Source organism: Halococcus saccharolyticus DSM 5350, assembly GCF_000336915.1.
Lineage (GTDB): Archaea > Halobacteriota > Halobacteria > Halobacteriales > Halococcaceae > Halococcus > Halococcus saccharolyticus.
The window spans coordinates 1-54,382 of the sequence record NZ_AOMD01000012.1 but is presented as its reverse complement, the minus strand read 5'-3'; the positions used below and the strand labels follow the sequence as shown (position 1 = coordinate 54,382).

The 54,382-nt window shown below is 61.2% G+C and carries 61 protein-coding genes, 1 tRNA gene and 3 pseudogenes (1 of these 65 cut by a window edge); 29 read left to right on the top strand and 36 right to left on the bottom strand.

The window, feature by feature from the left end:
- Together arcS and C449_RS03450 are read left to right on the top strand one after the other, a co-directional pair.
- Positions 1-1,413, top strand: the 3' portion of a protein-coding gene (arcS, locus tag C449_RS03455) for an archaeosine synthase subunit alpha (RefSeq protein ID WP_006076525.1). It extends 333 nt beyond the left edge of the window; 1,413 of the gene's 1,746 nt are visible here — the last part of the coding sequence; its start codon lies off the left edge, out of view; it ends in the stop codon at positions 1,411-1,413.
- Between the two features lie 62 nt (positions 1,414-1,475).
- On the top strand, positions 1,476-2,450 hold the full coding sequence (locus C449_RS03450) for a DUF7351 domain-containing protein (RefSeq protein ID WP_006076524.1): 975 nt from the start codon (positions 1,476-1,478) through the stop codon (positions 2,448-2,450).
- Between the two features lie 230 nt (positions 2,451-2,680).
- Here the strand turns inward: C449_RS03450 and C449_RS03445 are convergent, their stop codons facing one another.
- Both C449_RS03445 and C449_RS03440 read right to left on the bottom strand, forming a co-directional pair.
- The gene (locus C449_RS03445) at positions 2,681-3,640 is read right to left on the bottom strand and encodes an NAD+ synthase (RefSeq protein WP_206536527.1); all 960 of its coding nucleotides are present in this window, start codon (positions 3,638-3,640) and stop codon (positions 2,681-2,683) included.
- A gap of 589 nt (positions 3,641-4,229) precedes the next feature.
- Positions 4,230-4,616 (bottom strand): DUF4260 domain-containing protein, encoded by a 387-nt coding sequence (locus C449_RS03440; protein WP_006076521.1) that lies wholly within the window; start codon positions 4,614-4,616, stop codon positions 4,230-4,232.
- 179 nt (positions 4,617-4,795) lie between these two features.
- Between C449_RS03440 and C449_RS18955 the strand changes: the two genes are divergently transcribed.
- Both C449_RS18955 and C449_RS03435 read left to right on the top strand, forming a co-directional pair.
- Positions 4,796-5,134: a class I SAM-dependent methyltransferase gene (locus C449_RS18955; RefSeq protein ID WP_080504884.1), complete on the top strand. Its 339-nt coding sequence runs from the start codon at positions 4,796-4,798 to the stop codon at positions 5,132-5,134.
- 667 nt (positions 5,135-5,801) lie between these two features.
- A complete protein-coding gene (locus C449_RS03435; protein ID WP_006076520.1) occupies positions 5,802-6,581 on the top strand; it encodes a TrmB family transcriptional regulator in 780 nt (259 codons plus the stop codon).
- A 100-nt stretch (positions 6,582-6,681) separates the two neighbouring features.
- Here the strand turns inward: C449_RS03435 and C449_RS03430 are convergent, their stop codons facing one another.
- The gene (locus C449_RS03430) at positions 6,682-7,494 is read right to left on the bottom strand and encodes a TrmB family transcriptional regulator (protein WP_006076519.1); all 813 of its coding nucleotides are present in this window, start codon (positions 7,492-7,494) and stop codon (positions 6,682-6,684) included.
- A gap of 206 nt (positions 7,495-7,700) precedes the next feature.
- Positions 7,701-8,369, bottom strand: coding sequence for a helix-turn-helix domain-containing protein (locus C449_RS03425; protein ID WP_049913866.1), 669 nt, complete (start codon positions 8,367-8,369; stop codon positions 7,701-7,703).
- Positions 8,370-8,774: 405 nt separating this feature from the next.
- Here C449_RS03425 and C449_RS19040 point away from each other — a divergent pair.
- Positions 8,775-9,089 (top strand): annotated as a pseudogene (locus C449_RS19040) (DUF7351 domain-containing protein); the annotation flags it as partial.
- Positions 9,090-9,617: 528 nt separating this feature from the next.
- Here C449_RS19040 and C449_RS18565 read toward each other — a convergent pair.
- From C449_RS18565 to C449_RS03415, 3 genes are read right to left on the bottom strand one after another with little or no spacing between them, the layout of a single operon-like run.
- Complete coding sequence (locus tag C449_RS18565; protein WP_006076517.1) at positions 9,618-9,851, bottom strand: EamA family transporter; 234 nt, start codon at positions 9,849-9,851, stop codon at positions 9,618-9,620.
- A gap of 32 nt (positions 9,852-9,883) precedes the next feature.
- Positions 9,884-10,507, bottom strand: coding sequence for a DMT family transporter (locus tag C449_RS03420; RefSeq protein WP_241430065.1), 624 nt, complete (start codon positions 10,505-10,507; stop codon positions 9,884-9,886).
- A gap of 40 nt (positions 10,508-10,547) precedes the next feature.
- A complete protein-coding gene (locus C449_RS03415; protein WP_006076515.1) occupies positions 10,548-11,795 on the bottom strand; it encodes a flavin-containing monooxygenase in 1,248 nt (415 codons plus the stop codon).
- Between the two features lie 172 nt (positions 11,796-11,967).
- On the opposite strand from C449_RS03415, the pseudogene C449_RS18560 reads away from it, so the two are divergent.
- Positions 11,968-12,141, top strand: a pseudogene (locus C449_RS18560) (recombinase family protein); the annotation flags it as partial.
- On the opposite strand, the gene C449_RS17705 reads toward C449_RS18560, so the two are convergent.
- From C449_RS17705 to C449_RS03400, 3 genes are all read right to left on the bottom strand, one after another.
- Complete coding sequence (locus tag C449_RS17705) at positions 12,101-12,490, bottom strand: hypothetical protein (RefSeq protein ID WP_006076514.1); 390 nt, start codon at positions 12,488-12,490, stop codon at positions 12,101-12,103. The pseudogene C449_RS18560 and the gene C449_RS17705 sit on opposite strands and share 41 nt — an antisense overlap.
- A gap of 743 nt (positions 12,491-13,233) precedes the next feature.
- A complete protein-coding gene (locus C449_RS03405; protein WP_006076513.1) occupies positions 13,234-14,199 on the bottom strand; it encodes a DMT family transporter in 966 nt (321 codons plus the stop codon).
- A gap of 529 nt (positions 14,200-14,728) precedes the next feature.
- Positions 14,729-15,388, bottom strand: a complete 660-nt coding sequence (locus C449_RS03400) for a helix-turn-helix domain-containing protein (RefSeq protein WP_006076512.1) — start codon at positions 15,386-15,388, stop codon at positions 14,729-14,731.
- 312 nt (positions 15,389-15,700) lie between these two features.
- On the opposite strand from C449_RS03400, the gene C449_RS18490 reads away from it, so the two are divergent.
- The 3 genes from C449_RS18490 (at position 15,701) to C449_RS03385 (ending at position 16,771) form a co-directional block, all read left to right on the top strand.
- Positions 15,701-16,066: an HTH domain-containing protein gene (locus C449_RS18490; RefSeq protein ID WP_006076511.1), complete on the top strand. Its 366-nt coding sequence runs from the start codon at positions 15,701-15,703 to the stop codon at positions 16,064-16,066.
- A 21-nt stretch (positions 16,067-16,087) separates the two neighbouring features.
- Positions 16,088-16,468, top strand: coding sequence for a type II toxin-antitoxin system VapC family toxin (locus C449_RS03390; RefSeq protein ID WP_006076510.1), 381 nt, complete (start codon positions 16,088-16,090; stop codon positions 16,466-16,468).
- Between the two features lie 81 nt (positions 16,469-16,549).
- Positions 16,550-16,771 carry a hypothetical protein gene (locus C449_RS03385; protein WP_006076509.1) on the top strand — a complete coding sequence of 74 codons (222 nt, stop codon included), beginning with the start codon at positions 16,550-16,552 and terminating at the stop codon, positions 16,769-16,771.
- A gap of 908 nt (positions 16,772-17,679) precedes the next feature.
- On the opposite strand, the gene C449_RS03375 is transcribed toward C449_RS03385, so the two are convergent.
- Entirely contained in the window at positions 17,680-18,591 is a 912-nt protein-coding gene (locus C449_RS03375) for a DUF368 domain-containing protein (RefSeq protein ID WP_006076507.1), read from the bottom strand.
- Between the two features lie 585 nt (positions 18,592-19,176).
- Here C449_RS03375 and C449_RS03370 point away from each other — a divergent pair.
- The 8 genes and pseudogenes from C449_RS03370 to C449_RS03335 all read left to right on the top strand — a co-directional run bounded on the left by C449_RS03370 (position 19,177) and on the right by C449_RS03335 (position 27,471).
- The gene (locus C449_RS03370; protein ID WP_006076506.1) at positions 19,177-19,938 is read left to right on the top strand and encodes a DUF4386 domain-containing protein; all 762 of its coding nucleotides are present in this window, start codon (positions 19,177-19,179) and stop codon (positions 19,936-19,938) included.
- Positions 19,939-20,003: 65 nt separating this feature from the next.
- Entirely contained in the window at positions 20,004-20,972 is a 969-nt protein-coding gene (locus C449_RS03365) for an NAD(P)-dependent alcohol dehydrogenase (RefSeq protein WP_006076505.1), read from the top strand.
- A 105-nt stretch (positions 20,973-21,077) separates the two neighbouring features.
- The gene (locus tag C449_RS03360; protein ID WP_006076504.1) at positions 21,078-21,851 is read left to right on the top strand and encodes a hypothetical protein; all 774 of its coding nucleotides are present in this window, start codon (positions 21,078-21,080) and stop codon (positions 21,849-21,851) included.
- 204 nt (positions 21,852-22,055) lie between these two features.
- Entirely contained in the window at positions 22,056-22,766 is a 711-nt protein-coding gene (locus tag C449_RS03355; protein WP_241430063.1) for a DUF4386 family protein, read from the top strand.
- 357 nt (positions 22,767-23,123) lie between these two features.
- Positions 23,124-23,761 (top strand): annotated as a pseudogene (locus C449_RS03350) (IS110 family transposase); the annotation flags it as partial.
- A 288-nt stretch (positions 23,762-24,049) separates the two neighbouring features.
- Positions 24,050-25,411: a TIGR00341 family protein gene (locus tag C449_RS03345; protein WP_006076500.1), complete on the top strand. Its 1,362-nt coding sequence runs from the start codon at positions 24,050-24,052 to the stop codon at positions 25,409-25,411.
- Positions 25,412-25,533: 122 nt separating this feature from the next.
- A complete protein-coding gene (locus tag C449_RS03340) occupies positions 25,534-26,649 on the top strand; it encodes an AI-2E family transporter (protein ID WP_241430062.1) in 1,116 nt (371 codons plus the stop codon).
- A gap of 204 nt (positions 26,650-26,853) precedes the next feature.
- Positions 26,854-27,471: a GAP family protein gene (locus C449_RS03335; RefSeq protein WP_006076498.1), complete on the top strand. Its 618-nt coding sequence runs from the start codon at positions 26,854-26,856 to the stop codon at positions 27,469-27,471.
- Between the two features lie 265 nt (positions 27,472-27,736).
- Here C449_RS03335 and C449_RS03330 read toward each other — a convergent pair whose 3' ends face one another.
- Positions 27,737-28,237, bottom strand: a complete 501-nt coding sequence (locus tag C449_RS03330; RefSeq protein WP_006076497.1) for a hypothetical protein — start codon at positions 28,235-28,237, stop codon at positions 27,737-27,739.
- A 137-nt stretch (positions 28,238-28,374) separates the two neighbouring features.
- Here C449_RS03330 and C449_RS03325 point away from each other — a divergent pair, with 137 nt between their 5' ends.
- Complete coding sequence (locus tag C449_RS03325) at positions 28,375-29,247, top strand: GNAT family N-acetyltransferase (protein WP_006076496.1); 873 nt, start codon at positions 28,375-28,377, stop codon at positions 29,245-29,247.
- A gap of 46 nt (positions 29,248-29,293) precedes the next feature.
- The gene (locus C449_RS03320) at positions 29,294-30,367 is read left to right on the top strand and encodes an archaeosine biosynthesis radical SAM protein RaSEA (RefSeq protein WP_006076495.1); all 1,074 of its coding nucleotides are present in this window, start codon (positions 29,294-29,296) and stop codon (positions 30,365-30,367) included.
- A gap of 18 nt (positions 30,368-30,385) precedes the next feature.
- Here the strand turns inward: C449_RS03320 and C449_RS03315 are convergent, their stop codons facing one another.
- Positions 30,386-30,664, bottom strand: a complete 279-nt coding sequence (locus tag C449_RS03315) for a hypothetical protein (RefSeq protein WP_049913863.1) — start codon at positions 30,662-30,664, stop codon at positions 30,386-30,388.
- Between the two features lie 382 nt (positions 30,665-31,046).
- Between C449_RS03315 and C449_RS03310 the strand changes: the two genes are divergently transcribed.
- Positions 31,047-31,904, top strand: coding sequence for a DUF4097 family beta strand repeat-containing protein (locus C449_RS03310; protein WP_152415645.1), 858 nt, complete (start codon positions 31,047-31,049; stop codon positions 31,902-31,904).
- A 109-nt stretch (positions 31,905-32,013) separates the two neighbouring features.
- On the opposite strand, the gene C449_RS03305 is transcribed toward C449_RS03310, so the two are convergent.
- From C449_RS03305 to C449_RS03295, 3 genes are read right to left on the bottom strand one after another with little or no spacing between them, the layout of a single operon-like run.
- Entirely contained in the window at positions 32,014-32,286 is a 273-nt protein-coding gene (locus tag C449_RS03305) for a DUF7521 family protein (RefSeq protein WP_006076491.1), read from the bottom strand.
- A complete protein-coding gene (locus C449_RS03300; RefSeq protein ID WP_049913862.1) occupies positions 32,276-32,584 on the bottom strand; it encodes a hypothetical protein in 309 nt (102 codons plus the stop codon). Before C449_RS03300 ends, C449_RS03305 begins: the two co-directional genes overlap by 11 nt.
- Positions 32,581-32,904, bottom strand: a complete 324-nt coding sequence (locus C449_RS03295) for a winged helix-turn-helix domain-containing protein (protein ID WP_006076489.1) — start codon at positions 32,902-32,904, stop codon at positions 32,581-32,583. Before C449_RS03295 ends, C449_RS03300 begins: the two co-directional genes overlap by 4 nt.
- A 182-nt stretch (positions 32,905-33,086) precedes the next feature.
- On the opposite strand from C449_RS03295, the gene C449_RS03290 reads away from it, so the two are divergent.
- Positions 33,087-33,839: a sensor domain-containing protein gene (locus tag C449_RS03290; RefSeq protein ID WP_006076488.1), complete on the top strand. Its 753-nt coding sequence runs from the start codon at positions 33,087-33,089 to the stop codon at positions 33,837-33,839.
- Between the two features lie 47 nt (positions 33,840-33,886).
- On the opposite strand, the gene purQ is transcribed toward C449_RS03290, so the two are convergent.
- Positions 33,887-34,564, bottom strand: coding sequence for a phosphoribosylformylglycinamidine synthase I (gene purQ / locus C449_RS03285; protein ID WP_006076487.1), 678 nt, complete (start codon positions 34,562-34,564; stop codon positions 33,887-33,889).
- Complete coding sequence (purS, locus tag C449_RS03280; RefSeq protein ID WP_006076486.1) at positions 34,561-34,812, bottom strand: phosphoribosylformylglycinamidine synthase subunit PurS; 252 nt, start codon at positions 34,810-34,812, stop codon at positions 34,561-34,563. Before purS ends, purQ begins: the two co-directional genes overlap by 4 nt.
- A gap of 133 nt (positions 34,813-34,945) precedes the next feature.
- On the opposite strand from purS, the gene C449_RS03275 reads away from it, so the two are divergent.
- The gene (locus tag C449_RS03275; protein WP_006076485.1) at positions 34,946-35,908 is read left to right on the top strand and encodes a formyltetrahydrofolate deformylase; all 963 of its coding nucleotides are present in this window, start codon (positions 34,946-34,948) and stop codon (positions 35,906-35,908) included.
- A 17-nt stretch (positions 35,909-35,925) separates the two neighbouring features.
- On the opposite strand, the gene C449_RS03270 is transcribed toward C449_RS03275, so the two are convergent.
- Positions 35,926-36,975 (bottom strand): phosphoribosylaminoimidazolesuccinocarboxamide synthase, encoded by a 1,050-nt coding sequence (locus tag C449_RS03270; protein WP_006076484.1) that lies wholly within the window; start codon positions 36,973-36,975, stop codon positions 35,926-35,928.
- 115 nt (positions 36,976-37,090) lie between these two features.
- On the opposite strand from C449_RS03270, the gene C449_RS18050 reads away from it, so the two are divergent.
- Together C449_RS18050 and C449_RS03265 are read left to right on the top strand one after the other, a co-directional pair.
- A complete protein-coding gene (locus C449_RS18050) occupies positions 37,091-37,237 on the top strand; it encodes a hypothetical protein (RefSeq protein WP_161606434.1) in 147 nt (48 codons plus the stop codon).
- A gap of 3 nt (positions 37,238-37,240) precedes the next feature.
- Positions 37,241-37,492: a hypothetical protein gene (locus C449_RS03265; RefSeq protein WP_006076483.1), complete on the top strand. Its 252-nt coding sequence runs from the start codon at positions 37,241-37,243 to the stop codon at positions 37,490-37,492.
- Positions 37,493-37,507: 15 nt separating this feature from the next.
- On the opposite strand, the gene C449_RS03260 is transcribed toward C449_RS03265, so the two are convergent.
- On the bottom strand, positions 37,508-38,575 hold the full coding sequence (locus tag C449_RS03260) for a hypothetical protein (RefSeq protein ID WP_006076482.1): 1,068 nt from the start codon (positions 38,573-38,575) through the stop codon (positions 37,508-37,510).
- Positions 38,576-38,757: 182 nt separating this feature from the next.
- On the opposite strand from C449_RS03260, the gene C449_RS03255 reads away from it, so the two are divergent.
- Entirely contained in the window at positions 38,758-39,537 is a 780-nt protein-coding gene (locus tag C449_RS03255) for an MFS transporter (protein ID WP_006076481.1), read from the top strand.
- A 52-nt stretch (positions 39,538-39,589) separates the two neighbouring features.
- On the opposite strand, the gene cofG is transcribed toward C449_RS03255, so the two are convergent.
- From cofG to C449_RS03240, 3 genes are all read right to left on the bottom strand, one after another.
- A complete protein-coding gene (gene cofG, locus C449_RS03250; RefSeq protein ID WP_006076480.1) occupies positions 39,590-40,702 on the bottom strand; it encodes a 7,8-didemethyl-8-hydroxy-5-deazariboflavin synthase subunit CofG in 1,113 nt (370 codons plus the stop codon).
- A 231-nt stretch (positions 40,703-40,933) separates the two neighbouring features.
- Complete coding sequence (cofC, locus tag C449_RS03245) at positions 40,934-41,560, bottom strand: 2-phospho-L-lactate guanylyltransferase (RefSeq protein ID WP_006076479.1); 627 nt, start codon at positions 41,558-41,560, stop codon at positions 40,934-40,936.
- A gap of 88 nt (positions 41,561-41,648) precedes the next feature.
- Positions 41,649-42,536, bottom strand: coding sequence for a complex I NDUFA9 subunit family protein (locus C449_RS03240; RefSeq protein ID WP_006076478.1), 888 nt, complete (start codon positions 42,534-42,536; stop codon positions 41,649-41,651).
- A gap of 80 nt (positions 42,537-42,616) precedes the next feature.
- On the opposite strand from C449_RS03240, the gene tmk reads away from it, so the two are divergent.
- Complete coding sequence (gene tmk / locus C449_RS03235; RefSeq protein ID WP_006076477.1) at positions 42,617-43,207, top strand: dTMP kinase; 591 nt, start codon at positions 42,617-42,619, stop codon at positions 43,205-43,207.
- Positions 43,208-43,276: 69 nt separating this feature from the next.
- On the opposite strand, the gene C449_RS03230 is transcribed toward tmk, so the two are convergent.
- From C449_RS03230 to C449_RS03220, 3 genes are all read right to left on the bottom strand, one after another.
- Positions 43,277-43,558 (bottom strand): hypothetical protein, encoded by a 282-nt coding sequence (locus C449_RS03230; RefSeq protein WP_006076476.1) that lies wholly within the window; start codon positions 43,556-43,558, stop codon positions 43,277-43,279.
- A gap of 99 nt (positions 43,559-43,657) precedes the next feature.
- Entirely contained in the window at positions 43,658-44,335 is a 678-nt protein-coding gene (locus tag C449_RS03225) for a helix-turn-helix domain-containing protein (RefSeq protein WP_006076475.1), read from the bottom strand.
- A 190-nt stretch (positions 44,336-44,525) separates the two neighbouring features.
- Positions 44,526-44,852 (bottom strand): hypothetical protein, encoded by a 327-nt coding sequence (locus C449_RS03220; RefSeq protein ID WP_049913870.1) that lies wholly within the window; start codon positions 44,850-44,852, stop codon positions 44,526-44,528.
- 71 nt (positions 44,853-44,923) lie between these two features.
- On the opposite strand from C449_RS03220, the gene C449_RS03215 reads away from it, so the two are divergent.
- Positions 44,924-45,940, top strand: coding sequence for a thiamine pyrophosphate-dependent enzyme (locus C449_RS03215; protein ID WP_006076473.1), 1,017 nt, complete (start codon positions 44,924-44,926; stop codon positions 45,938-45,940).
- A gap of 68 nt (positions 45,941-46,008) precedes the next feature.
- Complete coding sequence (locus tag C449_RS03210) at positions 46,009-46,698, top strand: potassium channel family protein (protein ID WP_006076472.1); 690 nt, start codon at positions 46,009-46,011, stop codon at positions 46,696-46,698.
- Positions 46,699-46,719: 21 nt separating this feature from the next.
- Here the strand turns inward: C449_RS03210 and C449_RS03205 are convergent, their stop codons facing one another.
- From C449_RS03205 to C449_RS03170, 9 genes are all read right to left on the bottom strand, one after another.
- A complete protein-coding gene (locus tag C449_RS03205) occupies positions 46,720-47,217 on the bottom strand; it encodes a DUF5813 family protein (protein ID WP_006076471.1) in 498 nt (165 codons plus the stop codon).
- A 53-nt stretch (positions 47,218-47,270) separates the two neighbouring features.
- Positions 47,271-47,657 (bottom strand): DUF7522 family protein, encoded by a 387-nt coding sequence (locus tag C449_RS03200; protein ID WP_241430068.1) that lies wholly within the window; start codon positions 47,655-47,657, stop codon positions 47,271-47,273.
- 61 nt (positions 47,658-47,718) lie between these two features.
- Positions 47,719-47,803, bottom strand: a tRNA-Leu gene (locus tag C449_RS03195).
- Positions 47,804-47,850: 47 nt separating this feature from the next.
- On the bottom strand, positions 47,851-48,186 hold the full coding sequence (locus C449_RS03190; RefSeq protein ID WP_006076469.1) for a hypothetical protein: 336 nt from the start codon (positions 48,184-48,186) through the stop codon (positions 47,851-47,853).
- A gap of 92 nt (positions 48,187-48,278) precedes the next feature.
- Positions 48,279-48,425: a hypothetical protein gene (locus C449_RS18205; RefSeq protein ID WP_006076468.1), complete on the bottom strand. Its 147-nt coding sequence runs from the start codon at positions 48,423-48,425 to the stop codon at positions 48,279-48,281.
- Positions 48,426-48,522: 97 nt separating this feature from the next.
- Positions 48,523-49,023, bottom strand: a complete 501-nt coding sequence (locus tag C449_RS03185; protein WP_006076467.1) for a peptidylprolyl isomerase — start codon at positions 49,021-49,023, stop codon at positions 48,523-48,525.
- Positions 49,024-49,101: 78 nt separating this feature from the next.
- Positions 49,102-49,947 carry a VOC family protein gene (locus C449_RS03180; RefSeq protein ID WP_006076466.1) on the bottom strand — a complete coding sequence of 282 codons (846 nt, stop codon included), beginning with the start codon at positions 49,945-49,947 and terminating at the stop codon, positions 49,102-49,104.
- Between the two features lie 105 nt (positions 49,948-50,052).
- Entirely contained in the window at positions 50,053-51,204 is a 1,152-nt protein-coding gene (locus tag C449_RS03175) for an NAD(P)/FAD-dependent oxidoreductase (RefSeq protein ID WP_006076465.1), read from the bottom strand.
- Between the two features lie 209 nt (positions 51,205-51,413).
- Positions 51,414-52,286, bottom strand: coding sequence for a hypothetical protein (locus C449_RS03170; protein ID WP_152415644.1), 873 nt, complete (start codon positions 52,284-52,286; stop codon positions 51,414-51,416).
- 288 nt (positions 52,287-52,574) lie between these two features.
- On the opposite strand from C449_RS03170, the gene C449_RS03165 reads away from it, so the two are divergent.
- The gene (locus C449_RS03165) at positions 52,575-53,549 is read left to right on the top strand and encodes an ornithine cyclodeaminase family protein (protein WP_006076463.1); all 975 of its coding nucleotides are present in this window, start codon (positions 52,575-52,577) and stop codon (positions 53,547-53,549) included.
- 32 nt (positions 53,550-53,581) lie between these two features.
- Here C449_RS03165 and C449_RS03160 read toward each other — a convergent pair whose 3' ends face one another.
- Complete coding sequence (locus C449_RS03160; RefSeq protein WP_006076462.1) at positions 53,582-54,286, bottom strand: ABC transporter ATP-binding protein; 705 nt, start codon at positions 54,284-54,286, stop codon at positions 53,582-53,584.
- Positions 54,287-54,382 lie beyond the last annotated feature (96 nt).

The window sequence follows — 54,382 nt, the reverse complement described above, 5'->3', positions numbered from 1 at the left end:
GTCGTCGGCCACGCCAGCGCGTTCGTGGAGGCGATCGTCGGGGTACGAAAGGCGATCCCCGACGATACGGCGCTCTATCTTCCGGGGGTGGCGACGCCCGCGAACGCCGCGCTGCTCGCGTATGCTGGCGTCGATCTCCTCGACAGCGATCGCGCTGTCGTGAAGGGAACCCAGGGCAAGTATCTCACTACCGACGGCGAGCGGTTCCTCGAGGATCTCACCGAACTGCCGTGTGCCTGTCCGGCCTGCCAGATAGAGCGGGACGAGTTCGATCGCGAGGACTGTGCGACACACAACGCGACCGTCCTCGAAGCCGAACTGTCGACCGTTCGCGAACGGATCCGTCGAGGACGGCTCCGGGATTACCTCGAAGGGCAGGCTCGCCACGAGGGGTGGCTGACGGCGGCACTCAGACAGTTCGACCAGGAATACGCGTATCTCGAAGAGCGCACGCCGGTGCTCCGACGCTCCGAACTGTTAGCTGCGAGCGAGGAGACCCTCCGGCGGGCCGAAATTCAGCGCTTCGCCGAGCGGGTCACGACGCGGTACCACAATCGATTCGACAATCCTCTCGTCCTCGTCCCGTGCTCGGCGACGAAACCCTACAGCGAGTCCCAAAGTCACGAACAGTTCCACAGCGCCATCGGGTTCCGAGCACACACGGTCTCGATGACCTCCCCGATCGGTGTCGTGCCCCAGGAGCTCGAATGCACCTACCCGGCCCAGCACTACGACTCGGTCGTGACGGGCGAGTGGACCGCCGGGGAGCGCGAGTTCGTGGCGAGCGTGCTCGAAGCCTATCTCGAACGCAACGAGTACTCCCGAGTTATCGCCCACGTTCCCGCGGACTACCGACCGATCACCGAGCGCGTGGAGGATGCGCTCGGAATCGAGTTTACGTACACCGTCGCCGACCATCCGACCACAACGGACTCGCTCGCGGCGCTCGACGACGCGCTCGACGGCGAACTCAAGTATGCGAAGCGCGAGCGCCAGCACAACACCGTCCGGGCGATCGCGGATTACCAGTTCGGACCGCGAGCGGGCGACGCACTGTTCGAGTCGATCACTACGGAGAGCTTCTACCCCAAACTCCGGGTTCGAAGGGGTGACGACCACCTCGCGACGATGGTGCCGCAGTACGGCACGCTCGCCCTGACGCTCGCGGGTGCCCGCCGGTGGGTCGAGAGCGATGCCCCCACGAAACGAGTGACGATCGACGGGTTCGTCCCGCACGGTAGCGTGCTCGCACCGGGAATCGTCGACGCCGACGACGCGATCCGGGTCGGCGACGAGGTGGTCGTCGAGGGGCCGAGGGCGTTCGCGGTCGGCCGCGCGGCGATGCACGGCTCCGCGATGGCCGAGGGCACCCGCGGCGTCGCCGTCACAGTTCGTCACGTCGAGGAGCGGTAGGAGCGAGTCGCCGCACCCGATCCGACCATTTACCCCGCCCCACCGGTGAGCTACGGACCGTCATGACCAGGTCTGCCGCCACCAAATCACCCCTGTCGGCACTCTCCGCGGAGGAGCGAGCGATCGACGCGTTCGAGCTGTTGAGCGACGAGACACGGCTGGCGATCCTAGTGGCGCTCTGGGAGGAGTACGAACCGTTCGAGGCGGAGACCGGACTGCGGTTCTCGGAGCTGTACGCCCGCGTTGGCACTGGCGACAGCGGCCAGTTCAGCTACCATCTCGACAGGCTCGACGGTCAGTTCGTCGACGCGACCGACGAGGGATACGAACTCAGCGAGATGGGGCTCAGGTTCGTCCAGACGGTGCTCGCGGGCGCGGGCATCGAAGAGCCCGATCTCGGCCCAGCCCGCGTCGACACCACCTGCACCCTCTGCGGTGGGGCCGTCGAAATCCTGTACGAAGGAGACTACCTCTACATCCTCTGTACCGACTGCGACGGGCTGTGGACGGAACCGGGCGACCGCTCACACGGTCATCTCGGGAAGTTCTCGCTCGAACCCGCCGGCGTCAGCGGCCGATCACCGAACGAGATCTACACCGCAGCGTGGGTGAGCACCTTCAGGAAGCTGTACAGCATGATCGAGGGCGTCTGTCCGATCTGCTCGGGGCCGGTCGAGCGAACTCTCGACGTGTGCGACGATCACGGCCCCGATGGAACGTGTCCGAGCTGCGGACACCGCGAACGCGTCGTCGCCCGTCTCCGCTGTCCCGTCTGCAAGGAAGGAGCCCAGTCGACGGCCGGCAGTATCGCGAAGTACCACCCCGCAGTCGTCGGGTTCTACCACGATCACGGGCTCGCGTTGCAACACGACATCGACGACTTCGAAACGCTCGTCCAGCGACTGAACCTCGGCAGAACGGCGGTGACGGTGCTCTCGGACGAGCCGCCACACGTCGCCGTGGTGATCGAGATCGATGGCGACCGGATCCGGGTCGAACTCGACGAGACGCTGTCCGTTGTCGACATCGAGGAGTAAACCGAGCGGCGGGCGACGTGAGTCCGTCGTCACGGCCCGTCGGTGCTATAGTGTTTAGCAGGAGTTCCCATACATTCTCATAGCATATCTCTCACTGGCTGTCAGAAACGGCGTGCAAGATACAGAGCGCGTATCTTGCACCTCAAGTCGCACCAGATGTTTTCTGGCTACAGGATCGTATCTGACGCGGATTGAGCGACCGCCAGAATCCAGACAACGTACTGAAGAGATCAGGTGGATACGCTGGATTCTCGATCTTTGAGTTCAAGCGTCGAGGCCATGGAACGCTTGTGCCGGTTATCGTAATACCGTTTGATAATATCCTCAACGAACTGTTGGGGGACATCCACCTCGTCGGCAATAGTCGTGGCATCCGCGTCTTCATCGACGAACGATCGAAGAATTGGATCGAGTACATCGTATGATGCACCGAGATCAGCTTCGTCAGTCTGGCCGGTCCAAAGGCCCGCAGTCGGCTCTTTGTGGACGATTCGCTGCGGAAGCCCAATGAAATCCGCGAGGGCGTGAACCTCAGTCTTGTAGAACTCACCCAATGGATACAGATCCGCTGCACCATCTCCGTGTTTTGTGAAGTATCCAAGCAGTAGCTCCGATCGATTGCTCGTCCCAAGCACGCGTCGATTGCCAACATTCGATGCGTAGTACGCGCACATCATCCGCATTCGCGCCATCACGTTCCCGATTGACCCTCGATCGCCGGCGGGATCGAGCGCAGGCGCGATGTGGTCCTCGAAGAGATCGAGGAGGGGCCGAATCGAAACCGAGTGATACTCGACGCCAAGACCTTCTGCGATCGTCTGTACGTCGGTAGTGTGTTCATCGTCCGTCTTTTTACAGGGGAGCGAGAGCGCCATCACGTTTTCACTGCCGATTGCTTCGACTGCTAATGCTGCAGTCAGCGTCGAGTCGATCCCCCCACTCATCGCGACTACCGCGGTATCCTCGACGTTGTCCCGGATGAATGTGACCACCTCGGAACGAATCGCTTGCAATTCAGCAGTGGATGTCAAAAACCCATTTTTCTGCCCGAGATAACTCTGACTAACACTGTATTTTTCTTCGCTCCCTTTTACATCGTTCATGCGTTTATCACTACGATATCGGACTAGATACCAGAGTTTAAACGTATTTCGGCCCAATTGTTCATATTTTTCCGGACTCTCTTCCATATACCAAGATTTTCAGTTATGCCACCCACTTTCTGACGAATTACCAGCGATCGCCCTCCAACCCCACCCTGATCCGACCGCTTGGCAACAAGTCATAAACGACCGAAAGAGCTAATATATCAAAGAGAAGTGTGTAGAAGTGAGGTGATCAAAGCAGAAATGGAGGTGTTCGAGCGAATATTTGGCTGATAAGACAACTACTGTTGACCAACGCGAAGGGTTAGAGTTGGCCCTGAGCCACCATGTGTCCTCGTGGTGAGATTTTGGCACATCAACTCATTCCAAATGGAAGTTAGAGTTGGCTTCCACCAGCATCGTCTGTCATGGATCCGTGGTGGACTCCCGCTAATCAACTCTTTCCGGGTAAACGTTCGTCGGATTCAGTTGTTTCTTTGATAGTCTAAGTAGAGATCAGTTGGGTTGATTCCTCATTCATAACCATCTATGAGGATGTCATAGAACAGTCAGCATGGGGTGCGGGCATATGTTCTATAGGGATTCGCTGAAGTCTTCGTACTTTCCACTATCACAGATCGGCTATCTGCCAAAATCGGCGTACAAGATACAGAAGATCTATTCAGCAAATCGGCTACTGATCGGACTGGGTAAACCTATCAATCGGAGCGGGCTGGGTAGAGAGATGCGTGTCTTTGAATCCGGTTTCAAATTTGAGGCCGTAGCCGACGAATCGGTCCACGCCGATATGGCCGATCCAGATCAGTGCGACGAGGAGGGCCAGTCGGATGTCGCCCCAGTAGCCGATGGAACCGAGAGCAAGCGGCAGCGTATACGTATGGACAACGTTGTAGGTCAGACTGCCGAGCCGAGGACCAACGAGGTACCCGATCATCGACAGATCCGGAGCCAGCCCAAGGACGATCAACATCCAAATCGGCCCGTTGAGCGTGAAATAGCCACTTAGCGCGATTGTCAACGCGGCCAGTCCCTCGACACGCAGGAACGTCCGTGGGTCCATGAGGCAGTTCTTTCAACAGAGATGATGAGTATTTCGGCGGGCTGGTTGCTACATAGGCACCCTGTATGCAGCATCACCTACAGAAGTTACCATAATTCTGCCACCACCGACGAGACCGATACAGAGGATGAATCGCTCAGAGCATAGTGTTATGCTGGCCTGTGGCGTAGTTTGTTACCATGGATCAAGAAGTGTCGTCTCCCGAGGAGCGAGTGAAACGGGTGTGGACGCTCGGGTCCTATTCGGACGTCGCACCGCATTTCCTGTCCATGGCAGCTCGTCTCGTCGAGGCGACGAACGTCAGTGCGAACGACACCGTGCTGGATGTCGGCTGTGGGACCGGAAATGTCGCCATCACCACCGCCCGACGAGGTGCCAGCGCCACAGGTCTGGACATTACCCCGGCGCTGCTTGATTATGCCCGAGGCCGTAAGCGATCGATGCGTAGGCCAGGAGTGCAATGCCAATATGACCGCGGCGATACATCTTACTCACACTTTCCAATGATATTCTCTTAGATTTATTATCTTAACTCACCTGTTGAAAATTCAGGCACATCTTCTGCTTAGAGGACGTCAATTGTATCGATTAGAATGATTCTATGTATTGAAAGGTGCGAAATTGGATTTGATGCGGTGATTATCGTCTGCAGCTTTCTCCCAGCATCTCGATGGCTGTCGTCGATCATGCACTCCCACCCGGCTGCTTCCACGCCATAATGCGATGAAGACATTGGAGTAGATACCAATAGCAGACAGGAGGATACCGGCAAACCACTCCGTAAGAGCGTAGCGACTCCTCACACCACGTTCCATGAGTGAGAAGCTGTCACCCAAATTCTCACAAAACACTAATACCGATAGAGAGTATAATGTACGCCCAACCGAGCGGGTATACTCGTTCGGGAGTGATCGAAATGAGCGATGTTCCATGGGCCCGAACAAGTAGGAACGAATCCACGACCACAACCACGGACGAGTGCCCGCTCTGTCGAGACCATGTCGCCGACAGTCCGTATCCACGCCACATGATAATTCTCCAGGACGAAAGTGACACCGCACAAAATCGGCGTATCGAGCGTCGATTGTGTCACTCGTGCTGGGAAGCGCTCTTCAGCGACCTCTCGGAGTGAATCATGGAACGATTGCTTTCCGCTCCCCTACCGCGCGAAACCACGGTGGTACAATGGCAAACACACAGCAGCCACGAGAGATAGCCGTCGCCCAACTCGAACAGTTGGGGCTCACCGAGTACGAGGCGAGCACGTTCGTCGCCCTTATCCAGCTTGGAACAGGCACCGCGAAGGAGGTCGCCGAGATCGATCACGTCCCGCGGACCCGTGTCTACGATGCCGTCGAATCCCTCCACGATCGCGGCCTCGTCGACATCCAGCACTCGACGCCACAGACGTTCACGACTGTCTCCCACGAAACCGCCCTCCGAAAGCTCCGGCTCGACCACGAAAACCTCATCGCGCGCCTCGAAGACGCGCTGACCCAACTCGATCCCGCCGAACCACGGCGAGAGGAACTCGGGGTCTGGACCACCACTGGTCGGAAGGCAGTGACCAGCCGAGCACTGGAGTTCATCGACGACACCGACGACGAACTCGTCTACATGACCGTCGACGAGTTGCTGACCGAAGACCATCTCGACGAGCTGGCGGCCGCGGCCGAGCGCGGCGTCGAGATCCGCCTCGCAGGCATCTCCGAAGAGGTCCAACAACGCGTCCAAGACCGGATTCCCGAGGCGACGCTGTTCGAGACGCTCTGGGACTGGGAGGAAGCGTCCGCGGGCAGCCTCCTCATCACCGACGATCAGACCGCACTCGTGAGTGTGTTACTCCCCGATTCGGCCGATGGCAGCGAGGAGACGGCCATCTGGGGCGCAGGCGAGTACAACAGCCTCGTGGTAGTGCTGCGGGCGATCTTCACCTGGCGATTTCAGCGTGAGGACGACGAGTAAACACCGCTGTAGCCACCGCTCGCCAGTGTGAAGGAACGACCTCGAAGCGTCTCGGTCACAGAGGGATACGTACGCAGAGGTTACAGCACGATGGGATGACTCACTGTGCGGGATCGCGCTCGGCCAGCAGTCCGCGTGCCAGCAACCGCCGGGCGATCACCACCAGTCCGTTCGAGAAGCCCCTCCCGTACACCGCCGATTCAGTCGGTTGCTCGCCGGATCCGTGATCGGTTTGGGAGCTCACGAGTAGGACGTTCCGATCGACCATTACCAGCAGCCCGATCGAGGGTTCGTCCTCTTCCTCGGGTTCGTTGAGCCAGTCGAGTTCCGTCTCGAACACCTCCGCCTCGGGAAGACGATCGCGGAACCGGTCGCGCGCTCCCGACGAGACCGCGCCAACGAGAACATCAACATCACGCTCAGCCGTCGCGCCGAGGGTGTCGTACAATTTCTCGGTGAGGGCGGTCTCGGCCCCCACAATGAAGATGAGTTCCTTGGTCGTCTCCGCGACGATCTGAGTGGTGCGTGCTTCGATCGCCTCACGCCCTGAAAGCGCCCAGACCTCCTGGCTGGATCGAGTCTCCTCTCCGTCGTGTGGTTCAACCTCGTGAAGGGTGCGTTCGAGGTCGTCGATACGGTCCGTGTAGCGCTCGCCGAGGATATCGACCGCTTCCTCGACCGAGAGGGCACGAAATCGCTGCGGATTGCCGTGCTGGATCGCGACTAATCCATCGGATTCGAGAACCCGGACGGCGTCGTAGACGCGGGTTCGGGGGACGGCTGCGATGTCGCTGATATCCTTTGCCGTCCCGGATGGAAGGCGCGTCAACGCGACGAAACACTTTGCCTCGTACTCCTTGAGCCCGAGATTCTGTAACAGCTCGACCGCCTCTTGTTCCGCATCAGTTGCCACAGTCCAACCACCATCCGAAGGATGGAGTGGAGGAACTTAAGCTTGCGACACGCTTACCGATTGCGCTGCTTGCAGTCGACGAATCTAACTCGGTATTGTTCACTCAGTTTCTCACAAACCTCTTTAACCATAGAGCATAGAGAGGACAATGGCAGCCCGGCCAGCACTTTCCAACCACCGTGCTAGCCGGGTTGCCTCTTACTCTGTCACCGCAACTCTCCAGAAGAGGGAGTGGATGATGCATTGACTGATCCGCTCTTAAGCAAGTTCGAAAGACCCCGCCGGAGTCGCTCGGATGCCGCCTGATCGGAGATTTCAAACGTTGCCGCGAGCTCGCCAAGACCGGTTTCGCGTGGAATCGAGAAATAGCCACGGTCGATGGCTACTATAAGGAGTTCGTGTTGTGCCGATGTCAGCGGGTGTTCGTTCGCGGAGATGTCTGGATCGCCGTTGGTGAGGCCGGTGAGAGTGAAGTTGATGCCCTGATCTCGACAGCATTTTCGATAGGTTGTGAGTGCCTCCCGATCGGGAAAGCGCATCCGCATCGTCACACCATCGGCCGTCGCTGTACAGTCGAGCAACACACCGCCGAGTCCCGTCCAGTCCCAGTAGGTTGTTTTCGAGACCGGCGTACGGATTTGGTAGAGCGTCCGGTCGGCGTGGTGATCGCGATACTCGATCGACTCGACGGCATTCGTACGCTCGAGTTCGCTTTCGAATGCCGCCTGATCCTCTGTCTCGGCCCAGACCGTCACCGAGAGAGTCTCGGGACTGCAGGCAACGATTTGTTCGACATCGAGTTCGAGAGCAGGGAATCGTTCGAATATCTGGAGGTATTCTGGATGGTCGAGCTGGTACGTTGCGATGATACTCATGCGCTCGTCCCCCCTCTCGCTACGATCGGTCTCGCCCAAGACGGTCTACTGAACAGATCGATCTTGGACGGATGGCTCCCCTGACTGCTCGTGATGGAGATCTTCGTCCACTGAATGACGTTTTCCATCCCCAACCACCTCTGTGGTTACTCCGAATCGCATCTGTGTACAAATCCCCCATACGCTTGGATGTGAGGTATTGTCATTCAATTCCGGGACTGCGTGAAACCGTGGATGTCTGGCGATTATTCTCTCGCAATCTAAGAAGAAGTGGCCAAATCATCTAGAACAAATACAGAATTTTGATATTATTTTGAAGCGTCGGCTGTAACTCTCTTGGGTGGCTGATCCTTTCTACAAGTAGTCAGGACGCTCTTCTGTAGATTAGCGGAACACAGTGACGGCGATGCAGTCAAGTACGACTGCGAGCATTGCACCCGATGGAGCGGACACGCCATCGGGTTACCGCTGCTCTTTCAGCCGGCGGTCATCGGCTTCTATCACCACCACGGCGTCGACCTGATCAAGACGCCATACTGGGAGTTCGACTGGTGTGTCAGCGACAACCGGACGACGCTCGTCTCCGAGGATCCGTGGCTGGCGCGTGTGACGATCCCGCTCGGCGGCGAGGAGCTCCGGGCCACCATCGATGACGAACCCGCCATCACCGGGATCGAGCGAGTGGAGACGACCGCCACGGATGCGAACGAGACGGGCTGAACGGACCACCGGGTGCCGGTTGTCGCCGTCCCGGCGGAACCGGTATCGTCGTCACGGAAGTCGACGTCATGTTCAGTAACGCCGGGAGCACGTCCGGGACGATCCCAGCCGAGTGCCGCTGAACTACCACACGACCCTCGAGGCCGTGTGATCCATGGCATGACGGTCGTTCCTTCTTCGAGTGACCGAGCCGTTCCAAGCGTGCTGAATGGCTCGTGGTACTCGAGTGGTCGAATTCTGTGATCCGGTCGCGCTCACAACGCGTGCATGGATCGCCACCGCTACAACCGCCACCGAGGCGTCCGATAGCCGCGAGAGTCAGTACAGTATCCCGGCCCTACGGAGCAGAACTATCGAACCGTAGCGTGCCGAGACTATCTCCCGCCCACAGCGCCCCGAGGAAGAGGGACGGGTCAGGGAAAACAGCGCCCGCTATCCCTTCGGCGGGGGACGGGTCCGGATGCATCGCTCTCGATGTCGCTTCCCGTCTGCGTCTCCCTTCACGACGAGACTACCGGACGGGATCGGTCACGGAAACTGACTGCGGTACTTGGCGAGTTCGGCGGTGATGTCGCGGCTTTCCAACAGCACGAACCCGGCGACGATGATTCCGAAGCCGATGAGCGCCACGGGCTGTATCCGTTCGTCAAGCAACAACCATCCGACAGCAAGGACAGCAATCGGCGTGAGGCGCGTCGTCAGACTCGCTTTCAGCGCCCCTACCTCGCCGATCAGTTCGAGGTACGTGACGAACCCGAACACTCCAATGAAGAGGCTGAGATAGACGACGATCGCTACTGACAGGGGTGTCGGTTGAATGCTCGCGACTGATTCACCGACTGCGATCGTGAATACGACGTAGACGGTCCCCCGAGCAGCATCGCCCAGCCGGTTATCGCCGGGACCGGCATAGTAGTCTGGCTCCGTCGGACCAGAACGATCCCGAGCGCGACGACGGTCACGCCGGCGAAGAAGAGCAGTTTCCCGACGACTTCCGGATCGAGAAGGCTCGCCGGATCCGGACGGATAACGACCGCTATCCCGACGAAACCGAAAAGAACACCGAGGTAGTCGCGACCATCCAGTCGCTCCGCCGGCAAGAGAATCCACGCGAGAACGGCCGTGACGACGGGTGACAGGCTGAAGATGATGGCTGCCACGCCGGCGGCGAGGAACTGCTGGCCGACGAACCCGAGGCCCGTCCCACCGATCATGAACAGTCCTCCGGCGAGTACTGCCACGCAGTCTCGCCAAGAACGGGGATGCCAGTACTCCATCGTCGCACCGGCGTAGACCAACAGTAGAGCGGCCGAGAGGCAAATCTGGGCCGCTGCGAACAACAGCGGCGAAACGAACGACAGTCCGGTCTTTACTGCCGAGAATCCCGTCCCGAACAGGAGCGTAACGAGGAGGAACAACCCGATAGTCTGTCTGAGAGACTTACTGTAGAATACCGCTCTATATGCCGGGAGAAGATCGGTCCAGACGACTCAGAACGTGTTCGGTGATGTGTTTTGCGTCGTCACCGACACCGAAGAGGAGCGAGGACCCCTGTGTGTGTAACCACTGGAGCCCAACGAAATACAGGCCGGCCACCTCGGTGACCCCACGATCGTGAACGGGATAGCCGTATTCGTCGAACGTCGCGGGCTCGACCCAGCTGAAATCGAACTCGTACCCGGTCGCCCAGATAACGGTTCGAACGTTCGCCGTCTCCAAGTCGAGTTCTCGAGGACTGTCGACCGAGATATCGTCGGGAATCGGCGGCACGAATTCCGGTTCGGGGGCGTCGATGTCCCCGGCTTCGATGTGTTCATCGATCTGCCCAATGAGTCCCGCGTAGAATCGATACGCGTTGTGAAGGTTCTCCTCAAGGTCGTTCGCAAAGACGAGACGTCCGCCCTCAATTCCCTCTGTCCGTCCGAGTAGCATCATCCCGTCTGCAGCGAGGTCGAGAAGGTCGATCTCCCGGCCACCGTCTTTCCCCGAAACGTAGACGGATGGAGCGAACCGATCCGCGGGCGAGTCGAGACTGTCGACGGGCGCATCGAACCCACCCATATCGACCATCCACCCGACGACGTCCTTCCCGCGATACCGGCGGGGTGCTTTCGGAGCTCCACTGACCGAGAGGTACACGTCACGCCCGCTCTCGTGGAGTTCCGTGGCGATCTGTGCGCCCGACTGGCCGGATCCGACCACGAGAACCCCACCAGAAGGTAGCTGCTCCGGATTGCCGTATCGGCTCGTATGCACCTGCCGAACGAACGACGGAACGTCGGCACTGAATGCCGGTGTGCGGGGCTGTTGGAACGTCCCGGTCGCCACCACGACGTTCGCTGCCTCGTACGTGGCGTCCGTCGTCTCGACGGTAAAACCAGAGTCGTTCCGCTGAACCGCCATCACCTCGACACCACACTGCAGTGGGGGATCGAAGCGGTCGACGTACGCCTCGAGGTACGCGATGACGTCCTCGCGAGAGAGGAACCCGTCCGGATCGTCACCCTCGTAGGGGAATCCCGGGAGTCCGTTCGTCCAGTTCGGGGTCACCAGCGTAAACGAATCCCACTTTTCGCTCCGCCAGCGCTCTCCCACCCGGTCCCGTTCGAGGACGAGGTGATCACACCCCGCTTCCGACAGATAATAACTCGTTGCCAACCCCGCCTGCCCGCCGCCGATAACGACGACATCACGATGTCTGGTCATAATAGTCAGTTTCACGTCGGGAGGAAGGATATATGTTTCTCGAACAATGATTCTATAACATCACTTATGAGGGTATTCGTCCGCACGCATGGTACGACGTCCTCTCGCCTCCTCACTCGACTCCAGCGACTTGTTATGCGGGTTCTCGCCGGGGTAGCCAAAACCCTGGGGCGCTATCTCCGAGAAGTACGATGAGCAGGGCAACCAGATCGACTGGTTCTGCGACCTCGACGAGAGTGAAGCCTCGACCTCGCACCGAGAGTACCAGCGCCTCCGCGAACACGTCGCGGAGTACGACGTGGTGATCACTCACGAACTCGGCCGGTCGTCCGCCGGCTCCTCCTTCGAGCGAAACCACGCTGTCGGGGAGCCAGTATTTCCTGCGTTACCATCCAACGTTCCGCTTGCGTCTTTCTCACGTCGGTTGTCACTGACGCTCGGTCGTTGCGGCTCCCATCGGTGGTCGTCGACATCTCTCTGCTGCGTTCTGTATCGCTCCCTACACCGACCTCCACCGCGAATGACTCGCCGCAGTCGGACCAGACCGCCTCTACCGTGTTCATCCCGCGATCGTTGATGCGCTCGTACATATCTTGCAAGTGTGCCAGATCAGCGGCGAAGAGGTTCTCCATCGTTTGTGGCGTCACCTCTGCTAGGCTCCCAAGTCGAGTGACGACCTGCGAGAGCAGAACCATGATGAGATATGAATCATTCGAGTGAACACGAGGATTTGGCCTTGTTGAAACTCATAATCAGCGACAGGTTTCGGCAGCCGTACTGCATACAGGGCGTATATCGGTCATCTCGATTGCCGACTTAACCTTCGTGAACTGCTGCGGCACCCAGTCACCTGTGACTCAGGACGTGCCTTACTCCGCTGGTGTTCGGTTGCTTCTCTATGAACATCGAAGAAAGGTTTGCAATCCCGCTTGCTAAGAGTTCAGCAGAACGACCGGGGACTATCGGAGCCTCTAGAGTGCGGAACAACTCACTCAGCCGTGCTCAGTCTCCCGTTCTGTATTCTCGCGTTGACGCTCGACCAGTCTCTCAATAGAGTCAGGCGTGTCAGAGGCGATCTAGCCGCCGATCGAGTTCATTTCAGTACTCAGCTTTGCACGTTGGGGAGGTGATATGAATCACCGTACGGCAGCCAGTTAGGAACCAAACTCGGTGATTGCACCAGCGCAGTATCGGCTACGATTTGGCTGGACCAGAGCAAATCCAACTGATCAACCACGACTCGCAACACGGTCGCTCTCGATCTGGGCATCAATAGAATGCTTTGGACGCCTATTTCCGTCTGAATATGTTGCATCCCCAACGTGCAAAGCCGAGTAACCAGACAGCGCACACCTGTCGGTCATACAGCAGTCATACACCAGTCGAACTCTCAGCAGGACACCGAGTATCGATCGTCCCTGGTATTCCACTAAACGACTCACCGTGTCGCTGCTTTTCGAACGTGCGGGATCACAGCAACGAGTTCCCGGTATTTCAGCAACGCAAATCCGGCAGCGATGACGAGGAAGCCAACGACTGCCGCGGCTGTGATCGTTTCACCAAGAACGGCCCAGCCGACGAGAGTAGCGACCACTGGAATAACGTATGTCACCAGATTGACTTCCAACGGACCGAATCGTTCGAGCAAGACGTAGTAGATGACGAATCCAATACCGCTGGCGACCACCGCGAGGTAGAGCACAATCACGACTGCGGTCGGCGTGAGCCGAACCATCGATAGTGACTCACCGAGCGCGATGCTGAACCCGTACTGGATCGTTGCGCCGATCAACATCGCCCAGCCCGTGAGTGCGACGACCGACATCGTCGGCCCGCTTCGTCGGATGAGGACGCTTCCCAGCGTAACACTCACCGTGGCACAGAGGATCAGCGATTGGCCGACGAGGGTCGAGCCGAACGCAGCGGGATTCGGTTGGACGACGATGCCGACACCGACGAAGCCGACGAGAATCCCGATAATTCCGCGCCGCGAGAGCCGCTCGTCCGCCAGCAGCGGCCACGCGATGATCGGTGTGAGGATCGGACTCAGGCTGAAGATGATCGCGGCGATACCCGCGGTCGTGAATTGTTGGCCGATGAACGCCAATCCGATGCCACCCATCGAGAACACGCCGGCGGCGAACACGGCGGTCCAGTCGTTGCGGGTACGTGGCCGCCAGCGGTCGCTGGTCACGATGGCGTATCCGAGGATGAGCACACCAGCGAGAGTGAAGCGGAACGCTGCGAACAACACCGGCGGAAGGAATTCGAGTCCGGCCTTGACCGCGGGGAACGCGCCGCCGAGCACGATGGCCATCAGGAGAAAGAGGCCGACGTTTTGGAATCGGAACCCCGTCCGCGGCGTCGTGGTTGTCGTTTCTACTGTTTTCGTACTGGATGCCATCGTAACTCCCCTCGTAACAAGATCCCATACGAGTGTCAACACAATAACTGTATCTGCTCTGTCCCCTTGAGGGAGTTCGAGAAACGAACATACTGCAAAAGAGCCTGTTCTGCGACAGCGCTCCTCTATAGGTCGATAGGAATTACGAAAGGCTGTGGTTATTTGAACGATATATCCAGACATTTTCCTTGAAGGTCGAATGTTTGGGAAGATTCGACGAGTTCCTCGGAATGGTACGGAGGGCAACGGAGACGGCGCTCGCTGTGCGGCGCGCCGTCCCCGCAAACAAGCCACCGGACGACCGCTTCGAGCGGTAATCCACCAACCGAGAACGCCAGCTCGGCGAGTGGCAACACCGTCGCGTCGGCGGCGTTCCGCCGCCGACTACGACAGGTTTGATGCTCTCGGTGCCGAACCGTCCTTCTCAGCAGTTGCTCGGCACCGATTTCTCCACCGAACTCACATCTCAGAAGTAGTCAACCGACGAGCTTTGTGAGGTACTGAGACTCCCAATTTGTGCACCGTAGTCTCAGTTCTCTTCATCCTCGTCGACGAGTAGTGTGCTCGTGATGAGATGCTTGGTCGCCCGGCGGAATCGTTCGGAAAGTGCCTGATGAGAGATGCCGAGTTCGTCGGCAAGCTCTTGGGCGTTTATGCCTCGCGGAATATCGTAGTAGCCCCGTTCGACGGCCGTAGTGAGAGTATCGTGCTGTTGCTCGGTGAGATCATACTGAGCTTGTTCCATATCATCCAGTCCATAGATACGCTTCACATCGAGTGAGAAGCCGCTCTCATGGGCGTAGTTGCTGGTCGCCGAGAGTCCACTCCGATCGGGAAAGAATACCTGGAGATGCCATTCGCCGTCGCTCGCGGTGGCCTCTTGGATAGTTGCACCTTGTCCGGCAACCATGTAGCCGATGACCTGTGCGCGGTCGGTCCATACCATCCGGTAGAAGGCTTCGTCTTCGACTTCGCCAAGGAGTTCGACCTCCTCGACGCTTGGATCGTCTTCGAGTATCACGGTCAACTTCTCGAAGTCCCCGTGCGCTGCCCTGACGAACGGCACCACGTGGGTCGTCTCGTGGGCTACCACGCGGTCGATCTCAAAGACCATGTCTGGCCGGCGTTCGAGCGTGTCATAGAGCGCAAACTCTTCAACCGGAATACTGAATTCGGCGATCGTCGTCATAAAGGAGGGAGAAAAAGCTTGCAAATGAAGGTTTTGCCTCAGGACCATCGACCATCCTCTCAGCACGACTCCGTACAGTTACGCATTAGGAAGAGCGTGGTCTTGATCTTGCACATCGGATCTCTCTAATGACTCAGCTTTGCACGTTTCGGAAATGACATAAATCACCGTCGGCAGTCAGTTGAACCCGAAACTCGGCAATTGCACCAGCGCAGCATCGACCACGATTCGGTTAAACCAGAGTAAACCTATTGGTGTATATCTCGTGGCGTACGCCAACAGGGTTATGCCGGTCGGTTACGTAGTGGTGGTATGAGCCGCAACCGAAGTGACTCGGGCGAGTTCATCGAGTCGGTCACGCTCGCCGCCGTGGTCGAGGTGTTCAACGAGGTTGAGGGGCCGGTCGTCACGAGTGGCGATGTCGCCGACGCGCTCGGGTGTTCGCGTGAGACCGCCCGGCGAAAGCTCAAAGAGTTGCACGAAAAAGGACGCGTCTCTCGCAGAAAAACCGCGGGGAGAGTCGTGTGGTGGCGGACTGACAGTGAACGGTCGCGGGGAGGGTCCGCCGAACCGCTCCGCGAGCTGGTCGGTCTCGTCGACGAGGAGAGAGCGGAGCGCGTCAAGAGGCGTTCACGGGAGTTCCGCGAGGAGTTCAACGATCGGATGGACACTCGGTGAGCCGATCGAAAAGAGGACTAGATGTTACTCGATACGACGTTTCTGATTGACCTGCTCGATCAACTCGACGCGGCGGAGGACGCACTCGCCGATCTCATTGAGGGAGAGACCCCGGTCGCTGTTTCACCGCTCACAGTGTATGAGACGGGTATCGGACTCCGTGAGAGTGAATACGCCCGTTTCGACGAGATACTCGCGTCGATGGTCGTTCTCCCCCCTGGTCGTACCGAGTCACGCCGAGCGCTGTCTATCCAGCGCAGGCTTGACGGCCAGGGCGAACCGATCGGCGACATTGATTCACTGATAGCGGCGACCGCTGTCGAGAGTGCGGACTCGCGTGTTCTCACCCGAAACGTCGAGGAGTTCGCCCGTGTCGCCGACCTCGACGTCGAGACTTACTAATTCATGACCGCCACCGATCCGCTCCCGTCGTAGGCGGGCAAATACGTCGCTGACGGGAACCACGGCGCGACGCCCGACGAGGTGCTCGCCGAATGTGACCTCGACGAGTCTCGCCGCGAGCAGGTCGAGCGCTACCTGGCCGGGATACGATACGGGATATTCAGCGACCGCGAGGCGAACGACGCCGACGACCTCGCGTTTCACTCGGTCGAGTGGACCGATATCGCCGAGTGGGACGTGCCGCCGGGTGCTGCTCTAATCTTACCAAACATCAGAACGGCGGTGTCTCTGAGAGTTAGGTAAGAATCCGCCGCGAGGCGATCCTGGCGCGACCGCACCTACGGAGCGTTTCAGTTCCGTCGACGAGCGATTTTGCACATCATCTGGGGTGATCCATGTGCAATTTCGCGATCGGCGAGGTTACGGCACGCAGTCCGTGCAGTTGCGCGGAAACTGTCCTCCACGGGCTTTACGCTCATACTTATCCTGCCCCGACAGCCCCCGAGGGGCCGTGAGGAAAGCTATCGCCGTTTGGTTTCAGCAGCACAGCACTTTTTGTAGGAGTGGCTGAATGTCTGATTGAGCATGAACCATCGAAAAGCAGTTGTCCTAGGTGCGGTCGCAATTGGGTCGTTACTGTTAATCGGCCCGCTTACTGCTGGTGTCCTCATTGGAACCACGCAGATGGTAGCACATCTTGTCGGTGGTAACGGTCTCATCGGAGGGCAGTACGTCGCCCTCGTGCTCGTGAGTGCCATTATCGGTATTAAAGCCGCTGGTGAAGTTGCAATGATCCGTATTAATGGCTACGACGTACTCCGGAGAGGGAATACTAGCCAAACCGTGATACGCTATTCGGTCCTTCTACTACCCATCTTGACGTCTCTCAGTCTTATCGGACGTTTCCTTACGATGATGGTCCAGTGGGGGTTAGAGGGTGAACCGATAATCCTTGGACTCGTCTCTCTGGTCGTTCTCGCGCTCGGATGGACCGCAACCCGAACGGTTCGCTCGTACCGCCAGGCTCGCTGCTTGACTATCTGAAATTCTTTGCCAACAGCCACTTGATTGCCGATAGGGACACGTATGATAGCCAAGATCGTCCCTCTTGGATGGGCTGGCACTATACAAGCAGAATCGGCTTGACAGGTTCGTCATAGCCCTTTGCTGATTACACGCTCTAAGAGCGGAAAGGACCAACGAGAGTTTTCTCACAAACTACCAAAGTCGATATCTATTGCATACCAATCTAGAATCAGCACCAAGACTGCTCCAACAAGCGCCAATACGCCAAACTCGCCCAGCGTTGCCACCGTCCAGTTGAATTCTTCATTCCCAGAGAGTTCCGCAATCGGTGCTCGAAGAGCTCCAAAAACCAATGCAACGAGAAACGCAAGAGTGGCCTCTCGATTTCTCCTGAGTAGTCGTCGGATGAGGCGGGCGACAGTAAACAGACCCAGTAGACCGCCCACAAGAAAGGTGAACACGTCTCGGCCAGGGGTAATGACTGCCTCAATCGCACCACCAGTAGCCACTCCCCCAAGACCGTCCAAGAAACTGTTGAGTGAATCGTACATCGGAATATACTGGCCGAGGATAATCAGCAAAAGCGAACCGGAGATTCCTGGAAGAATCATCGCACTCACTGCGATTGCACCCGCAACGAAAACGACAGTAAGACCCCCGCCTTCGAATAGTTTCACACCACCAGAGAGTACGAACGCAAGAGAAAATCCAGTAACCGCCGCTAATCCTTGGCCGATCGTGTCTATCGTGAGCTCTCGCCAGAGGATTACTGCAGAAGCGGCGATGAGGCCGAAAAACAACCCAAACAGGAGCACAGGAGCACGTGCTGCGGCATACTCGACGACTCGTCCGACTATGACTACAGCTGTGGCGATCCCAGTAAGCAAGGTAGCAACAAATATCACATCGAACTCCCGGAGAATCAGCTTAGCGCGGTGTCTTGAGATACCGAACCCGATTGGTAAGATTGCTTTGAGAAGATCAAGAGAGCGAGCGGGAGTGATTGCTGTGATTGCGTTGATCAGACGTCCATAGATCCCTCCAATAAGTGCGACCGTTCCACCAGAGATACCTGGAACGGCATCGGCACTTCCCATTAGGATTCCAACGACGAAGATCCTCGCAGATGCACGAAACGTGGATGAAGACTCCACAGTGGTAGTCAGTCCTGAAGACGTGTCTTCGTTAGGTGACGTCACTAGCTTAGCATCATTCTAATAGTGTAAGCTACTTCTGTTTTCTATTCGGTAAAGAATCTGTGGAAGTCGTAGTTTGAAGGACCCTGTGAAAAATCAGTTCGAAGGATTTGCCATGTCTCCTTGCTGCATAGATCCTCTGCATCGGTCACGACCTTACTGACAGAAGTTGGGCAGACCGGACGTAACTATGCGAGATACAGGGCGCATATCTTGCACGGTCAGTCGCAGCGGCTTAGGCCGAGCTACGACTGCCCAGTAAACGGTAAACAGCAAACGAAAGCCAGCTAAACCTTCAATCGGCAAACAAAGCGCAGTCATCGAAACTAAACTAGCAATCAACTATCACGAATAGCTTATATTAATTGAAAGACCATTTACAAGACGATCCTTACCGACACTCTTCGGTGACTGGAGCGTGATGTCTCTGCATTGCGCCCCCAAGTCATTGGTACAGTTAAGTCAGGATATCAAGAGGTACACCTCATGGCAACCACGACCACCGATTCGGTCGGTGTCCAGCAGACACCGAAGACACGAACGCTTTCGATCAAAACGATTGCTCGACTCACTGGGCTTCTCTATCTGCTGATCTTCATCACCGCTGGCTTCAGCGAGGGATTCGTTCGTGCCACGTTGATCGTCCCTGGCGATGCGACAGCGACCGCCGCGAACATCGCCGCCTCGGAGGGGCTGTTCCGGCTGGGTTTTATCAGCGATCTAATCGCTTTTTCGGCTGATGCAGTCGTGGCCGTCCTGCTCTATGTGCTTCTCAGACCAGTGAGCAAAACCCTCGCGCTGGTGGCCGCGTCGTTGCGACTGATCGCACATCCCGCGATAGCGAGCATCAACATGCTCAATCTTTATATTGGACTGGAACTCTTGAGCGGGGCAGAGTATCTGTCCGCCTTCGGAACTGAACAACTGCATGCATTCGCTCTGCTCTTCTTCACCGCTCACAGCTATGGCTACCTGATCGGTGGGATCTTCTTCGGCCTACACCTCCTCGTGCTGGGCTATCTGATTTACCAGTCCGAACTCTTTCCCGTGGTGCTTGGGGGTTTGGTCGTGCTTGCAGGGTTCGGCTATCTGCTGGAGAGCTTCACGTTCTTCCTCATTCCCACCTACGAACCGATGGCGTCGACGATCGTCGTCGTGACTGCCATCATCGGAGAAATGGCTCTAGCCCTGTATCTGGTGGTGAAAGGGGTTAGATCGCAAGAACCTGCAAAATCGGAGAGAGTCTGATGGCAGAAACAATCACAACGACATCGAATAAAGGGGCGGCTGCATCGAATTCGGACGAAGACGGTATGAACGCGGTCGTGTATTCGAAATACGGAAATCCAGACGTTCTCGAACTCAGGGAGATCGGCAAGCCAGCGATCGAGGATGATGAGGTGCTAGTACGCGTTCACGCGGCTGGCGTGGATCGGGGTGTCTGGCATCTCATGATGGGCCTGCCATACCCGATACGTCTCGCAGGCTACGGGCTCCGCGCGCCCAAGAACCCTGTTCTAGGCATGGATGTCGCAGGGGTCGTGGAGACGGTCGGCAAGAACGTGACCAGGTTCCAGTCTGGCGATGAAGTATTCGGGATCGGTACGGGCTCGTACGCCGACTACGCGTGCGCCCCCGAAAACAAACTCGCACCCAAGCCGGCGAACCTCACCTTCGAGCAAGCAGCAGTGGTTGCCATCTCTGGATTGACCGCCTTGCAAGGCCTGCGCGACCACGGACAGGTCGAACCGGGACAGAAGGTGCTGATCATCGGCGCGTCGGGCGGCGTGGGCACCTTTGCCGTGCAGATCGCCAAGGCGTTCGACGCGCACGTCACCGGCGTGTGCAGCACCGCAAAGATGGACATGGTCCAATCGATCGGCGCGGATCACGTCATCGATTACACTCGCGACGACTTCGCCGAGGGGGAGCAGCACTACGACCTGATCCTCGACATTGGCGGGAATTCCTCGTTAGCGCGCCTCCGACGCGCCCTCGTCCCTCAGGGGACTCTCGTCATCGTCGGCGGTGAAACGGGCGGGCGGTGGCTCGGAGGCATCGATCGCCAGCTTCGGGCGCTCGTACTATCCCCGTTCGTGAGCCAGAAGCTCGGCACGTTCGTCTCTTCGGAGAACCATGAGGACCTGATCGTCCTCAAGGATCTCATTGAATCCGAGAAGGTCACACCGGTCATTGACCGAACGTACCCGCTCGCCGAGGTTCCCGAAGCCATCCGGTATCTCGAAGACGGTCGTGCGAAAGGGAAAATCGTGATCAGCTAAGGGGTTCGGCATCCGTGCAAGGACAGGCACCCCAAATTTGATCGTCACCTAAAGAGTGTCAAAATAGCAATATTTATTATCTAGTACAACCTGTATGTTCTCGTAATGGCTATAAACATCACAACAATTCTGAGAGAAGCAGCAAGCCGGAGTGCAAAGCGGAACGGCCTCATCCTCGTGGGAATCATTTTCGTACTGTCGCTACTCAGTGGCCTCCTCGGAGCTGGCATTGCTCAGTACGTCAACCAGCAGTTCCTGTCGGTTGAGATGCAAACGAATGCGCTGTTCGTTCTTCCACCCCTCATTGCGGGACTGCTCGCGTTCATCATCGGTGTGGCGACCCTTGTCGTCAGCATCGCTGCGATCCGTGTATTCGTCACCGACGAGACCGAGCGGCTTCCGCGTGAATACTTCACTCGGAATATTGGATGGGCGGCATTGAACGTCATCGTCGGCACGGTCGTCTTCGTGACTGCTGTCGCGCTGGGATTGGTCGCATTGGTTATCCCAGGGATCTTCCTGCTCGTGACCTTGGCGTTCTGGAGCGTCTTCGTCGCCGTGGAGGGGCAGAACTTCATCGAGGGACTCCGTAGCAGTTGGGGCCTGACCCGTGGTCATCGTCTCAAACTCCTCCTGCTCGGCATCGCAGTGATGCTCGTTTCGGTGATGGTCGAGATCGTCTTCGGCATTGGCGGTGAGATAAGCGGCGCAGTCGGCGGGTTCGTTCTCGCACAGGCGGCGAGCGCTCTCGTGACCGTCTTCTCGGCGGCCGCGCTCGCTCTCACCTACACTGAACTCACTGCACTCCGCGAGGAAGAGGGTAGGCTCTCCGTCGAGGAAGAATCGACTTCTTCGAGAGAGGGTGTGGAGAGTATCTGAATTGCCGAAATTACACACATCGTTTTAGTGAAAAATTCCTCGTGGGACCTCCCAGAGTCTGCTATTTCTCGGCATGCAACTCCACTACGTCTCTCCCTCCCATGTAAGCGGTAGCGTTATCTCTTAGCGTATTATAATGATAGTACGCTAGATACTAGCGAGGTTGAGAGATACATGAAAACGAATGTAGAACAGGGACGGAAAATGAGTGGATTACAGAAAATGGGCGGCATTGCCGCACTAACCCAGGCCGCTGTATACGTGGTCGCGATGGTGTTGTTTCTCGGGATTCTCATCCCGGCTGGCTACGGGGCAAGCACCGATCCGATGCAGAACGTCGCCTTCCTTGCAGACAATCAAACCGCGGTGTACGTCGTGAACGTGCTCGTCTATGTGGCCTCCAGCGTCCTCGTGGCGATCTTGGCACTGGCACTCTATAACCTGCTGAAGGCCAGTTCGCCAGTACTCGCACAGACGGCGACCGTGTTCGGGCTCATCTGGGCCGGTGTGCTCATGGCTGCAGCCATGATCGCAAGCATCGGTCTGACCACCGTTGTCGATCTCTATAGCCAAGACCCGGCCCAAGCGGCGTCGCTCTGGATGGCGATCGAAGTCGTCCAGGACGGTCTGGGCGGCGGTACTGAGATCGTCGGCGGCATCTGGGTGTTGCTGGCGAGTCTGGCAGCCCTACGGGCCGGAGTGCTTCCACGCGTCCTGAACTACCTCGGCGCGGTGATCGGGGCGGCGGGAATCGTCTCGGTTATCCCAGTTCTCGGTGGTCTGGTGGACCTGTTCGGACTCGGGGCCATCGTGTGGTTCGCATGGCTCGGAATCGTCCTGCTACGTACCAACCCGAGCGCACTCAAAGCCCAGCAGACCCAGCAGGAACCCGCCGCTGGTCGACCGTCGAGTTAATCAAGAAACTTCCCTCGTTCACCCCGTGAGGAGGCGAATTGTTTCAACTACCCCAGCGTGTCTCTTGTAGAGACCAATTGTTAGATATCACAACCAAAATCCCGTTATTGATCGATAAGAGGTAAGACATACCGGCAAAGGCCAAGTGCAAGATATAGAGAATCCATGAAAATCTCGCACCTAAGACCCTAAAGCGTGAACGAGGCACTAGGGACTGACTGAGACCGCGATACAGCCAGTGTGACCAGCACGATACCAGAGAATGGTCCGAGGCCGTGATAAGACGCGGAATCTTGTGCCACCGAGCACGTATAGGAGGATCTCTCGTTCACGCCACAGTCCCAACGGAGGCGTCCTATGTACCCCGGAATAGACACTCACGCACGATACTCCCAAGTTGCCGTCGTCGTCCACGACGGCAACTTGCACGATGAGATTCGCTTACCAAACGACCGTCTCGACCAACTCGCCGAACAGTACGCCGATGGTGAAGCTGCCATCGAGGCGTCCGGCCACTACCGCCCGGTGTACGAGATGCTCGACGAGCATCTCGACGTTACACTCGTCAACCCATCAAAGAACAGGGAGATCGCCGATGCGACGGTCAAGACCGATCGGATCGACGCCAAATGCCTCGCCCACATGCTTCGGGTGGATATGCTCGCCGAGAGCTACGTTCCCTCGGACGAGATCCGCACGCTGCGGGATCTCGTCCGAACCAGAAAGTCGCTGGTCGAAGAGCGGACAGCTGAGAAAAATCGCGTGAGAGCTGTCATCAAGCGGACCGATAACGCCTACGGCAGCGAACTCTTCGGCCAACGGGGCGAGAGTTCCTCGCAGAACTCTCGTTAAATGATGCTGATAGAACGATCGTTGAGGCGCACCTCTCGGTGATTGATGAATACGATACACAGATCGAGAGGCTCGAAGAGACTATCGAGCAGAAGGCACTGGAATCGCCAGCAGTTCAGCGGGCCTTGATCCTTCTTGGATTACTCTTCGAAGGACTGGTCGCGAGCTTTGGCACTGCTGTCGTCGGACTCATCGTAGTCGTCACCTACGCGATCCCCGGTGCAGTCGGTGGTGCATTTGGAGGATGGTACAAAGAACGGCGGATGGAACGGGTAGTCGAACCAGCAGCACGGTAGCGACACCGCTGGAAACCCTTTTTGGCTCATTATCCGAGGAGATCGTTTAGACTCAGACGAATCTCCGCTCAATGAGGCGAGCAAGCAGGTCAATTTAGCCACCTAATTTATCGTACTGTGTAATCTATGTCACACATGCGTCTCGTGCAGGTGCTGATTCCGGAAGGCAAACAAGAAAGCGTCCTTACAGCTTTGGATGCACAGGGAATCGACTACGCGGTTTTCGACGAAGTCGGTAGGGGCGACTTCGAGGCGATGGTCCAGTTTCCGGTTCCGCCGAGTGGTGTGGAAACGATACTCGAGACGTTAACGGATGCGGGGATACAAGAACACTCGTATACCATCGTCTTACCGACCGAAACAGTCGTTTCACAGCGACTCTCAGCGCTAACTGAGCGGTTCCCTGGACTCCGCATTTCGCGCGAAGAACTGTACGCACGGGCCCAGGATCTCGCGCCCGCCAATTCTACCTTCTTCGCCTTTCTCATCCTGAGTACGATCATCGCAACCACGGGATTGTTGCTGGATTCGGCCGCCACTATCATCGGCGCGATGGTTGTTGCACCGCTCATGGGGCCTGCCATCTCGGCGAGCGTCGGCACGATTCTCGACGATCAGCGCATGGCCTCCCGCGGCGTGACGCTTCAGGTGACGGGGTTGCTCGCCGCCATCGCTACTGCCGCGATCATGGGTTGGTTGCTCCAAGAAACCATTCTCATTCCTCCTGACCTCGACATCCGCACCATCCCGCAGGTCGCCGAACGAACGAGTCCGAACTTCCTCTCACTCTTCCTTGCACTCGGCTCCGGACTTGCAGGAGCACTTAGCATTATGCGTGGAGCGGGGTCAGCACTCGTGGGTGTGGCAATCGCCGTGGCGCTCATTCCGCCGGCGGCAACGTCAGGTCTCGGACTCGCCTTCGGACTCCCAGGGGTCGCCATCGCTGCCGCTGTGCTGGTCCTTGTGAACTTGCTCGCTATCAACCTCTCGGCGCTCATTCTGTTCTATCTGTCCGGATTCAAGCCACTCGACGCTGGTAAGTTCGAGGGCGTGAAAGCATCCGTGTTCTCCCGTATCGTGGTTATCGCTATCGGCATCGCGGTCCTTTCTATTGTCCTCGGTGCCGTCACCTGGACGACTTTTCAGGCACAGTCGTATGAACAACAGACGAAGACAGAACTCCAACAACAGTTCACCCAAGCGGACCTCAGAGGCGTTGAATTGGTGAGAACAACTGTTGATTACGAACCAGCAGACATACTCCTCGGCAACGAACCGGAAGTCAACGTCCTCATAGGAATCTCACGCGACCAAACAGTACCGCCTGACCTTGCACAGCAGTTTGATGACCATCTAACTGAGCAGTTAGGGCAAGATGTCGCGGTTCGAGTTGGCTTCATCGAAGAGCAAGTCTCGGAAGAAGAACCGCCGAATCCACACCTCGGCGGATTACGTGGAGTTCAGGGCTCACCGTCAGGGTTACGATACTACTCTTGATTATATATCAAATTTATCGGTGATTCTCCAATACCTATAAATGTAATGATAGTCTCTAGTATTGCATGTCTACGAGTAGGGACAGTCCAGAAATGACGCGGGTTCGCATCACTCGGTCGAATGTGAGATGGGGAACGGTAGCGTTGGTGGTGTTTGGAATCATTGCTTTCGTCGGGTATATGTTCCTTCCCTGGGTAGTGTTGGGGCTCTTCATCTACTATGTTGCTCGTCCCATCAACCAACGTATCGGGGACCGAATCGGGAAGGGAAACCTCTCCGCAGCGCTCACATTGCTTCTCATTATCGTGCCAGTCGTGCTCTTGTTGGGTGTGTTCCTCTCGATAGCGTTGGGACAATTCGCCGCCTTTGCGACATCTGAAGCCTCAGGACAACTTCTCGAACAATCACCGATCAACGTTGAGACGATACCGGACGACCCCGACCAGTTGGTTAACACAGCGACAACTACGCTGTCAGACCCATCGGTGCAATCAGTGCTAGCCGAAGCGCAAGCCTTCGTTGGTGCCGCCGCTTCTGGGATCTTCATGCTGTTTCTCTCGCTGTTGTTGGGGTTCTTCCTTCTCGTGGAGGACCAGCGCCTCGGTCAGTGGGGTAGAGACCAGATACTCGGCAACGACGCAGTGTCGATCGACTATCTCGAAGCGGTCGACAGAGGACTGAACTCGGTGTTCTTTGGGTACACGTTGACCATATTCGTCATCATGATCCTAACCGCAATCATCTACAACGTGTTCAATTTCTTCGCCCCGGAGAACCTCCTCATTCCCGCAACTATCTTGTTGGCAGTCGTTACAGGCCTTTTCACTCTCGTTCCACTGGTCGGTCGATCCATCATTTATCTCGGCATCGCCGCACTTCTCGCACTAGGGGCTATCCAACTCAATCCAACACTCGTCTGGTACCCACTCTTGTTTTTCGTCTTTATGACGCTAGCGTTCGACAACGTCGTCCGAACATACATTCGTCCATACCTTTCGGGGAAGATGTTCCACCTCTCACTCGTGATGTTCGCCTACCTGCTCGGGCCGATACTGTTCGGGTGGTATGGAATCTTTCTCGGACCACTCCTGATGGTTATCGTCGTCCAGTTTCTTCAGGTGGTCGTCCCACAACTTCGTGACGAAGAAACTTCTTCTCCTCTCGATATCGGTCAGACGACTCTCCAAGAAACGGACGAGGGCCTCAGTGATCCGCTGAGGGGTGGTAAGGCGACCTAATGAGATCCGCCTCAAAAAAGATGAAGCTCACAAGAGAATACGCGACGATCAACAGGAGAGACAGGAGTCAGAGCAGCCCAATGTCTATGAGGGTAATAGATAGATATTTCCACTGTAGCCAGTGTAACAACCTAAAATGAAGAACGTAATCCCAGCAAGTACTAAAGAAGATAGTGAAGAAACAGCGTGCAGGGCGGTTGGGAGATGAGTTTTCTTACACTTCTCCCACTAGCGGTTGTGATGATTGCGGGGCCGCAACTTCTCAGTGCGATCTTTCTCGCTACGAGTGAGGACTGGCGACAAAACTCGGCCTCGTTCGTTTTCGGTGCGACTCTCTCAATTGCTCTCGTCGTCACAGTTGCATACTTCCTCGGTAACAGTGCGACGGATGGAGGGAGCTCTCACACAGGATTACAGATAATTGTACTCCTTCTCTTACTCTTTGCTATGGTCTCTGTGTATCTGAATAGAGAGGAAGCAGAACCGCCGAAGTGGATGGGAAAGCTACAATCGGCGAATCCTAGGTTCTCGTTCAGACTCGGGTTCCTGCTATTGGGTGTGTTTCCAACCGATATCCTCACCTCAGCCGCCGTTGGTTCGTATCTTTCAGGCAACAATCTACCGTTGACGGATTCGATTGGTTTCATATTGCTTACTGTGTTCCTCTTGGCGCTTCCATCGATCGCTGTGCTTGCACTCGGTGAGCGGGCGGAAGCGTTTCTCCCAAAGATCCGTGACTGGATGAACACTAACTCGTGGATCGTCAATGAGGCCGTTATTCTACTCTTTATCGCACTCACGCTCAACAATCTCTTCGGATGATCGGCCCCGGAGAAACTACCTAACTAAAACTCCTGTATTAATCAAATTGCTATTTACGATACCATACCAGTTATTACATTGAATATCATTATTTTCGGTTGTAGATTTTTGTAGTATGTGATATTTATATGATTATTCCATTTTCATTGGGGCCAGTGACCGATACACGCTCTGAATCTTGCACGCCGATTTCAACAGGTAGCTGTTCCGCACCATTGGAAAGTACGAGAACTTCGGCTAAGCCCTGAGAAGCGGCGTTCGCCCCTCAGGCCGAAGTGATCTGCCACCGATAGTACTCCACGAACAGCAGGAACACACCGGCGAGAAGCGCCACACCCAGTCCGATACCGGGTGTGACGGCAAACGCTGAGGCACTTCCCTCCGCGAGGGGGTTGCCCGCATCGGCGGCCGACCCGATGACCTGCTGTTTGACCCATTCGTTCGAGCGCAGTTGGAGGAAAACCAATCCGATGATGGCGATACCGCCCGCGAACCGACACCACGCTCCAGCCCAGCCCCGAAGCCGCCACGAGAGGAGCAGAACGACGACAGCAACGACTGCGACACCGCGACCGGGCCAGAGTTCGAGACCCAAGAAGCTTCGCGCCGACCCCAGCGGCACCTGCACGGTCACCCAGCTCAGGACGGTCGACGCGAGCGCCACCATCGGTGGCCCGTATCTGTCGACCCACGCCGAAACGAACCACGGGTACAGACCGCGAGAACCCTCCGACCGCTGATAGCCTCGTCCTGTGCCGTCGTCCATGGATGACACAACTACCTCGGTCGGCCACTTTCGCTTTGCCATTCGTCGCCCACTCGATTCGGACGGTTCCCTATGGCGGGAGCCGCCCAGACCGAACGCGGCCAACAGCTAAGAGGGAGAGTCGTGTTCCCCTCGGTATGAGCACGACGACCGAACCGGAGACGTTCGACGACGACGTTCGACGGCGGCTCTACGAGTACGTGGAACGGAACGGTGCGGTTCGACCGGAAGTGCTCAGAAACGAGGTTCGAGTCGAGGACGACCGGCCGGGGTCGAAACCGCCACGGTCGGCCGTGCCGACCAAACGCGTCCGCCTCCCGGCCGTACAGTTCCGCGAGCACGTCGACGCGCTGATCGACGCGGGACATCTCGACGAACACGACGGCAAGCTCAGGGTCGCGTGGGAGGCCGAGACCGACGAGCTCGACACGACGGACGGGCCGGTGAGGATCCGTCCCGCCCACCAAGAAGACATGGACGGGATCACCGACGTGATCGGACGAGTTACGGCCGCGGGCACCCACATCCGTGCCGAGACCGTCGGGGAGGCGATCGACCGCGAGAGCGCGCTGTTGCGCCACGACGATCGCCGACGGACGTTCTTCGTCGCGACCGAACGTGAGGACGCTGTCGAAACGGACACCGCGAATGCGGCCGGGACCGATCAGGACGACGGTAGCGGCGAGGACGCTGACGACGAACAGGTAGTCGGGTGGGTCCACGTCGACGCGCTTGATGTCGAGAAACTCAGCCATACCGCCGAACTCACCGTCGGGGTCGTCGCCGAGCGTCGCCGACAGGGCATCGGCCGGGCGCTCCTCGAACACGCCCTCGACTGGGCGGCGTCGGTCGGCTACCACAAGATCTACCAGGCACTGCCGGCGACGAACGACGAGGCCGTCGCGTTCCTCGAAAACGCAGGCTGGGAGCGCGAAGCCGTTCACACCGAACACTATCGGATCGGCGGGGAGTACGTCGACGAGGTGCTCATGGCGACGTGGCTCGATTGAGTCGGCGGACGGCAGGGTTTTGCCGCTCGATCGGGTAGTACCGGCAATGAGCAGTACGCCCGATCCCGAGGTCTACGAGCAGGGCAAGGGGATGGACGCGCACAACGCGGCCATGCGCCGGATCCGTGCGCGCAACGACCAAACCTACGATCCCCACGAGCCAACCCGGGTCTGGCTCGACGAGGACAACACGCCCGACGGCGTCCGACGGAGCCTCACGATCATCCTGAACGCCGGCGGCTGTCGCTGGGCGCGCGCCGGCGGCTGTACGATGTGTGGCTACGTCGCCGAGTCGGTCGAGGGTGGTACGGTCCCCCACGACGCTCTCATGGATCAACTGGACGTCTGCCTCGATCACGAGCGAGAGAACGCCGACGAACCCTGCCCGCTCGTGAAAATCTACACCTCCGGGAGCTTCCTCGACGAACGTGAGATCCCGGCCGAAACCCGCGCCGCGATCGCCGAGACGTTCGCCGACCGTGAGCGGATCGTGGTTGAGTCACTCCCCGATTTCGTCGAGCGCGACCGCCTCGCTGACTTCACCGACCGCGACCTCGCGATCGACATCGCAGTCGGTCTTGAAACCGCGACCGATCGGGTGCGTCACGACTGCGTGAACAAGTACTTCGACTTCGCCGAGTTCGTCGCGGCGAGCGAGGCGGCCGACGTGGCGGGCGCGGGGATCAAAGCCTACCTCCTGATGAAACCGCCGTTCCTCACCGAAAGCGAGTCGATCGCGGACATGGTCTCGTCGGTACGACGGTGTTCCGAATATGCCCACACCGTCTCGATGAACCCCTGTAACGTCCAGCGCCACACGATGGTCGAGGACCTCTACCACGACGGCGGCTACCGCCCACCGTGGCTATGGTCGGTCGCCAAGGTGCTCGAATCGACTGCCGACGCCGACGCGATCGTGGTTTCGGATCCGGTGGGTCACGGCTCGGATCGCGGCCCGCACAACTGCGGCGAGTGCGACGACCGAGTCCAGACCGCAATCAAGGACTTCGACAAGCGACAGGACCCCTCAGTGTTCGACCAAGTGTCCTGCGAGTGCGAGGCGACGTGGGAGGCGATCGTGGAGCGCGAGAAGAGCTACGGGATGCCGCTGGCGCAGTAGTTCACCCGCAACCACGGATCAGATCGCGTCGTCGGGCTCGTGCTCGTCGGCCATCCGACTCGCTTCGCGCGCGTAGCGCTCCCGGATGTCGGGGTCGGCGACGTCGCCGAGGTTGTTTGGATCGACATCGAGTGCAGCGGTCGTCTCGCGGCCCGATCCCGAAAAGCTCGGGAGGGCGCGCTCCTTCCGGAAGTCGTGCTCGCCGTCGGGTGTCGCATAGGTCAGAATGATGAGGTTCTGCTCGTCGTCGGAGTACGTGCGCTCAACCAGCCAGACTCGGACCGTGTCGTCGGCCATCTCGATCACGGCTATGGCCGGTCGGGTGTTAGCTCTGTTCGTCCCGTCGCGGCTTCTGCTACGCCTCGTCGCTATCCGTCGGTATCGAGATCCGCACCACACTCCGGACAGGTCTCGTCGGCGATCGACACCTGGCGATCACAGCTCGAGCAGATCGCGCGGTAGCACGCACGCTCGCCCATGCGAGTAGATACCGCACCAAGGACAAAAAGTCGTGGGCTCTCACGGTCACGGTGGCTCCGTCCCAGTGTCGCTCGGCTGCGGCATCACGCCGAAGCGACTGGATCGGCAGCGCCGTTCTAGTACAAATACGTTTCGCAGCGTCGCGCGTTCGGGGATGGTGCGGACGATTATATCGTTGCAGTGGAACAACTCGAACACGATGACAGCGGCAGACAACTCGAAGACGACGACACCGACGGTCACTCGCCGTGGTCTTCTCGGGGCCTGCGCAGTCGGTCTCTCGGCCACCGCGGCGGGTTGTTCGGGGGCGACACCGTTCGTCGGCAAGCGGACGGAGTTCGACCGGACGTTCGACGGGAACACGGGGCGTATCACCGTCGAAACCGACAGCGGCGACGTGAACGTGAGCCGGACGGATGCCGACGAAATACAGCTTCACGGTATCAAGGAGGCGGCATCGGTGTTCGCCGACATTGAGGACATCACCGTCGAGGCCACCCGGGACGGCGACCACCTCCGGATCACCGGCGATTCGGGGGAGAGCTCCTTTCTCGGTCTCGGCAATAAATCGATCTCCCTCGACGCCGGGGTTCCCGAGGGCGTCGCCGTCGAACGGGTTTCGGCGGCGAACGGCGACACCACCGCGACCGATGTCGCTGGCAATATGACGATCGAATCGACGAACGGCGCGGTGAAAGCACGGAACGTCGACGGACACGTCTCGCTGGCGTCGACGAACGGTGACGCCAGCGCCCGGAACGTAGCGGGTCTCGACGGGGCCGAGACGACTAACGGCGACGTCGACGTCGCCATCCCCGCAGTCGAGGGCGAAGTTTCGGTCGCCTCGACCAACGGCGCTATCACCGCGGCGCTCGCCCCCGACCTCGACGCAACGGTGGTCGCCTCGACGCGCAACGGAACTATCACCACGAACCGACTCCCGCTCGACGCCGTCGGCTCCGGGAGCAACACCGTTCGCGGGACGCTCGGCGACGGCACGCACGACCTCTCCGTCGAGACGATCAACGGCGACATCGTGCTCGACCGATTGCGTTGATTCGCTCGTCGGTCGCCACTCTTCTACGCCCATCGCTTCGGGCGAGCGGTGAGGCCTGTCGACGTTCGTCCGTGGGATTCGTCTGCAGTGTCATCCCGGCCGAGGGCGATCACGGACTGAGTAACGAGTGGAGGATCGCCGCGAGACCGACGACGTACGCGGACACCACACCGAGCAGCGTTTCGGCGTCCGTCAGTCCCACCACGGGTGCGAGCACATACTGGACGAGGAACGGCACCGCGGTGAGACAGACGATGCCGACGGCGAGCGCGCGCATCGTCCGGCTGTCGTGGCGGCGGTAGCCTCGGTAGGCCTGTGTGGCGACGAACAGCCCAACGACAGCGGTGAGTGCCCCTGCGGGCGCGACCAGTTCAGCCAGCATCGTAGATCACCACCAGGATCACGACCAGCCCGCCGAGCTCGCAGCCGGTCACCGCGAGCGACCGGGCGGCGGGCGACACGATCGGAACGTTGGTCAGTACCACGCGCAGGAGCATGGGCACCGCGGTCAGCAGCGTCAGCCCCACGGCCAGCCGGAACATACCGGGGTCGCCGACGCGACGGTAGCCGGTGAACAGCTTGTACGCGACCGCGAGCGCCAGCACGAGCGCCACGACGAAACCGACGAGCGCCGCGAGCACTACTGTCGTGTCGCCGCCAGTCGGCTGTACCTGCATCATTTGAATCCCTCGTAGAGCCTGGTGAATCTGTCCGCGGCGTCCTCGCCGCCGCCTCGGTCGACCGTACACGCGAACCCGTCGTCCCGGAGTTCGACCGTGACCCGTTCGACCCGGGTGGAATACACCTTGTGGTGGTGGCCATCGGGGTCGAGCCGCTGGTGGTCGTCGAGGAGATTCTGGGCCTGCAACCGCTCGATGCGTCGGTAGACAGTGGAGGACGAGGCCTCACAGGCGTCGCTCAACTCGTCGGCCGACAGCGGTTCGTCCCGGGCGGCTTCGAGGATGGTCCGCGCGTACTCGTCGTCGAGCAGCGACGTCATCGCGCCAAGGTCGTCGCTCACCGTGGCCCTCCGCCGGGCGAGGGCGAACGCGCCCGCGACCGACCGCGCCGTCCCATCGGTCGGTCGTTTTCAGCGCCGCCACATAAACGGCCACGGCCCGCCGCGCCGTTCGCGACTCACCGATACGTTTATTCATATCCGCCCGGAGCATCCGGCACGCGATGGTTCCGGACGTGCGTTCCGGCGGTCTCGACGCCGATTTCGGCGAGGTCGTGCGGACCGTTTTCGGCGTGCCGTTCCGGATCCAGACCTACCGGAACCTCTCGTATCTTGTCCTCGCCTTCCCGCTCGGCGTGGTGTATTTCGTGCTCTTTTCGGTCGGCCTCTCGCTCGGCGTCGGCCTCACGGTAGTCGTGATCGGCATCCCGATCCTGCTTGCCATGCTCGCGCTCGCCACGGGGCTGGCGACCGTCGAACGGCGGCTGGCGATGGCGTTTCTCGGTATCGAAGTGCCGACGAGGAACGAGCCGCCGCCCGACTCGCTCCGAGGGTGGGTGCGCCGGCTCGTGGCACGGCTCGGACCGTGGAAAGCAGTGGTGTACCTCGTGACGAAGCTGTTCATCGGAGTGGCCGCGTACGTCATCGCTATGTCGCTGCTGGTGACCGCGGTGAGCATGCTCGCGGTGCCGTTGGTCTATGACCAGCCTGGCGTCTACGTCGGGGTCGTCACCGACGCGCCCGTGAGCTATCACCCGGCGCTCTACGTCGGCTGGGACCGACTGCTAGTGGGCCTCGAAACCGTCGTCACGCTGTCGGTGTGGCGGATCGACACGCTCGCCGAGGCGCTCGCCGTCGCCGGTTTCGGGGTCGCGCTCGGGATCCTCTCGCTCCATCTCCTCAACGCACTCGCGTGGGTCTCCGGTCGGTACACCAGACTGATGCTCGGGACGGCCGAAAACGAATCCCCGTCTTGAGACTCCGCTCATCCACACGACCTCCCCGTCAGCGTGCGTCGCGGCGGTTACTCCGCGAACCCGCGCAGGATTCCCCGACCGTCGGTGCCGCCGAGTTCGGCCAGGGTCGCGCGCTCGGGGTGGGGCATCAACACGGCGACGGACTCGCGCTCGCCGAGTACGCCCGCCACTCCGTCCGTCGAGCCGTTCGGGTTCGATTCCGGCGTCACGTTCCCGTCGGCGTCGCAGTACCGAAAGAGGATTCGGTCGTCGGCATCGAGCTCGTCGAGACGCTCCTCGTCGATCTCGAATCGGCCCTCGCCGTGGGCGATCGGGAGTTCGATCACGTCGCCCGGTTCGAACGCTCGCGTCCACGGCGTGTCGGCGTTCTCGACCCGGAGGTGAACGTGCTCGCACTGGAAGCGCGCGCTCGCGTTGGTGGTGAACGCGCCAGGCGTGAGGCCCGTCTCGCAGCCGACCTGTGCGCCGTTGCAGATCCCGAGCACCGGCACGCCCTCACTCGCGGCGTCGCGGACTGCCGCCATGATCGGCGCGCGCCCGGCCATCGCGCCTGCCCGGAGGTAGTCGCCATAGGAGAAGCCGCCAGGGAGGACGATTCCCGATGGATTCTCGGGGAGTCCGTCCTCGTGCCACGTCCGCTCGGCGTCGATTCCCACGTCGTGGAGCGCACGAACCGCGTCGCGATCGCAGTTCGAACCGCCGAACTGCACCACCGAGACCGTCATCGGGGCTCGACCGTCACGGTGTAGTCGTGGATGGTCGGGTTGGCGAGCAGGCGTTCGGCCATCGCGTCCGCGCGCTCTGCGGCCGCATCCTCGTCGGCGGCGTCGAGATCGACCTCGAAGCGGTCGGCCGCGCGGAGCTCGTCCAGCTCGAACCCGAGACGTTCGAGCGCGCGGGCGGTGGTCTCGGCCTCAGGATCGAGCACACCCCGCTTTAGTCGAACGGTGACGACGGCGGTGTAGGCGGTCATCGGCGGCGGAAGGGAGCCGTCGGCGAAAACCCTTCTGCATCGGCTCGGCCGCGAGTGCTGCTGCAAACGAAGGGTTTTCGCCCGCGTTCGGCGAAGCGACGCCAATGAACGTAACCGACACGCGGTGGTGGCGATGAACCCTCGACTCACGGAGATCACGGTGATCGGCGACGACGACACCGGCCTCATCGCCCGGGTCACCTCCCTCCTCTTCGAGCGTGGGATCAACATCGAGGACCTCGATCAGGCGGTTCGACAGGACCTGTTCCGGATGACGATGCGGGTCGACACCAGTGAGATGGACGGCTCGAAGGACGATCTCCGACGGGCGCTCGACGACCTCTGTGAGGAGCTGGGAATGGACGTCCAGGTGCGATTCCCCGCCGACCGCGAGACCAGACAGGTCGCAGTGCTCGCCACGAAGGAGTCACACTGCCTCGACGCGCTGTTCGACGCGTGGGAGACGGGCGATCCCGACGCCGAGATCGGAGTCGTGGTCGCGAACCACGACGACCTCGCATCGATCGCCGAGGCCCACGACGTACCGTTCTACGACGTCGGCGATGCGGGCGGCGTCCCCGACGAGGAGTGGCTGCTCGACATCCTCGCCGACCACGATGTCGATCTCGTGGTGCTCGCGCGCTACATGCGCATCCTCAGCCCCAACGTGGTGTTTCGCTACGAGAGCCGCATCATCAACATCCATCCCTCGCTGCTGCCCGCTTTCCCCGGTGCGGAGCCGTACCGCCAGGCGCTCGACGCCGGGGTACGGATCGCGGGCGTCACCGCCCACTACGTCACGACCGACCTCGACCAGGGACCGATCATCGCCCAGCGCGCGTTCAACGTGCCCGACGACGCCACCGTCGAAGACCTCGAACGCCGCGGCCAACCGCTCGAAGCCGAAGCCCTGATCGAGGCGGTGCGCCTCCACCTCGAAGACGATCTCGTCGTTGGCCGAGGCCGGACGCATCTCCGCAACGGCGAAAAGGCCGATCTCGGCCTCCCGGGCGAGATCGAGCGACTGAACCCGGACCAGCCGGTCGACGACGCGACGCCACCCGCCGGCGAATCGGCCGGAACGAGCGACGACTGACAACCGGCGACTGATTCTCAGTTCCCGAGCGAACGCACGGCCGCAACCGCGTCGTCGAGCGCCGGTGCGTCGAACAGTTCTCGATCGAGGTAGGTGTTCGCGCCCGCAGTGTAGAGGTCGCTCGCGGCGTCGATGACCGCCTCGTCGAGCGATTCAGGATCGCGTTCACACAGCGCGCGCCAGTCGGTTTCGCGCTGTTCGTCGGCCTCGGTCTTCGCGGCGTCGACCGCCGCGACCCACTCCGGCTGCGTCCGCTTGTGGTACTGTCTGAGCACCTCTTTCGAGATCTGTTGTCCATCATAGGAAAAGCGGTTCTCGTCGAACGTCCCTACTACATCCGCGACCCGAACCTCGCCGTCGACGTAACAGCACTCGATCTTGCCGTCCTCGTGAGTCATTTCGACTGACTCGGCCCGATCGGTCACGACCCGGTTGACTTCGCGAGCGACCGCTGCAAGGTCGTCGAGCGTCGCTTGGCCCGCGATCCGGTCGGCCTCCTCGCGCGTGAGATACCGGTCCTGCTCCTCGAACTTCGTCGAGAACTCGACGACCGGTTCCGGCAAGTCGACCGGGTCGTCGGGCCACGCGGTGGTGTCGAGTCCCACCTCGACAGGATCGCGGCGCGAGCGCAGGCTCGACCCCACCGGGACGCTGTTTCGGAAGACGATTTCGAGCGGGACCAGGTAGTTCTCGTCCGCCGCGGCGTGGAACGTCTCGTAGTCGTAGCTTCCGTTCTCGGGAGGGAGATCCGGCACCTGGACGAGATCGATCGCCATCTCGCGGGGCGGCCCCACGGCCTCGTCCAAGCCGACCGTCTCAGGCTCCCCGTCCGTGTCGTCAGCGGTCGGATCGACGACGCCCCGGTAGTGAGTCGGAACGCCTTCAGCTTCGAGCAGCTCGAAGTTGTACGCGCCCATCGCACAGAGGGAACGCCCCTTTTCGGGAACGGTGTCGGGCATCTGTCCCCAGTCGAACACCGAGTAGGCGTCGGTGAAGACGAACCGACCCCGGCCCGGCGCGTCGGCGGTGGCGGGCTCCTCGACCCGGAACTCCTTGACGCTGGTCATGCGGGGGAGTTCCGTCGGTCGAACTAAGCGGTTGCTATCTCGCCCTCGCCGATCGAGTGGAGCAAACATATATCACTCGTCCGTCTCGAACCTTCGAGATACCGATCCACACGCAATGACAGAATACATCTGCGGGAAGTGTGACGCCGAAGCCGAGTCACAGTGGGCGATCCGACTCGAACACGGCACGGACGAACGTACGTACCGACTCTGTCGGGGCTGTTGGGACGAACTCAACGGCCGATTCGGCGAGGGGAAGTGATCGATGACGGACGATTCCGAGCCGATATCGGACGATACGACGCCCGGCGACTCGACCCCTGCCGGCACGGAGTGTGCGCTCTGCGGGACCGATCTCAGCCCCCGAGACTATCCCGACTGTCGGGCAGTCCTGATCGACGAAAGCGGATCGGACGGCGACGAGGAGACCATCCGGATGGTGTGTGCGGACTGCTGGTCGGGGTTGGACGACGAACTCGGCGATCCGTCGGGTTCGCCGTCGACTCGCTCGGCGTAGCCGGCCGCTTCGAACTCAGTCCCACGCCGCTTCGACAGCGCCCTCCGCGTACCGCACCACCGATTTGTTGCCGCTCGGTGGCTCGGCGTCGCGATCGACCGAACGTTCGACGATGGTACCGCCAGCGCCGACCGCCACGTCGTAGGTGTCCGTGCGCGCGACGCCGTTGAGCTTCGTCTCGACCGGCGTTTGCGTCCGTCGCCACTGGCCGACGGACTGGCGTTCGTAGACCTTTCCGCCCGAGCCTGCCGCGAGTCCCATCGCGCCGTCGCGGTCGATCGCCCGGATCGCCTGGCGGCCGTCGTCGATGACGTGGGGCGTCCACCGGAACCCGTCGTAGCGATAGACGATCCCGCCGCCGGCGGCCACGTTGACGTCCTTCGGGCCGACGCTCGCGGTGTCGAAAAAGGCCCCGCCAGCGAAGTCGATCCCGATTCGCTTCCAGTTCTTGCCACCGTCGCCCGTCGCGGCGACGAACTGGCTGGTCGAGACGACGTGTCCCTTCTTTCGCGCGTGGAAGTCGATCGCCGGAATCGTCGACCCGCCACCGGGTTTGGTCACGTCCTCGTACTTGACCGCGCCGCTCTCCTGGCGGACGCCGATCAGTAGCTCGCCCGAGCCGTTGACGAAGTAGAGCCGCTCGTTCTCGCCCGCCCTGCCCCGCACCGCACAGCCCTCCCACGTGCTCGTCTTCTCCTTCGGCGCGGAGTAGTTCGTGAGCGTCTCGGTGTCGACGCGGTACTCGCCGATCACGCCCGAGCCACCGACGAACCAGAGCGCCTTGCCGTCGTCGGTCACGTCGACCCCGGTCAGCGGGCGACTCCGCGCCTGTGGACCGTACTCGACGACCTTCTGCCAGCCGTCTTTCCGACGGGCGAGTACGTCGCCGCCCGCCCCGACCACGAACGGGCCTTCGGCAGTATCGACCGCACCGTTCAGTGTCTTCGTGGTTGGCGATTCCACAGCCGTCCACTCGGTGTCGGGCGTGTCGTCCTGCGCAAGACCGACGCTCGGGACGCCGACCGCAGCTGCCGCCGTCGCTCCGGTCAGTTTCAGCAGCTCGCGTCGTGTGGATTTGGCCATTCGTGTCCTCACCACGCATCCGTCTGCGACGAACCATGTTGAATAACCGAGATATTCCGGAAGAACGATCGGTTCGCACGGAGTGTTCCGATCCACGCTCCTGACGAGCCGTCGTCCGTTCGTCGATCCGAAACGATCGGCGAGGCGAGGAGTTAATTACACAGGATGAGAACCGGTGATCGATGGCCGACTCCGTCCGCGCCGCGATCCAGGATCGGATCGGTTTCCGGGCGATACTGACCTGGCTCGGATTCGTCGCGATCACGTTCTGGTTTCTCGATGGATCGATCGCACAGATGGGGACCAGCCTCGTTATGACCGTAGTTCTCGGTCTGTCCGAACTCCTCTCGGAGGTGTACGATCTCCGTGGCGAGGTCAGATCGTTTGGGTTCGGTCTCGTGGCGCTGCTCTCCAGCGTTGCCCTGTTCGTGCTCGGTGGCACTGGCACGTGGTGGCTGCCGGTGCTTTTCGCGGCCATCGGCGGGTGGATCAGCCTCGACGCAGTCCAGACGCTCCGTCACGAGGGACTCACCGTCGGCGACGACGACACCGACGAGACTCCCGACGGTCGGGATGTCTACCACGACTACGTCACACGCCAGGTCGACGAGACGCTCCGTGAGGAGCGCCTCACTCGCCGGGAACTCTCGACCGCGCTCGATCCCGACGACGCGGCGATCGACCGCGCGCTCGCCGAACTCGACGACCGCGACCTCCTCGTGCGCGAGGGGAGCGAACTCGAAACACAGTCTCCACCCGAACCGGGGACGATGGCCCGAGCACGGGACCTGGCCGCGACCGCGGCTGCCCGACTCGCACGGCCGCTCACCGTCGAGTTCGATGACGAATCGACAACAGGCGACGAGACCGAGCGATACGACCCCACACCGGAGCGAGCCGATTCGCGGTCGCGCTCCGACGCCGATCGAGACCGCGAACGCGAACCCGCCGGCCGCCGGTAACGGAGCCTCGGCGCTCTCGCTTCTGGCCGCAGTCTGGATTGGAGACGGGGACTCAGACCTCGGCAGGATTCTCGCCGTATTCGAGCACCGATCGGAACCGCTCGCCGTGGACGGTGTCGGCGGCGATCGCCGTCTCGATCCGTTCGTCGATCCAGTCGCCGTCGTCGACGAATCGCTTGTACACCGGCAGGCGCTCGCCGAGCGGGACGCCGGCCTCTCCAGTGATGGCTTCGAGTTCGTCGAGACCCGGCCACGCGTAGTCGGGATTGATGTGGTCGTCGGTCACGGGCGACACCCCGCCAAGGTCGTCGACGCCGCAGTCGAGCACCTCGCGGACGGGCGCGAGGTTCGGTGGCACCTGGATCGACACCTCCTCGGGGAGCGCAACGCGTGCCATCGCGACCGCGCGCCGGAGCGTCCCGGCGTCGGGCGTCGGGCTGTTCCAGCGTTCGTTCTCGACAACGGGCTGGACGAGCACCTCCTGGATGTGGCCGTAGCGCTCGTTGAGTTCGCGGATCGCCAGCAGCGATTCGGCCCGATCCTTCCAGCTTTCGCCAATTCCTACCAGAATCCCGGTGGTGAAGGGGATCCCGACCTCGCCGGCCGCGCGGATGGTGTCGAGGCGCTGTTCGGGGGTCTTCTGCCGGGGGCCGGCGTGCGCGTCGACATCGGCGGTGGTTTCGAGCATGACGCCCATCGAGGCGTTCACCTCGGCGAGCATCGCCATCTCGTCGTGCTGGAGGTCGCCAGGGTTGCTGTGGGGGAGGAGCCCGACGTCGAGCGCGAGTTCGCACATCTCGTAGAGATACTCGTGGATCGAGTCGTGACCCCACGCGTCGAGCTGATCGTGGATCGCCGCGTAGCGGTCGTCGGGCTTGTCGCCGAAGGTGAACAGCGCCTCGGTGCAGCCGGCGTCGGCTCCGGTTTCGAGCACCTGTCGGACGTCCTCGCGGCTCATCAGGCTGGCCTCACCGGGCGGGTCGAAGTACGTGCAGTAGGTACAGGTGTACCGACATGCCGTGGTCAGCGGGAGGAAGACGTTGCGCGCGAACGAGAGGTGGGGAGCGGGATCGACGTCCGCCGGCTCGACGCTACATAGCCGGTCGACATCTCGCGTCGTGACGTCGAGAGCGTCGAGTGGGTCGCGCGTGTCGGCCTCTTGCATGGCTTCGGCGAGGAACCCGGACGGCTAAAAGGCACTCACTCAGCGGGGATGCCCGGTATCCAAGGAGGGGAGTGGGGGATACCGGGCCGGGAGCGGCGGGCACCACAGCCGACAGTCACCCCGCGCGCGAACCGGGGAAGCGGGTTCGCGCAGTTCGTCCTCGGTGACGTCTCCTTGAAAGGATTGTCCCAACTCTCACCCGATTCAGCCCGTCTCTGTCCCTTCATCCTGCTACACAGCGGTCGTATCGTCTCGCCGGATACCGACACGACCGTCCCCGCTCGTGTCGAGTCGAACGCCTCGTTCTTCGAGCCATCGACGCGTCTCGCCAGTTCCGTGGAGCAGCACTTCGACGAGATCCGTGGATTCGTCGACATCGGTCGCGAGCCGATGGGAATCGATCGTCGCGACGCTCGCGCCGACCTCGCGGGCGCGTTCGCGGTGGTCTCGGTACGACGCGCCGTGGTAGTCGACCCGGAAGCTGGAGTGACGCGTCACGAACGCGTTCGTCCCGCCACCTCGGCCGGGCGCGAGCACCACGTCGGCATCGGACGCGAACAGCCGCGCGAACGCGTCAGGGGTCGCGAGCGGGAGGTCTGCCATCACCACCGCGACCGGCGATCCGTCCGCCAACACCGCATTGACGGCCGCGTTCAGTGGACGATCGTCGACGATCGTGGGTACGTTCACGTCGATCGTGGCCGTCGTGAGCACTTCGGGCGTGTGGCCGGCCTCACGGAGCGCACGGAGAACGTCGTCCAGCATGACGCGGGCGAGTTCCCGCCGCTCGGCGGGCGTAAACACGTCCGCGAGCCGAGTCTTCGGCTGCTCGGCCGCGAACGGAACGACGACGCGCATGCGTCAGGCTCGGCCGCTCGGCGTCAAATGGGTGCCGGTCGGCGTGGAGAAGGAGGCTGCCGTCGGCGACGCTACCAACGATCAGGGGTCACGCAACGCCGAGGTAGTCGGCGAGTGACTGCAAATCGGTGACGTCGCGGCCGAATGCGGCGACGTCGTTGTCGGCGACCGTGTTGTCCATTTCGAGCGAGCGCGCCTGGTCCGAGCCGAACGGGATCACCGGCAGCGGGTCGGCGAGTCCCATCCCGAGCTTCGTGAGCCCCATCGGCACCGGAACGATCGAGACGGACTTCCCCTCCGCCCGGTAGGCGAGTTTGGCGACGTCAGCGAGCGTCAGGGTCGCCGGCCCGCCGATCTCGTAGGTCTCGCCGGTGTGACCGTCCTCCGTCACAGCGTCGGCGAGCATCGGCACGAGGTCGCCGATCCAGATCGGCTGGAATCGGGTACGGCCGCCGCGGGGCAGCGGTGCGAGGTACGGCGGCGTGAGTTTCTTCGTGAACGAGACGAACTCGCCGCCGTCCCCGAACACCACCGATGGCCGGAAGATCGTCCAGTCGAGCGCCGAGTCCCGTACTACCTGCTCGGCCTCGCCCTTCGATCGGATGTACGCCGTCGATCCCTGGGGGTCGGCCCCGAGCGCGCTCATCTGGACGAGCCGTTCGACGCCGTGTTCCTCGGCGGCTCGGACGGCGTTTTCGGTGCCACCGAGATGGATTTCGAAGTGCTGTTCGTCGCCGCCCGAGGGCTGGAAGAGTGGCGAGAGCGCGACGAGATTCACGACCGCATCCTGGTCCGCGAACGCCCCTTCCATCGAGTCGTAGGCGGTTACGTCGCCGATCGCGGTCTCGACATCCGCCTCGAACACCGATGGATCGGGATCACGCGAGAGCGCCGTCACGTCGTGGCCGCGATCCGCCAGTTCGTCACACAGATGTCGTCCAACGAAGCCGTCGCCACCGGTCACGAGTACGTCCATACCGTGACTACTCGTGGAACTGACCTAAAACCACCGTCACCGGCAGGGAAGGCTTACCCGTCGGCGGGCGAAGACGCGGTATGCTCATCACGCTTGAAGGGATCGACGGCAGTGGGAAGACCACGGTTTGGGAGGCACTCCACGACACCGTCGACGCCACGTTCACCCGCGAGCCGACTGACTCGTGGTACGGCGAAGCGGTCGCACGGTCGATCGGTGATCCCGAGGCCGACCCGCTCGCCGAACTCTTTCTGTACACGGCCGACCACGCCGCCCACCTCTCATCTACTGTGCGCCCCGCGCTCAACGCCGGCGACATCGTGATCTCGGATCGGTACTCCGATTCGCGGTACGCCTATCAGGGCGCGGCGCTCGACGGACAGGTGAGACGCCCGATGGAGTACGTTCGCGGGGTCCATCAGCCGTGGACGCGCCCGCCGGATGCGACGATCTATCTCGATCTCGATCCCGAGAAGGGGGCGGCGCGAAGCGGCGCGACCAACAAGTTCGAGCAGGCGGAATATCTCGACAGAGTTCGGGCAAACTACGAACAGCTCATCGAGTACGAACCCGAGCGGTTCGTGCGGATCGACGCGAGCCAGTCGCCCGAGGCGGTCCTCGAATCGGCCGAGTCGGCGGTCGAACGGCTGCTCGACGCGGCCGCCGAGTAGCCCATCGAGCGGGTCGCCGTCCAAACTCCCGCTCGACGACTCCATCACCGCCGGTACGCGCCGGCGACGTTACCCCGACGACCACTGGAGCGTGGCTTCGAGGTGTTCGTGACGATCGGCGTCGCGGCGAAGTACTTCCCGAGACCAGCCGGATTCGTCGTACGAGAGGCCGCATACGTCACCGTCGACGAGCACAACGGCCTCGGTTGCAGGGTCGTCGTACCGACTCCGACGGGCGTACATCGACGAAGTACCGAGCACGATGAGCGCATCCACGTCGTTGCGGGCGCGTATCGTCTCGGCATCCGCTCGATCCAGCGGAGCGGACGGCAGCGCGCCGATCAGACTCATTGCCATCACTACTCGGCGAATCACTTGTATCCGTTGAGGTTGCGAATGAAAGCACAGTTCCGTGGTACGGTCGCTCGCAAACAGGTGGGAAATCCCGTTTCAGGACTTTGCATCGTGGTCCGGGACGGCCCCGACCAGCAGCGCGTCCTCGACGAGCGCGCCGGTCGCACGCCGGAGGCGTTCGGAGAGCGCCTGGTGGGAGATCCCCAGTTTCTCGGCGAGTTCATTCTGATCAACGTCGCGCGGGACCTCGTAGTAGCCCGCTTCGAGCGCGGCTTCGAGCGCCTCGAACTGCTCTTTGGTCAGACCGTACCGGCCCGCCGGTTCACCTTCGAGCTCACGGATCGCGGTGATGTCGAACGTCAGTCCCTGCTCGTCCCGGAACTCGGTCGTCTTCGTCAACGACTCGCGATCGGGATAGAGCACACGGAGATGCCACCGGCCGTCGGTGCCGTACGCGTCGGTGATGGTCGCCTCGGAGTTCGTGAGCATCTGGAGAACGAGATCGACCTCTGAGATCCACTCCATCCGGTAGAGCTGCTCGTTGTCGAACTCCGAGAGGAGTTCGATCTCCCGCACGCTCGGATCGTTCTCGAAGACGTCCGCAACGGCCTCGTGGTCGGCCCCCCGGACCCACACGAGCGGCATTGCGGCATCCGTTCCGGTCTCAATGATGCGTTCGACCTCGAACTCGATGTCGGGCGACGACGAGAGCGCCTCGTAGAGCGCGAACTCGTCGGCTGGAATCTCGCCCCTGATGACGCAAGCACTCCCCATGGCCGTGCTCAGACGGTAGCCTTAGTTAAAAAACTCGCTTCGAGTCGTCGTGGTTCGACCCGCCTGTTTCGAGTGGAGATTGTGAACATACCACAACTGTCGATTGTGCGGTGGAGCGGGGACTGTGGCGGCTGCGGCGGGTGTGGCGGTCGTAGCGGCTGTGGCAGCTGTGGCGGCTGTAGTGGCGAACTCAAGACTCACGGAGCGTGTCGGGGAGTTCGACTTCCTCAGGAGCCGGCATCCAGAAGTAATCGAACGCGACGCCGAGCGCGAACGGCAGCGCGACCGCGACACCGAGCACCGCCGTTGCGCCGCCGAGATCCGGGCCGAGTCCCACGGGACCGGTCGCGATCAGCGTCGTCACGAACAGCGCAGCCGGAACGAGCAGGGCGATGTAGAGCGCGACGCCCCACTGGGTGTCGAGCCGGACGCGGATGAAGCGCGTGGCGAGCGCAGCGATGGCGGCGTTGACGCCGACGACCACGGCGAGCCCGACGAGGTCGGCAACCGAGACCATATCGCCCATCGGGGCCCGCGGGACTTCGGCGTATCGGAACGGCTTTCGGGCGGGCCCGTGGGAGAGCAGATATGCACCGGGTCATCGGTGAGCGCGATCTCGAAGCGACCCAGTTCGATGCCGACGACGCGCGCGACCTGCTCCGGGATATGATCCGCGCGCGGCGGTTCGACGAGCGCGCCGTGGCGCTCCAGCGCCGTGGCTGGATGAGTGGCTATCCACCCTTTGCGGGCCAGGAGGCCACTCAGGTCGGGACGGCCCACGCACTCGCGAGCGACGACTGGCTGTTCCCCACCTACCGCTCGAACGCGATGCAGCTCGCCCGCGGGGTCCCGATGAGCGACCTGCTCGCGTTCCGGCGTGGCCATCCCGAGTTCAACTCCGATCACGATCTCCCGATCTTCCCGCAAGCAGTACCGATCGCGACCCAACTCCCTCACGCCGTCGGTGCGGGGATGGCCGCCGACCACATGGAAAACGACCACGCGATCGTCTGTGATTTCGGCGACGGCGCGACGTCGGAGGGCGATTTCCACGAGGCGATGAACTTCGCGGGCGTGTTCGACGCGCCGGTCGTCTTCCTCTGTGAGAACAACGGCTGGGCGATCTCCCTGCCGCGGGAACGCCAGACTGCGAGCCCGAGTATCGCCGAGAAAGCCACAGCATATGGATTCGAGGGCGCACAGGTCGACGGGATGGACCCGCTCGCGGTGCGAGAGATGATCGAGGCTGCCCTTGATCGCGCTCGCGACGGCGAGCCGGTACTCGTCGAGAGCCTGACCTACCGCCGGGGCGCACACACCACGAGCGACGACCCGAGTCGCTACCGCGACGACGATCCCGATCTCCCGGCGTGGCGCACCCGCGATCCGGTCGAGCGGTTCACCGAGTATCTCACCGACCGGGACGTGATCGACGAGACGTTCGTCGAGCGGTGCGAGGACGACGCTGACGACGAACTCGCCGATGCGGTCGAGACCGCCGAGGCGATCCCCGACCCCGAGAGCGACGAACTGTTCGAGCACGTCTACGCCGAGCCGACGCCCGAACTCGACCGACAGCGCGCATCGATCGCGGGCGACGACTGAGGAGCCGGGTCGGTCCGCGGAGCCGCGAGCGGAGTAAGGTTATTGGTAGTCCTCGGTGTACGGGAGGTATGCGATTCGTCATCGTGGGTGCCGGCCGGGTCGGGCTCCGAACAGCGAGAGTGCTCGCCGAGGAGGGCCACGAGGGGACCGTGATCGAGAACGATCCCGACCAGCTTGAACGCCTCTGGGGCGAACGTCTCGAGATCGTCGACATCCTCGACGGCGACGGCGGAAACGAGGACGACCTCGTCGACGCTGGGATCGAGGAGGCCGACGCAGTGGGGGCGCTGACCGGCGACGTGACCACCAACATCATGGCGTGTCTGATCGCCAAATCCCGTGGGTGTCGGACCGTGATGCGCATCGACAACGACGAGTACGAAGGGATCTACCGGAAGTACGCCGCGGAGGTCGACGAGGTGATCTACCCCGAACGCCTCGGCGCGATCGGCGCGAAAAACGCCCTGCTCGGCGGGACGATCCGCGCGATCGCCGACATCGCCCACCATCTCCAGCTCGTGGAGTTCACCATCACGCCGGACTCACCGACCCGCGGGTACACTCTGAGCGAACTCGAACTCCCCGGCGACGCCCGGCTGTTGGCGTTCGGCAAGGAGGGGTCGGCGCTCGGACTCCCTCACGCCGACGACTCACTCGAAGAGGGCGATCGGGTAGTGGCACTCGCGGACTTCGGCGTCCTCGGCGACGTTCGTCGGATCATCGCCGGCGACACGAGCCGTGCGGCCGGCGACGCCTGATCCGTTCGTCCACGCTCGCATTCAGAGCGGCATCGCCCCGCTCGACCCTTCGCCATCACCCTGCTGACGTGCTCGGGCGAGCAGATCGGCGACCGGCGGCTCGTAGGTGTAGCCGGGCACGATCCCCTCGACGTACGTTCCCTCGACGTACTCCGCCAGCGCCTTCGCGGCATCGGCCGCCCCCGCCAGATCGTCGTGCTCGAACGCGAACGTGACCCTCACTGTGCCAGCGTCGCGCTCGACGGACGGTGCCGGAACGTCGACGTTCCCGCGCGTCACGCCGCCGGCGTCCGCGAGCCGGCGTTCGAACGTCTCGAACCAGCCCTCCCGTACCGCTTCCGCGACCGACTCCTCGGTGGCAGCGTCGAGCGTCGGGACGTGGATATCGATTCGGTAGCCCGACTCAGTGGCCTCGGCCTGGCTGTCGAACGGGATGGTAGTAAGCGCGAACCCGTCGTCGGTCGGCTCGAACGCGCTATGACTGTCGAACCCGTCGGTGCTGGGCGCGTCGTTGGTCATGTGGTCGGTTCGCCCTTGCTGGTCAAAAGCACGTCGTCACCCGCTCCGAGAAACTACTCGGTGCGGTCTTCCAGAACGGTGGTAACTGCGTTCGCGACCGCCTCGAAGTCCTGCATCGTCAGTCCGTCGGTGGTCACGAACACGCCGTCGCGGTCGGTGGTGATCCGGAGGAGAAAGCCGTTTTCGAACACTCGGATGGTGTGGCGGTAGGTCCCCAACTCGGAGTTCTGGTAGGCGTTGCGGGTGTTCTTGAAGTCGTGCCACTCGTGACCGATGAAACTCATCAGGTCGGCGTCCTGTTCGAGATCGTCCCGGAGGTAGAGCTGGTCGTAGTCACTTCTGGTGAAGTAGGTGACCGAGCGGAGGCTGTCGCCGGTCGCGGTGCGGGCGACTCGAACGAGACGGTCGGCCGGCCCGTCGGCGAGGAGGTCGGAGTCCATCATCCGGGTGCTCATGGGGAATCGTGATAAAATCGTCGCTGTTCGGCGATCGACGCAAAAGTGCGAGGGATGCGATTTGAACGCACGAACTCCTGAGAGAGCGGGTCTTAAGCCCGCCGCCTTTGGCCAGACTCGGCCACCCTCGCCCGTCCGCTCCTACGCACTCGGAGAAAAGTCGGTTTCGGTCTCCGGGCTACCAATCGACCGAGAGCGTGCCGTCGCCCTCGGGATCGGGCGCGATCTCCTCGTTCGTCCGGCGGTCGACCACGTGGATCACACCCCGATCTTTCTTTGCGGGACAGACCTCGGCCGCCTCGACGTTCGCGTCGAGGTCCTCCTCGCCGATGAAGTACGATTCGGGCTGGGCAATCTCGCTCGTCAGGCTCATCGTCCAGTTGTCCGACACCTCCGCACACTTGCCTGCCGCGATGCATTTGTTCGCTTCGAAGATGATCTTGTAAGGTTTCTCCGCGACCGGCGGCGCGTCGCGTTCGCCGATGTCGCTCGGATCGACGGGTTCGTCGGCCATACTCCGATATCAGGTCTCGATCGGTTTCCGTTTACCGTTCGGCTGGCGGCCGTCGAACCCGTCGAGGCACACTGCAGCCGGCCGTCCCGGCGTTACGAGCGCGTGTAGATGTCGGTACTCCCGCACTCGGGACACTGTGTGAGTGCACCCAACGGTGGCGCGTCGACCGAATCCCACTGGTTTCTGCCTGCGGCTTCGAACCCACACTTCAGACAGCGCGCCGTGGTATCGTCGGCCATACCGACGGGTATCCGTCCAGTACATCATAGATGTTTCGCCGGACGAGTTGGCGGACGTTCGCCATCCGGCTCAATTCGTGGACTGGTGCTTGTGGCCTCAGTCGTGGATCTCGACCGATTCGAGAACGACCTCTTCCTGGGGCTGATCGTTCGCGTCGGTCGGGACCGCGCCGATCTCGCGGACGACGTCCATGCCGTCGGTGACCTCGCCGAACACCGCGTGGCGGTCGTCGAGGTGGGACTGGGCGTCGAGCGTGATGAAGAACTGCGAGCCATTCGTATCGGGCCCCGAGTTCGCCATCGAGAGCGTTCCGGCCGAGTCGTGGCGGAGCTCGTCGTGGAACTCGTCGTCGAAGGTGTAGCCCGGCCCGCCACGACCCGATTCGTCGGGGTCACCACCCTGAATCATGAACCCCTCGATCACGCGGTGGAAGGCCACGTCGTCGTACAGCGGCTTCTCGACTGTGTCGCCGTTGTCTTCCCACTCCTGATCGCCAGTTGCGAGTCCGACGAAGTTCTCGACCGTTCGCGGCGCGCGCTCGTCGTGGAGTTCGACCTCGATGTCGCCCCGGTTGGTGTGCAGCGTCGCGTTCGTCATGTCTCCCCCGACGACGAGCCGGGGGAAAAGGGTGCTGGTGGAACGATCGCTTCCGTCGTCGCCCGTTCGGATGGCGTCCTATCGCGCTGTGACCTCTGCCTCGCGAACGCCCAGGCGACCGGGAACGTCGAGATCGAGCCAGTGGACCACGTCCTCGTTCCAGTCGGTCGTCCCATCGAGGGCGAAGCGGTCGCGGACCGTCGCGGGGTCCGTGACGTCGAGCAGGTACGCACAGGGGAGCGTTCCACGCGCTGCGACGCGCTCGGCGAGCCACGTCTCGTCGAGCGGCGACGCGACGGCCACCGGCGCATCCCGGAAATGGGCGATGCGGGCCCCGAACCCTGTTGACTCGGTGATCGTCGACGGTTCCGTCCCGAAGAACGCCTCGAACCCCTCGACGGTCGTCTCGAACTCGTCGGTCCCCACGACCGTTGTCGAGAGCCCGCCGATCCCGGTCTCCTCGGCTGGTTCGGTGATCGACGTGCGCCGGTCGAGCGGCGTGCGGTCCTCGACCACCATCGGGTATCGACTACCTTGGGGCCCCTCACCGACGACGGTCAAACGCCATTCGACTGGTTCCCCGTCCAGGCGCTCACGCGCGTACTCCGTCGGTCCGTGGACGACGAACCCCGCCTCGCGGAGCCGTGCGGCCGTGGCGTCGCTCCCGTCGGTCGGCACCGCCCACGCGGTCGCCCCGGCGTCGCCGTCGATCTGCTCGTCCCACCACGGCGCTGTGGCGTCGGGGTCGTGCTTCGCGATCAGTTCGACGTACGACCCGTCCTCGAAGCCCACGAGCGCCATGTGTGTGACCCCGTTCGAGTGCGAACCGCCGTACGTCGGCTCGAAGCCGGCCGTCTCGAAGGCCTCCTGCAGGCGTTCGAGGTCGCTGCCCGTGAACGTGACGTGATCGATGCTGCGCGTCATGGCTCTCCCCCGCAATCCGCGCCGGAAGCGCAAAAACCCTCATCCCCCCTCCAGCGTGTGGCGTCGGCCCCGGAACGTCGAATATGCCGACGCACAATCCGGACTTCAGGCGACGTTCTGTTCGACGAGTTCGTCGCCCTCGTCGTCGAAACGGCGACTCGACAGCGGCTCGATGTCGACCAGCGACGCCTCGCCGTCGGTGCAGAGCTCGGCCACCAGGCGACCGGTGGCGGGCGCGTGCTGGAACCCGTGGCCCGAGAACCCGGCCGCGGTAATCAGGCCAGGCACCGTTTCTTCGACGATTGGGTGGTGATCCGGCGTCACGGCGTACAGCCCGGCCCACCCGCGGCGGATGCGCGAGTCGCCGTCGAAGTAGTTCGTGTACGCTGCCGCACGTTCGACCGCCGTGGCCGCCCAGTCGAGATCCATCGAGTCCGAGTAGGCGTCCGGATCGACGTCGGACTCGGTCTCGGCGAAGTGACCGCCGACCAGCGCGGCCCCGTCCCGTTCGGGTCGGAAGTACGACCCTCGTTCGAGATCGATCGTCAGGGGGACGTCCGCCGACAGGGGGCGGCTGGGATCAACGACCGCGACCTGCCGGCGGCGCGGGTGGATCGGGAGATCGACTCCCGCCAGGTCGGCGACGGCCGCTGCCCACGCGCCCGCAGCGTTGACCACGAAATCCGCGTCGATCCGTTCGGCGTCGGTTTCGACGCCCGTGACCCCGTCGCCGTCGGTGACGAGATCGACGACGGGCGTCCCCGTTCGGATGTCGACGCCGGCCTCCCGAGCGCTCGTCGCGTACCCCTGGACGGCAAGGTTCGGGTCGGCGAACCCGTCGGCAGCGTTGTAGGTCGCCCCGACGAATTGGTCGGCATCGAGGCCTGGACAGCGCTCGACGGCCTCGGCGGGCGAGAGGAACTCGCTGTCCACGCCGAGGTCGTGCTGCATCGCCACGTTCTCGCGGAAACGATCGGCCGTCTCGGGGGTCCGGGCGAGGAAGAGATAGCCTGGCCGCCGGTGGGCGATGTCGACGCCGAACGCCGCCTCGAACCGGTCCCAGACCCGCAGGCTCTCGATCGAGAGACGGACGTTGATCGGCGTCGAGAACTGGGTTCTGATCCCGCCCGCCGAGCGGGCGGTGCTCCCCGTTCCGAGCGAGCCGCTCTCACAGAGGGTCACGTCCGCACCGGCCTCGGCGAGCGCGTGCGCGGACGAGAGCCCAACGATGCCGCCCCCGACGACCACCACGTTCATGCTGGCGAATTTGGGCCGCGTGATCGAATAAGTCTACTGGCGGCACTCGAAACGGTGTTCATCGGGAGTACCAAGCGAGAAATCGTTCGTTTGGTTCCGCTAAACTCCACAACGGCTGATGTGAGTAATGTGCCGACTACGGGCACGTAATCAGCACGTAGGGCCTATCTCACTATCTACTAGCATGTGAGGAATATAGAGACATCGGACTATTCCAACTCTGATAAGTTGTACGCTTCATGTGATGTGTCATTTTCAAATACCTCTCGAACCCCAGACTCCCTTATTTCAGCAATCAACTTTTTAATTGTCAACCAATACAGAAAGTAGATGTTTGTATTAGCGATGATCGTGAACCATTTGTCGATAGTCTGAGCTGATTCCTTGATTTTCCGCTTGTTTCTCTCCATCAACTTGAGATAAAGAGAGTATCGATCACTTTCTGCACTTAGATACAAGTCGTGAATCAATTCGCTCCATCCATCTTCGGTGATAGAATCCCACGTTTCGCAAAGGTTCTGGAATTCATGATGGTCTGGCTCATGGGAGCGGATTGCATCTTCCACTTTTTCTGGAATCGGGTATGGTGAGTCCTGTTCTTCAAAAAGGTCAGAGAGAATAGGTCCATATTCCAGCACCCAATTTTCGAACTCAGCACCATAACGAATCTCTGTGTCCTCTTTAGTCGGTAAATCATACTCAGCGGTCGCCACATGTAGATCATCATTCTCCCACTCTAAGATTACAGTTCCGTCTGCAAACGTTGACCCTAATTCTTGATTTCTATACCCTAGTCTATCTTTTTCCTCATCTAAATCAATTACTAGTTGGAAATATCGGCTAAACTCCTTACGTAATCCATTCGGAAGTTCTCGCTTGACCAGGTCGTCAAGCTCAGTCCATGTCGTCCATCTGTCTTCCTGGTCAATATCGCCATTTAATTTGGCACTTCGAATTTCGTCTGCCATTAGTTCACAAACATCGTTCCGGATGCGTTTCACCCTCTCCCGTCCTGCCTGAAAATACCCCCCAACTAATGCCCCAAGAACCAAGAAAAACAGGTCACTCAGCGGGAGAGCCATGGAGGTTTGATACAGGTATTTCCGTATAAGCGTGTTGGGATACTCAATAAACCCCGCCTCATCGCATGACATACAAAGATTTTGATATGAGGCAACATTCTGTCCAGCCCTTTCAACAGATTTTCCTGCTGATTACACCCTCTATATGCAGCAGGATTCCTGAAAGCCATCAATTTCCAATAGTTCGACAAGCTCGTCCGTTTCGCTTTTCGAGCCGTTCTACAGCCGTTCCCGAACTCACACCGGAGCGGGAAAAGCCATAAACCCGATCACTGACATGGCGAACGCATGGTCCTGGTTCTCACCGACGCCGAGATCGACCAGGTGCTCGCCCTCGAATCGCTCGCCGACGAGGTCGAGCACGCGCTCGTCAAGCAGGCCGCGGGGGCGGTCGAACGCCCGGAACGCCCCCACTACCCGGTCGGCGAAGAACTCGAATCCGACGACCCCCTCGGAACGGGGCTCGTCATGCCCGCGTACGTCCACGGCGAGGACTACTTCGCGACGAAGCTCGCCAGCATCCACGAGGGCAACGCCGACCGCGGGCTGCCGACGCTCCACGCCCAGATCGTGCTCGCCGACGCCCGCACCGGCGAGCCCGTCGCCGTCCTCGATGGGACGCGGATCACCAACGCCCGAACCGGCTGCATCGGCGGCCTCGCGGCCCGCGAGCTCGCGTCCGATCCCGTGCGGGTCGGCGTCGTCGGTGCGGGCGCGCAGGCCAGGTGGCAGACGAGGGCCATCGCTGCACTGTGCGACGTCGAGAGCGTCGCGGTCTACTCGCCAAGCGACTCGAAACACGAGTGCGTCGAGGTCCTCAACGAGGAGGGAATCCCGGCGAGCGCCGCCGAATCGGCCGCCGACGCCGTTCGCGACGTGGACGTGGTCGTGACGGCGACCACCAGCACCGACCCGGTGTTCCCGGCCGACGCGCTCGCGCCTGGCACGCTCGTGGTGGCGATCGGAGCGTACGAGTCGGGGATACAGGAGGTCGAACCTGCGGTGTTCGACCGTGCGGCGCGCGTGTTCGCGGACGTGCCCGAAGAAGTGGCGACGATCGGCGATCTCGCCGCAACGTCGCTGACCGCCGCCGATCTCGTCCCGATGGCGGCGCTGTTCGAGGACGGTAGCGCAGGACGGAAATCGGCCGAGGAGATCGTCGTGGTCGAGAGCGTCGGGTCGGCGGTGTTTGACGTCGCCGCAGCCACGGCAATCTACGAGACCGCGAGAGAGGAGGGACTCGGCACCGATCTCGCGCTGTGATCGCGTTGTGACCGGTCAGGGTCGGCGGGCGGTCACCCGCCGAGGAACTGCCGGCGAACCTCCTCGTCGTCAAGCAGTTCCTCGCCGGGGCCCTCGTAGCGGTTCTCGCCCTGTGCGAGGACGTAGCCCCGATCGCAGTGTCGCAGCGCCTCCTTGGCGTTCTGCTCGACCATCAGCACGGCGGTCCCGGCCTCGTTGATCTCGTCGATCCTGTCGAACATCTCGTCGACGAGGTCGGGCGCGAGCCCCGCCGACGGCTCGTCGAGCAGCAGCAGATCGGGATCGAGCAGCAGCGCACACCCCATTGCCAGCATCTGCTGTTGGCCGCCCGACAGCGTGCCCGCAGACTCGTCGAGTCGCTCGCGAAGGACCGGGAACCGGTCGTAAACCGACTCGCGGCGTTCTTCGGGGGTCGAATCGAGGATGTACGATCCCATCCGGAGGTTCTCCGCGACGGTCAGCGACGGGAAGATGTTGCCGGTCTGTGGGACGTAGTTCATCCCCTCGTGGATGATCGACTCCGGCGGGCGATCGGTGATGTCGGTGCCGTCGAAGGCGATCGCCCCGTCCATCCGGTCGGCGAGACCGAAGAGGGCCTTCATCGCGGTTGACTTTCCGGCACCGTTCGGGCCGACGACGGCGACGTACTCGTCTTGCTCCACCGTCAGATCGACTCCGGACAGCACCTGGAGGTCGCCGTAGCCGGCGTCGAGGGCCGAAACAGCGAGCAGGCTCACACGACACCTCCCGTGGTCCGCCCCCGATCGTCGGAACTCGATCGTGATCGGTTGCCGGTACGCTGCCCTCGTTGTCGTCTGCTGTCACGCTCGTGC

Bases quoted from the DNA above. Each gene is read 5' to 3' on its own strand.
- C449_RS03240 (WP_006076478.1), bottom strand. From the start codon at position 42,536: ATGGACGTACTCGTGACCGGTGGCGACGGCTTCGTTGGACGACATCTG.
- C449_RS03330 (WP_006076497.1), bottom strand. From the start codon at position 28,237: ATGGACGACGGCACAGGACGAGGCTATCAGCGGTCGGAGGGTTCTCGC.
- C449_RS03315 (WP_049913863.1), bottom strand. From the start codon at position 30,664: ATGGCCGACGACACGGTCCGAGTCTGGCTGGTTGAGCGCACGTACTCC.
- purS (WP_006076486.1), bottom strand. From the start codon at position 34,812: ATGACCGCCTACACCGCCGTCGTCACCGTTCGACTAAAGCGGGGTGTG.
- C449_RS03170 (WP_152415644.1), bottom strand. From the start codon at position 52,286: ATGGCTCTCCCGCTGAGTGACCTGTTTTTCTTGGTTCTTGGGGCATTA.
- tmk (WP_006076477.1), top strand. From the start codon at position 42,617: ATGCTCATCACGCTTGAAGGGATCGACGGCAGTGGGAAGACCACGGTT.
- C449_RS03400 (WP_006076512.1), bottom strand. From the start codon at position 15,388: ATGACGACGATCGCCGAATTCAGTATTCCGGTTGAAGAGTTTGCGCTC.
- C449_RS03260 (WP_006076482.1), bottom strand. From the start codon at position 38,575: ATGGCCAAATCCACACGACGCGAGCTGCTGAAACTGACCGGAGCGACG.
- C449_RS03190 (WP_006076469.1), bottom strand. From the start codon at position 48,186: ATGGCCGACGAACCCGTCGATCCGAGCGACATCGGCGAACGCGACGCG.
- C449_RS03185 (WP_006076467.1), bottom strand. From the start codon at position 49,023: ATGACGAACGCGACGCTGCACACCAACCGGGGCGACATCGAGGTCGAA.
- C449_RS03230 (WP_006076476.1), bottom strand. From the start codon at position 43,558: ATGAGTCTGATCGGCGCGCTGCCGTCCGCTCCGCTGGATCGAGCGGAT.
- C449_RS03310 (WP_152415645.1), top strand. From the start codon at position 31,047: ATGACAGCGGCAGACAACTCGAAGACGACGACACCGACGGTCACTCGC.
- C449_RS03335 (WP_006076498.1), top strand. From the start codon at position 26,854: ATGAGTTTTCTTACACTTCTCCCACTAGCGGTTGTGATGATTGCGGGG.
- C449_RS03290 (WP_006076488.1), top strand. From the start codon at position 33,087: ATGGTTCCGGACGTGCGTTCCGGCGGTCTCGACGCCGATTTCGGCGAG.
- C449_RS03405 (WP_006076513.1), bottom strand. From the start codon at position 14,199: ATGGCATCCAGTACGAAAACAGTAGAAACGACAACCACGACGCCGCGG.
- C449_RS03165 (WP_006076463.1), top strand. From the start codon at position 52,575: ATGGTCCTGGTTCTCACCGACGCCGAGATCGACCAGGTGCTCGCCCTC.
- C449_RS03320 (WP_006076495.1), top strand. From the start codon at position 29,294: ATGAGCAGTACGCCCGATCCCGAGGTCTACGAGCAGGGCAAGGGGATG.
- C449_RS03270 (WP_006076484.1), bottom strand. From the start codon at position 36,975: ATGACCAGCGTCAAGGAGTTCCGGGTCGAGGAGCCCGCCACCGCCGAC.
- cofG (WP_006076480.1), bottom strand. From the start codon at position 40,702: ATGCAAGAGGCCGACACGCGCGACCCACTCGACGCTCTCGACGTCACG.
- C449_RS03175 (WP_006076465.1), bottom strand. From the start codon at position 51,204: ATGAACGTGGTGGTCGTCGGGGGCGGCATCGTTGGGCTCTCGTCCGCG.
- C449_RS03425 (WP_049913866.1), bottom strand. From the start codon at position 8,369: ATGAGTATCATCGCAACGTACCAGCTCGACCATCCAGAATACCTCCAG.
- C449_RS03360 (WP_006076504.1), top strand. From the start codon at position 21,078: ATGGCTATAAACATCACAACAATTCTGAGAGAAGCAGCAAGCCGGAGT.
- C449_RS03305 (WP_006076491.1), bottom strand. From the start codon at position 32,286: ATGCTGGCTGAACTGGTCGCGCCCGCAGGGGCACTCACCGCTGTCGTT.
- C449_RS03225 (WP_006076475.1), bottom strand. From the start codon at position 44,335: ATGGGGAGTGCTTGCGTCATCAGGGGCGAGATTCCAGCCGACGAGTTC.
- C449_RS03275 (WP_006076485.1), top strand. From the start codon at position 34,946: ATGAACCCTCGACTCACGGAGATCACGGTGATCGGCGACGACGACACC.
- C449_RS03450 (WP_006076524.1), top strand. From the start codon at position 1,476: ATGACCAGGTCTGCCGCCACCAAATCACCCCTGTCGGCACTCTCCGCG.
- C449_RS03390 (WP_006076510.1), top strand. From the start codon at position 16,088: ATGTTACTCGATACGACGTTTCTGATTGACCTGCTCGATCAACTCGAC.
- C449_RS03220 (WP_049913870.1), bottom strand. From the start codon at position 44,852: ATGGTCTCGGTTGCCGACCTCGTCGGGCTCGCCGTGGTCGTCGGCGTC.
- cofC (WP_006076479.1), bottom strand. From the start codon at position 41,560: ATGCGCGTCGTCGTTCCGTTCGCGGCCGAGCAGCCGAAGACTCGGCTC.
- C449_RS03300 (WP_049913862.1), bottom strand. From the start codon at position 32,584: ATGATGCAGGTACAGCCGACTGGCGGCGACACGACAGTAGTGCTCGCG.
- C449_RS03415 (WP_006076515.1), bottom strand. From the start codon at position 11,795: ATGACCAGACATCGTGATGTCGTCGTTATCGGCGGCGGGCAGGCGGGG.
- C449_RS03265 (WP_006076483.1), top strand. From the start codon at position 37,241: ATGACGGACGATTCCGAGCCGATATCGGACGATACGACGCCCGGCGAC.
- C449_RS03180 (WP_006076466.1), bottom strand. From the start codon at position 49,947: ATGACGCGCAGCATCGATCACGTCACGTTCACGGGCAGCGACCTCGAA.
- C449_RS03440 (WP_006076521.1), bottom strand. From the start codon at position 4,616: ATGGACCCACGGACGTTCCTGCGTGTCGAGGGACTGGCCGCGTTGACA.
- C449_RS17705 (WP_006076514.1), bottom strand. From the start codon at position 12,490: ATGGTTCTGCTCTCGCAGGTCGTCACTCGACTTGGGAGCCTAGCAGAG.
- C449_RS18205 (WP_006076468.1), bottom strand. From the start codon at position 48,425: ATGGCCGACGATACCACGGCGCGCTGTCTGAAGTGTGGGTTCGAAGCC.
- C449_RS03370 (WP_006076506.1), top strand. From the start codon at position 19,177: ATGGCAACCACGACCACCGATTCGGTCGGTGTCCAGCAGACACCGAAG.
- purQ (WP_006076487.1), bottom strand. From the start codon at position 34,564: ATGACGGTCTCGGTGGTGCAGTTCGGCGGTTCGAACTGCGATCGCGAC.
- C449_RS03200 (WP_241430068.1), bottom strand. From the start codon at position 47,657: ATGGACTCCGACCTCCTCGCCGACGGGCCGGCCGACCGTCTCGTTCGA.
- C449_RS18955 (WP_080504884.1), top strand. From the start codon at position 4,796: ATGGATCAAGAAGTGTCGTCTCCCGAGGAGCGAGTGAAACGGGTGTGG.
- C449_RS03345 (WP_006076500.1), top strand. From the start codon at position 24,050: ATGCGTCTCGTGCAGGTGCTGATTCCGGAAGGCAAACAAGAAAGCGTC.
- C449_RS03255 (WP_006076481.1), top strand. From the start codon at position 38,758: ATGGCCGACTCCGTCCGCGCCGCGATCCAGGATCGGATCGGTTTCCGG.
- C449_RS03355 (WP_241430063.1), top strand. From the start codon at position 22,056: ATGAGTGGATTACAGAAAATGGGCGGCATTGCCGCACTAACCCAGGCC.
- C449_RS03215 (WP_006076473.1), top strand. From the start codon at position 44,924: ATGCACCGGGTCATCGGTGAGCGCGATCTCGAAGCGACCCAGTTCGAT.
- C449_RS03445 (WP_206536527.1), bottom strand. From the start codon at position 3,640: ATGGAAGAGAGTCCGGAAAAATATGAACAATTGGGCCGAAATACGTTT.
- C449_RS03295 (WP_006076489.1), bottom strand. From the start codon at position 32,904: ATGACGTCGCTGCTCGACGACGAGTACGCGCGGACCATCCTCGAAGCC.
- C449_RS03435 (WP_006076520.1), top strand. From the start codon at position 5,802: ATGGCAAACACACAGCAGCCACGAGAGATAGCCGTCGCCCAACTCGAA.
- C449_RS03205 (WP_006076471.1), bottom strand. From the start codon at position 47,217: ATGACCAACGACGCGCCCAGCACCGACGGGTTCGACAGTCATAGCGCG.
- C449_RS18490 (WP_006076511.1), top strand. From the start codon at position 15,701: ATGAGCCGCAACCGAAGTGACTCGGGCGAGTTCATCGAGTCGGTCACG.
- C449_RS18050 (WP_161606434.1), top strand. From the start codon at position 37,091: ATGACAGAATACATCTGCGGGAAGTGTGACGCCGAAGCCGAGTCACAG.
- C449_RS03210 (WP_006076472.1), top strand. From the start codon at position 46,009: ATGCGATTCGTCATCGTGGGTGCCGGCCGGGTCGGGCTCCGAACAGCG.
- C449_RS03365 (WP_006076505.1), top strand. From the start codon at position 20,004: ATGAACGCGGTCGTGTATTCGAAATACGGAAATCCAGACGTTCTCGAA.
- C449_RS03375 (WP_006076507.1), bottom strand. From the start codon at position 18,591: ATGGGAAGTGCCGATGCCGTTCCAGGTATCTCTGGTGGAACGGTCGCA.
- C449_RS03325 (WP_006076496.1), top strand. From the start codon at position 28,375: ATGAGCACGACGACCGAACCGGAGACGTTCGACGACGACGTTCGACGG.